This is a genomic window from Pelagicoccus enzymogenes (assembly GCF_014803405.1).
GTDB lineage: Bacteria > Verrucomicrobiota > Verrucomicrobiia > Opitutales > Opitutaceae > Pelagicoccus > Pelagicoccus enzymogenes.
The window spans coordinates 115,344-173,014 of record NZ_JACYFG010000032.1; the positions used below are offsets into that span (position 1 = coordinate 115,344).

Genomic DNA, 57,671 nt, shown 5'->3' on the forward strand with positions numbered 1-57,671 from the left:
AAGCCCGGTAGCGATGACCTGCTGCTCTCCACTCCCGACATTTACCCCACCTTGCTCGACTTGATGGGCTTTGAAAAAGAACTCCCGGAGGGGTTGCAGGGCGACAGCTATGCTCAGCTTATGCGGGGCGCGAACATCGTTCGACCAAGCTCGCAGCTTTACCTCAAGATTCCCTCCGAGGCTCCGGACTTGGGAGCTAGAGGCGTTAGAACGCAGCGTTACAAGCTGGTGCTAGACATTAGCGCGAACAAAGAGGTGTCGCGCATGTTGTTCGACCTAAAGGAGGATCCGTACGAATTGGAGAACTTGGCTGGTTCGCACCCGCGCGTTGTCGAGCAATTGATTGATAAGGAGCTGAAGCCTTGGTTGCTTAAAACCGGAGACCCCTGGTATCAGCACTTGAGCGCGCTGAATGCGGCAGGTAAGGCGGGCAATTCATAAAATCAAGCGCTCCCCACTTGTAATGGCCGCTGCGTGCTTCAAGATCGAAACGTCATGGTTACAAAGGGAGATTTGGAATTTGATACAGTTGTTGTGGGAGCAGGCGTCGCTGGTTTGGCAGCGGCGCGATTATTGATCCAGCGTGGGCAACGTACCGTCGTGTTGGAGAAGTCGCGCGGAGTTGGCGGCAGAATGGCTGCTCGCCGTCTCGCTGGACAGAGTTTTGACAATGGGGCTCACTTTTTCTCCGTCGCTGGGGAAACTTTCGGAAAAGAGCTGCAGCGATGGCAGTCAAAGGATATAGCGAAACTTTGGATACAGGATGGAGACCGTCGATTGTATGCCGGTTTGCCAAGCATGAATGCCCTCGCCAAAGAACTGGCAGAGGAAGTGGATGTCGAACGGCAGCAATTGGTGAGCACTCTGACGATCGAGGACGGCGTCGTTATTCTGCGGTGTGACAATGGTCAAAAGTGGAGAGCTAGGAAGGTTCTCTTTACGGCGCCACTGCCTCAGTCGTTAGCGATTCTGAAGCGCTCCAATCTAGACTTGGAGTCTGAGTTATTGGACGAGTTGGCTCGAGTGAGCTATGAGCCGTGCCTATCCCTCTTGCTCCGCCTCAAGGCGGACATCGGTCTCGCTGCCCCAGGTTTCTTGAAGGGAGTGAGCGAGAAACTGGATACGATCACGGACGCGCGACAAAAGGGAACCAGCTCGCAGCCCGGCTTGATCGTGCACTCGACGGCAGCCTTTGCCGAGGCCAATTACGAAAAGGACCGTCCTGTGCTAGAACAGATGATGATAGCCGCGGTGAAGGAGCTTTACCCGGTGGAAATTGAAGAGAGCTACTTGCACAAATGGCGCTATGCCCACCGCAAGGGGGAGGGCGTCGGAAGGCTATTCGCGGAGGCTAAATCGCTGCCCTTGTACTTTGCGGGTGACTCCTTCGGGATTGCCAAGATAGAAGGCGCTTATGACTCAGGTGCCGCCGCAGCGGAAGCGATTCTGCGAGCCTAGTTAGTCAGCTCCCTCTATGGCTTTACGGACCATCTCTATACAATAGGGGTGCCATTGATGGAAATTGATGGCTCTTCCTGAAGCCCGCCAGGAGTTGGTACTCCACTCATGGCAGAGGGGGACTTTCGCGTAGCGGGTGATTGCCGAAGTTGAGGTTCTCGGTTTTTGCAGACGGATTGTTGAGGGGAGATCTATACAGATAGATGGACTTTCCACGACCGGACAGCCGTTTCAGTCTCTCAAGTGGCTCGGTGTTCCACAGCGGCTCGCTAGGCTTATGTTTTACGTACGATATTTGCCAAAAAGGACTATGAAAATTACCCACACTGATCGATTAGGAAAAAAGCTTTCGGAAGCTTCTGGAGAGAACAGCGTCGAAATTGAAATATTGGGCGAGTTCGGGTTTGAGGATATCCTGATTTTCGAAATGGAGCCGGGTTCGTTTGTGGAGGTCGACATCGATCCGACTTTCAACAAGTCCATCGTTTATGCGCCGGACGGGAAAATCGTATACCAGTTGCCTGTTGGCCCGAAGGCGAGGGCCTACGACCCTGAGGCTTTTAAGGGGGAGCGCCACTTAATCACCATGGAAAGGGTTTCTCGCGAGTGGCTCGCCAAGCGACGAAACTTGGCTATGAACTCGTTGGATACGCGTTGGGACACCGGATATTTTCCTCATGCCTCGGCGAACGTGGTAACTCGTGACGAGCCCTGGTTCGAGGCGAAGAATGCGATTGACGGACACCTGTCGAGGGTCGGTCATGGAGCGTGGCCGTACCAATCTTGGGGAGGCGGTCTGAGAGATGACTTGGTGTTTCGCCTGGATTTTGGTCGAGAAGTATTGATCGACGAGATCGTCATCTATCTGCGCGCGGATTACGCTGACGACCATGATATCAATTGGGAATCAGGGGTCGTGACATTCTCCGATGGGGAAAAAATGCCAATCTCCATGAAGAAGGTAGAGGAAGGGCAATCGTACGCATTTGCGGAAAAGAAGGTGACATGGATCGAGCTGTCCGAGTTGAAGCGTGAAATCTCTGCCGCATTCTCAGCCCTAACCCAAATTGAGGTTTTTGGCAGGGACATCCTCTAGCTCGCTGCCTGCTTTTTTTGGGTTCATCAGCAGGAGCAGAGGAAATTGCTGGCTAAGTTGCTTGGTACAACTGTGGGAAGCGACCTTGTGCCACGATTGCTTTGGTCGAATCGTGGCACAAGGGCACACTTCCCACGGGAAAACTCAAAATTCCCGCAAGAATCACCAAGGAGGGCGCAAAAAAGCCAGCCACCGAATTGCGGAGGGGGCTGGCTGAGGGTTGCACTCGTTTCGGTTTTCGCTTAGCTCAGGGCGCCGGCCACTCGCAGTTGATTCGAGGCGTTGAGGGCACGGAGCTTCGAGAGAGCTTCAACGTAGTAGTAGTCGCCGTAGATGAGCGAGACGTCGATGCCGATATCGGCAGGGCGATTGAAAGTTCCACCGTGGATGATGCCGTCGCTGTCGTTGTCCCAGTTCCCGTAATTCTCGTAGGTAGACTTGATAATAGCGGTCGCGGCTCCGAGGTATTTGTCCGACTCCTCGCCTTCCAGAAAGGAAGAGAGCAAGATCATGCCACTTGCCGCGCAGGCTCCAGCTGACGTGTCGCGAGGGGTATCGTCATCGCGCGGCACGCGGAAATCCCAGTGCGGAACGTTGTCTTCCGGCAATTCGCTGATAAAGAAATCGGACACTTTCTTGCCTACTTCTAGATAGCGGGGTTCTTGGGTGTATTTGTAGGCGAGGGCCATGCCATGGACTGCCCATGAAGTTCCTCGAGACCAAGCGGAGGTCGTGGATTGGCCCTGACCGCTTTGCACCTTGATCTTTTCGCCGGTGAAGGGATCGAACTCGACCATGTGATTCACGGAAAAGTCGTCCCGGATGAAGTTTTCGATCACGGTTTCGGTGTGAGCGACGGCTACATGACGGAAACGAGGGTCTCCGGTTTCCTCCGAGGCCCAGTGAAGCAGGGGAAGGTTCATCATGCTGTCGATGATGCTGAGGCCGCGCGGATCCGAATCGTTTAGGCCGTTTTTGTTCCACGCGGACAGGAAGTTACCTGCTATGTTGAATCGGCTGGCCAGGTGGCTGGCGGCAATCAAGGCGCGACGCCTTGCTTCTGGGTCACCCGTCATCGTGTAGCGTTTGATGGAGGTGAGTTGCCACATGAAGCCGACGTCGTGGTGTAGATTGACGTACTCGTTGAGCGCTTGGTCCATCTGGTTCTCGCAGCTCAGGGCAATCTTGGCGAAAGGCTCGTGCTTGGTGTCCTCGTAGATCAACCAGAGGAGTCCCGGCCAAAAACCTGTTACCCAGCGCCAGAGGTCCTCGGTGTAGGTGTACTTGCCGTTCTCGTCTGTCATGGACGGGAATCTGTCGCCGATGACGAGGCTCGTCTTCTCTACCTTTTTTACCAATGCTTTCCATGCATCGTCTGTCCAACTGTTGTCGATCATACGTTCTTTTGTCGCTTATTTGAAAGGGGTCCGCATCGCATGTCGTTCAACGATTTGGAGGGGCGCAGCTAATTAGTTGTGCTACGTGAAGGGAAGTGGGGCTATTTTTTTCAACTGTATGTATTTTTTTCGGGCCCGGCCTGGGGCCGATGCAGCGTTGCGGGGAAGGGAGGCGAGGAACGCTGTCGTTTAGGATGAGTGCCGAGGGCTGTCAGGACCGCGGCACCTTGTGTTTCCATTCATGTTCGTCACATTGGATGGCTTGTGGGAAGCGACCTTGCGTCCCGATCGCTCCGCTCCAAATCGCGGCACAAGGCCGCTTCCCACTTTAAATCGTACCACAGGAATAGTGCAGGATGTTTCGCTGAAACCACACCAGGATGTAGCAAAAAAAGCTGCAGGCTGGAGACTCATCCCCAGCCTGCAGCCCAAAGTGTAGGTGCGTGTTCGCGTCTGGCTTTGCTAGATTTCGTTCTCGCCCTTGACGTAGCCGAAGTTCGCCAAGATGCCGCCGTCGACGTACAGGATGTGGCCGTTGACGAATTGGGCCGCGTTGGAGGCGAGGAAGAGAGCTGCGTTTGCAACGTCTTCCGGCTCTCCCCAGCGGTTGGCAGGGGTGCGAGTCATTACCAAGTCATTGAAGGGATGCCCGCCTTCGCGGATGGGAGCGGTTTGGGAGGTCGCGATATAGCCGGGGCCGATGCCGTTGACCTGCAGTCCGTATTTTGCCCACTCGCAAGTCATGTTTTCGGTGAGCAACTTCAAGCCGCCTTTTGCTGCTGCGTACGCGGAAACGTTTTGACGACCGTATACGCTCATCATCGAGCACATGTTGATGATTTTGCCGGCCCGGCGCTCGATCATGCCAGGAGCCACTCGCTTGGCTACGATGAGCGGTGCCACTAGGTCGACGTCGATCACTTGCTCGAAGTCCTTGATCGGCATATCCAAAATTGGGATACGCTTGATGATGCCTGCATTGTTCACTAGGATGTCGATGGGGCCGACGTCCTTTTCGATTTGGCTAATGCCTCTGTCGACTTGCTCTTCGCTGCAGACGTTGAAGTTTAAGGTGTAGACATCGATTCCTTCCTTGGCGTACTCGGCCTTGCATTCTTCGAGCTTTTCGTCGCTCAAGTCGTTGACGCAAAGCTGAGCGCCCGCTTTGGCCAAAACCTTGCCGATGGCCATGCCGATGCCATGGGTGCCGCCTGTGACGAGTGCTACTTTCCCCGAAAGGTCGAATAGTTCTTGAATGATGCTCATTTTATATATTTAGAATTTTAATGCGTAATATAAGTATAACCGTCACTCGGCTCTATCGAATGAAGTGGCGAGCTCGACGCAGTGCTTGCTTCGCGTCGACGGCGACGCAATTGGAAGCAGTGGTTCTGCTTTTATTGTTTCGATGAGGAGGTAACAAATAACTGCAATGCTCGATGGCGCAGCAGTCTGTCAAAGCTTCAGTTCGCGCAGAGGAAGAAAAGCCTTCGATTCGTATGAAATGTTTTAGTACATTACAGGGCGGCGAGCTGTGGGAATGAACAACGGACATGTAATAGTCCATTTCGTTCGATATAAGGAAAGCCACAATACTTGTGGTGCTTGTCTGGCTTGAGAAGACGCTGGCTTCAGCTCTGACATTATCGCAAGCGGACGACGGATTCTGCGAAATAGCAGTCGCCGTATAAAAGTGAGATATAGATGTATCAGGCCCTGTAGGTGTTTAAGGTTTACCGAGCCGTAAATCCTTCAACGCGGTATCGGCACGGGCACGGGCTATGTGCTCGTAGCGAGGGCTGCATTCTCCTCGCATTCCTAGGCGGTCCCGCGGAAACGAGAGTCAGCTTGTTGATGATGTCACCCTAAGCGTTTTCAATGAACGTATCGTTAGCGATCGCTGGCAAGCGGGTATCTCATCTGAAGCAGTGTCGGAATCACCTGCTAGGAATGCCGAGAGGGAGCATCCCTAGCGGCTCTTTGCGAATGGTTTACATTTCCTCAGACGACGAGGGGAGACCGAGGAAGGCATAGAGGGCCTCGAGGTAGTAGTAATCTCCCCAGCTTACGAATGCTGTCCCGAGGTCTCGATGGTACATACCCTCTCGCAGAATTCCAGCGCCCTCGTACACATCTGTGTTTTGATAGCGTTGCGCGAGAATCGTCAGGAGGTCGCCTGATGCCTTCTGGTAGGTTGTCGCCTTTTCTCCTTCCAGTACCCGGCCGAGGCGCACCAGTCCGGCGACGAAGATTGCGGTTGCGGAGCTGTCGCGTATGTCTGGGGTTTCGTCGGTGAAGTCGAAGTCCCAGTAGTTGATATCGTTTTCTGGAAGGTTGGCGAGGTAGACGTCGGCGCACTTGGTTGCTATTTCGAGAAAGCTTGGGTCTTGGGTAAATACGTAGCTCTTGTAGAAACCGTAGACTGCCCAGGCTTGGCCGCGGGCCCAGGTGGATTCGTCTTTGTGGCCTTGGTGGGTCGCTCCGTGGAGGGGCTTCCCGCTTTGCACGTCCATCCAGTAGGTGTGGTAGCTTGAGAAGTCGTCGCGGATAAGGGTCTTGCTGCTTACTTTGGCGTGCGAGATGGCAGCCTCTCTGTATTTGGAATCCCCAGTCAGCTCTGACGCGAGGTAGAGGTGAGGCAGGTTCATCATGCAGTCGATGATGATACGGGTCTTGTCGGCATGCGGGTCCATCGGTCCCCATGCTTGGATGAAGCCGCCTTTCTCGTTGTAACGGGCCATCAGCTTGTCCGCCGCGGCGAGGAAGAGCGCCTTACTTTGCTCATCGCCAGTAGCCTTGTAGTCGTAGTAGGCGGTCATCTCGTACAGGAATCCGATGTCGTGGGTCTCCATATGGCCGCTTTCGCAGCGAGACTTGAACGACGCAAGGATCTGCTCACGCTTAGATAGGTAGTACTCGTCTTTCGTGTTGAGGTAGGCCAAGTAGAGCTCGCCGGGATAAAATCCCATGGTCCAAACCTTGTTTTCCTCCTTTGGATAAACGTCGTTCTCGCTTACGTGCTGAAAGCGGTCGTAGTAATGCTCGACGTTGTGGCGAACGATTTTCAGGGCCTGTTCTAAGGCTGCGTTTATAGCAGGATGGTCTTTACTCATGAGATCTAAATGGGGGTGAGAATTGGTATTTTCGGCTATCATACCTGAAGTTTATTGAAGTTAGGGAGCTCGGGGTGGCCCCTCGGTGGAAACCGCCAAAACTGGGTTGGGGTCGCTCTTTCGGCGAACGAATCAATCAGTATGGATGACTTTCTTGCGGAAGAACGAGTGGGGGGGGGAGCTCCTACTAGGCGAACGTCTGGGTACGGAGGATCACTCCTTATCCACCGGTCCTGCAGAGTGGGCTAGTTTCCTCCTCCTTGGGCCTTGCGCACTACTTCGATCCAATAGGGGTTCCATTGGTGGAAATTGATGGGTAGGACCTTGCTTTGATTTTGTGGAATATGCTTCGCTAATCTATTCTTCAGCTCTGTGTGCTGTGGATTTGCAGCGACGTTGTCGAACTCGTTAGGGTCGAGGGAGCGGTCGTAGAGCTCTTCGGAACCGTCCTCGTAGCGGATGTAGCGGTAACGCTCGTCGCGCACGGCGACATTGTTTCGTCCCCAGATTGTGATGACGGGGTGGTCCCACGCCGCCTGCGGGTTGTCGAGCAGCGGCTTCAGGCTGCGACCGTCAAGCGTATCGGGTATGTCGATACCGATTAAGTTCAGCAAGGTCGGGTAGAGGTCGATTAGCCCTACGGGGCGACGGCAAATCGCGTTTTGGGGAATGCCAGGACCGGAGATGAGAAGAGGGACCCGGGTAGACTCTTCCCAGAGCGTCATCTTGGTTACGATGTTCTTTTCTCCAAGGTGATACCCGTGATCTGACCAGAGGACGACGATGGTATTCTCTGCGTAGGAGCTCTTCTCCAGGGCGTCCAACACGCGCCCGATCTCGTAGTCCGCATAGGCCACGCACGCCAGATAGGCCTGCACGACCTCTTTCCATTTTCCGTTTTCTATCATCCATTCCGTAGATGGAGTTGGCGGGGCTTCGTGGATGAGTTTACTGATTTCCGGAAGGTCGTCCCAGTCGCTTGCGAGGTAGGGTGGGAGTTCGATGGTATCGAGGTCGAACTTGTCGAACCACTCTTGAGGCACGTGCCAAGGGACGTGGGGTCGATTGATGCCTACACCAAGGAAAAAGGGTGCATCGTGATTTTGGGAAAGCGCTCCGATTGCATAGTCGGCAACGGCGTGGTCGGGCATTTGATCGTTGCGCTCAGGAAACGCTCCCCAATCAGTGGATGTTCTGTCGGCGTCGTAGTTCATGGGCTTCTCAGGATAAGGGCCGAAGTCCTTGAAGCCTGCATAGTCTTGAAGCAGGTTTCCGCCAGCTCCCTGATGGAGCAGTTTGCCGGCTCCTAAAGTTTTGTATCCATGGCGAGCGAGCAGGTGGGTGAGAAATTCAGGACGTTGCGGGGCTCCGTTTTCGGGAACGATTTCATTATCCTTCACATGCAAGTAGATGCCACTAGTGGAGGGTAGTAACCCAGTGAATACAGAAGCTCGCGAGGGACCGCAAAGCGGGGCCTGGCAGTGGGCGTTGGTGAAGCGAGTGCTGCGCTCGGCGAGTCTTTGAAGGTTGGGAGTGATGGCTTGCTCATGCCCGCCAAACGGAATGACCCAGTCGTTCAGGTCGTCGACTGCGATGAAGAGTATGTTGGGAGATTTTGGGGGAGCTGCGGGTGACGAGCTGATGAATGCGACGAATCCGCAGAGAATAAGAATGAGGCGTAGGATGCTGATACGTTTCATGGGAGCACAGTTGGGGAGCTGGTCTTGTTGCCGATTGATGATTCTTCGGGCGAGGCAACGGTGACTTTGGGAATGGGCGAATTTCGCAGCTAGCGGAGAACGAGTAAAACTCATTCATCTGAATTAAGAAGCTTCAGGTTTGAGGGGCGCTTACTGTGCCAAGCTCAACTTTCGCATGTTGATTTGGATACAGCTTTGTCCTTTTGGAGCTTTGAGTTGTTTTTGCATTGGAGGGGTACGGAAACTGGATTTGAGTTCGGTTTCACCATTGAAATCTGGGCCGAGCTGTCGCTCGTCATCAGCCCCACCCCCCTAAACTGCTATTGTCATGACGCTTCGTTCAATCGTTTCGACCCTTCTTTGCGCGCTCCTTGTATTTGTTTTTTCCAGCTCTCTCAACGCTGGCGAAAACGTGGCGATCCATCTGTGGGAACCTGTTGTGCTTACCTTTGAAGGCCCGGAGGCTTCGGAAACCGCGCATACCTTCCGCAACTATCGTATCGACGTAAGCTTTCGTCACGGAGACCGTCAGGTTACCGCTCCGGGCTATTTCGCGGCGGATGGGGATGCAGCGAACAGCGGCGCGGATTCCGGAAACAAGTGGCGGGTGAAGTTCACTCCGGACGCTACCGGAGAATGGAGCTACAAGGTTTCGTTCCGGGAGGGCCCGGACATCGCGATAAGCACAGACCCCAAAGCGGGAAAAGCAGTCAAGCCGATCGATGGTAAGAGCGGAACCTTCGAGGTGCTACCCACTTCAGTGGAAGCGGAAGGCTTCTTTGCCAAAGGGCAGTTGCGTTATGTCGGCGAGCACTACTTGCAGCATCAAGGAACTGGCGAATGGTTCGTTAAAGCGGGAGCGGGAAGTCCGGAAGATTTCCTAGGGTATGCAGGATTCGACGGCACTTACGATCGTGGCAGCAACCTGCCAGACGATGCTTTAGGCGAGGATGGGTTGCACAATTACGCTCCCCACATCAACGACTGGCGGGAAGGCGATCCCACTTGGGGAGACGGGCGCGGCAAGGGAATCATCGGAGCCCTCAATTACCTAGCCGAGAAAGGCTGCAACACGATCTACAACGTACTGATCACCTTGAACGGGGACGCGGACACGACTTGGCCATGGGTCGACCCCATCGAGTATGACGAAGGCAAGGCTCCCGATTTTAAGTATAAGCGGACCAAATACAAGAACCTAGACGTGTACGACGTCTCCAAGCTGGACCAGTGGGACATTGTTTTCAGTCACATGGATCGGCTGGGCATCAACCACGACACTTACCTGACGGAAAACGAGAACACGGCATTGCTGAATGGGGATCAGCTTGGTTTTGAAACGAAGCTCTACTTCCGCGAGATGGCTGCTCGCTTTTCGTATCACCTCAGCTGGCGTTGGAATATAGGGGAAGAGCCGCACGACGTGCGCCCCCCGGAAATGAGCGAGTGGATGGCCTACCTGCAGACAATCAACATCTATAATCACCCAGTAGGGCACCACTGCAGCGGGAAGCGCGAGCTGCGTTACGACGTCTACGACCCGCAGCTTGGCAAGGACTACATGGATGCGGCCTTCCTACAGATTAACGAAGACTATCATCTGGAAACGCTTAAGTACGTAACGGCATCGCGAGAAGCGGGCAAGAAATGGGTTGTTCCCATCGATGAGCCGAATCGTATCCTTCCTGGAAACGACGACATGGCTCGCGAAAGTTTTTGGAAGGTCATGATGGCTGGCGGTGAGGGGCTGGGCGTTTATGTCGCGTATCAGTTGAGCGACTACACTGACATTACGATCGAAGATTTCCGCCGCATGGAATCGGTTTGGGAGGTGCTCAAGCATGGAGTCGATTTCTTCCAAATTCCCGAGATCAATCGCGAGCTGCCAAAGCTCACGACCCAGAACGAACTCATTCGCAACGGCTATTGTTTCGCAGATAGAGGTAACACCTACATCGTTTGGACCAAGCACGCGGCAGCGGTTGACCTCGACTTAAGCGACGTCGAGGGTACGTATTCCGTTAAGTGGTACGATCCTATCAATGGAGGGGGGCTGCAGACGACGGAGAATACGGAAGTAAAGGGCGGCAAGCCGGTCTACTTCGGAACGCCGCCGACCGGCCACAACGAGTGGATTGTGGTGGTGCAGAGGGTGGACTGATCGTGCCTAGATGAAACGAAGGCCCCGGTTGGGCGGTTCCACTTTCTAGGCTTCGGTCTATCCTCGTGTGGAGTCCTTTCAGATGTTTGAAACAAGGACGGAATCGCGGCCCATTCGGACTCTTGAATGCGACTGAATATCTATGGCTAAAATCTATAAGGTGACGATGGCGGATATCGCGGAGCGGGCAGCGGTTTCGCGCATGACGGTATCCCTTGCCTTAAGGAACCATCCTAAGATCAGCGAGAGCACTCAAGTAAGGGTGAAGGAGGCAGCTAAGGAACTGGGCTACGTCCCGAATCCGTATCTCTCTGTATACGGAAGCCACATACGTTCGGCGAAACAAAAAAAGCTGCAGGCTCAGATCGCTTTTCTGGGTTATGAGCGGATACGGGAAACGCCAAACCTCTCGCCCTCTGTGATGACTCTCCCTGAAGCCATCTATTTCGGGGCTGCTCAACAATGCCAGCGTTTGGGGTACGGGATCGAGCGGGTGCTGCTCGACAAAAACGATATCTCCGAGAAACGAATGGATCAAATTCTTATGAGCCGTGGTATCCTAGGCGTTTTACTGCATCGCAATTTCTACGAAGGAAAAGACTGGGATCTAAGTTGGGAGAAATTTTCGGTTGCCGCAATCGGTTCAAGCAATGTGCCAAGCGCCTTCCACTCCGTTGACTGTGATAGACAGGAAGGGATGATGCGACTGCTGAACGAGATTCACTGTCTCGGCTATAAACGCATCGGATTCGCCATATTGGAACAGCAGGACAAGCACCAGCGGCATACGAATCGGTCTGCCGTCAGCGACTATCAACTGCAGATTCCTGAAAAACGTAGGGTTCCCCACCTTATCGAAGCTCAATTGACGAAGAAAACGTTTTTGCAGTGGGTCCATAAACACCGAGCGGACGTCGTGATCGGTGGCGTGGCGAAAATGTATGATTGGTTGCTCGAAGGTGGTTGGAACGTACCCAAGCAGATTGGTTTCGTACGGCCGCAACTAATGCCTGAGCAATCTAGCTTTAGCGGCATTTGCTACGACCACACGGCGATCGGTGCGGCCGGGATTGATGCGATTGTAGGGCAGATAAACCGCAATGAACGCGGTTACTCGCAGCAAACGAGGCGTATCCTCGTCTCCGGAGAATGGCAGGAAGGATCCTCCACTCGCTTGATGAGTAAGGGGAGAAAGCGTCCCGTTTTCCATCTCGCGTAGCGTGCTATTAGCAAGATAAGAAATCTCAAGAAGTTGAACGCGCCCGTAGGACGTACCTCCTACGTTTGATGGCGACGAGGGTGGGGAGCGGGACCTCCGGGCCCGTTTTCATTGGGTGAAAAAACTGTGCTGAGGCTTTACTCGTTCAAAAGGTTTACAAGTAAACCAAATAGGAGGTGGCTCTGTCGTACAGGGAAGCGGCAGTATAGCCCATTCTTGGAACTAAGGCGCATTCGAAAATAAACAAGAATGCGACTTCCGCACTTTAAGCCTATTGAATTAAATAACGAAATGAAAAGAATCATGTTATCCGCCCTCCTTATCTCCCTTTTCAGTACGACAGTGATTTTCTCTCACGCAGTCCCCCCATCAAGAGAAGGGAATTCCAAGCTAGACTGGCAAGATCCAGAAAAAACATTTTTGAAAGTAGATATCAGCGGAAAGATCCTTAATATTGAAGCCTTAATTCCCAAAAACGTAAGACAGTTTGAGCTACGAATCGAAAGCTCACGCAATGATTCAATAAGTCGTATTTCCACAGTCTCTCCGTTCGACCCTGATCATGTAAGTCGGAAGGCTATGTACGAAAAGACTGATTTTGACACCTGGTACCCAGTGGTAGATATCCGTCCTGAACAGGGGATGGAAGGTGTTTGCGTCTTTAAAGACAACCCAACGGGCTACTACACATTTGGCGGCCCATACTATGATGATAGCTGTGAGATTGCTAAACAGATCGTTATTCCATCAGGCAGATTGGAGTATTGGGAAAATTCTCTAAGAGTTAGTTCAAAACAAATTGAAATTGATAAGTTTTACCTTCGTAAGACTTATCCAGTATTGTTAAGAGAGTTTAGACACGAGATAGACTTGCTTTCTGAAGACTGGAGTGGATCTGTCAGTATATTTATTGACGGGGAAGAAGGGCAATACGAGCTGGTTCGGAAAGACATTACGCCACCAAAGAGAGAATGGCAGAACAAGCAACTCGAGCAGTTAATGGGAGCTGGCTTGTCGAAGAAGCGTTTGATAGCGTCGCTCGAAGCAGTAATCGACAATGGCTTGAGGCGACAAAACCTGAACCCGGACAGTCCCACCTACGGATCCTTTTTCACCTTTTACGATATGGAAGCGAGACTTCACCGCTCATCCTATTGGCTGTGGGGTGGTTCCCCCATTGTGAAATTGGTCCTTGATGCAATCAAACTGCCTGAAATCGCCGCCAAATATGACACGGCTAGCCTAATCCAGAGGATGGACGAAGTGGGTAAACTCTACTTGAGATACCAGGTCCGCGAAGAAAATCATCCATCCCGCGGGTCGTTTTTGGTGATCTGGCTTCGGTCGCCAGATGGATACGAAAAATGGGTAGGAACCTCCGATTCAGGAATCATGTTCAAATGGGCTTTAGCGCCTTTGTATGAAAATACTGGAGACACTGCTTACTTAGAATCAGCTGACTTTTGGAATACCGAAAAGGGAAAGCTGCTCGAGCAACATGAAATTCTTCCCCATAACTATCTATACGACATTGATGAATTCAATGACAGCATTTTAGATGAAACAGGGTGGGATCCAGAGGGGCACAGTGTTTTTTATGATATAACGGGTGACGAAAATTATAGAGAAGTTGCCAAGCGCTATATGGAAAAGCATATGCCAAAGTTCCAAAACGAAAATGGATTATGGAACCGAAACTGGTCGATAGGGAAAAGTAAGGCCTTGCCACCCTTGAAAATGACTCGCGGAACGGGATGGACTATGGAGGGCATGTTGGCGATGAACGAGATGTTCCCTGATACGATTTTTCTGGAATATGCGATTAAAATCGCAAATCAATTGGTTGAGAATCAACAACCTGATGGGTCATGGAATTTCGTATTCGACGCCCCGGAAGGAGATAAATCCGCCATCCCTACAGACAAGGGAACTCCCTTATGGAGTCTATTAATGTATCGCACTTATCAAACCACAAACGATACCAAATATTTGCAGTCTGCACGCAAGGCGCTTCTTTGGTGCTTGGATAACCAATACCTAGGACCCGACCCTGAAGCCATCGGCAGTATAGTCGGACGGACCAATGCCTCAATGGTTGGGTATCGTTTTTTCTTCGATGCAACGTGTGCCTACTCAACCGGATTTTTCGGTTTGGCAATACTTGAAGAGTTAAAGCTTCAAGAAACGGATTCGGAAAAACGGAAATTCTAACTTGCTCACATGTTTACTACGCTGATACACAAACTTTAATTCAGTTTCGCCTCAAGAGAGATCTTGCTCCGCTTGTTTGAGGACTTAGCGGAGCAAAGTCTCCAATTTGCGTTTTTAACGTTTACGGCGAATCGAAGTGCACATGATCCTTAACGCCTCTTCTTTGAACTCTTGCTTTTTTCCTCGAACTCAGCCGTACACCCGTGCTCTTGAGAGAATGAGGATTAGCTTTAGTCGTCTTTGCTGCGTGGGACCAGGGCGGTTTCGCCGGCGAGGAGGGTACGGTCCGAACCAGCGTTTTTCTAGTTGAAGGAACCAACCCATGAGTCCTCATCTGGACCTCATTAGGCTACATAGGCGATGCCTTCGCCGCCACCCTAGTGGGTGGGGGCGACTACGTTGCCGTATACCGTTGTCGGTGAGGTCGTTGTCTTGGTTGGCTCTGCTGAGCAGAGACGTAAAGAAAATGATTGTGCACAAGCACGCCTGCAAGGCCTTGGTGAGATTGCGATTTTGGATAGGTAAACGATAATTGAGGGTCAGTAGAACGCTAGTACCTCGCGCCTTCACGTCCCAGTTGCTTGGCATCGATACATATTATGCTTCTTGTGCGTTGGCAGAAATTCGAAGAGAAGACGGTGGTGTTTCGCTGCTTACCAAAGTGTTTACGGTTGATGATCGATGGCAATAATCCAAGCTAACCATGGTCAAATCGTAGCCGCGAGGCGTTTTCTCTACCTATTATCTAGATTATTTATATGAAGCGAACCAATTTATACACCCCTTCTGTCCGATTGCTCGCCTCAGTGGCTTTTACTACCCTCTCGCTATTAATGCCCCTCCATGCCACCCCTCGGAATGCGAAGCCGAATGTGCTTCTGATCGTGGTCGATGATCTAGGTTGGAAGGACCTATCGGTACAGGGGAGCGAGTTCTACGAGACGCCGAATATTGACCAGTTGGCAGCGGACGGGGTGCGCTTCATGAATGGATACGCTTCCTGTCAGGTTTGCAGTCCCTCGCGAGCAAGCCTTATGACTGGGCAGTATCCAGCCCGCATGAAAACAACCGACTGGTTCGGGGCCAAGGCGGGAACGGATTGGAAGCGAAATACCAAGCTCTTGCCAGCCGAGTACATCGAACGGCTCGACCCTGATCGCATCACGGTAGCGGAGGCTTTCAAGGAAGCGGGGTATTCAACTTTTTTCGCCGGAAAATGGCACCTAGGGAAAGACGAGTCCGATTGGCCCGAGCACCACGGTTATGAGATAAATGTGGGAGGCCACGACAAAGGCTCTCCCCCAGGGGGATTTTTCTCTCCTCACAACAACCCGCGAATGGAGGACCGCGACCCCGGCGAGTACCTGCCGTTGCGATTAGCGGACGAAACGGCGAATTTTATTTTGAGCAGCGGAGACAAACCGTTTTTTGCCACGCTCTGTTTCTATGCAGTCCATGCTCCACTCCAAACGACCCATGAGCTTTGGGAGAAGTACCGCAATAAGGCGAAGTCCATGCCGCAGCCAGCGAGTCGCTTGGAAGTCGAGCGTCGCAGGCCGATTCGCGTGGTGCAGGACAATCCCATCTACGGAGGATTGGTCGAGGGCATGGACGCAGCTGTCGGTCGCGTGCTCGATGCGCTCGAAGCGGCGGGTCAGTCGGAGAATACCATCGTGCTTTTTACCTCCGATCACGGAGGCGTCTCATCGGGAGATAACTGGGCGACCTCCAACTTGCCCTTGCGAGGAGGCAAAGGCTACCAGTGGGAGGGCGGACTGCGCGTGCCTTTCATCGTTTCATGGCCCGGAAAGATTCAACCGAGTGTAAATTTGGATACACCAGTGATTGGTACTGGTGTCTATCCGACTCTTCTTGAGTTGGCTGGGCTGCCGGCTAGACCCGAGGAGCATGTCGATGGCACGAGTATCGTGCCCGCTCTGCGTGGGGGGCGGATTCCCGAGCGTCCGCTGTTCTGGCATTATCCGCATTACGGCAACCAAGGTGGCGATCCCAGTTCGGTGGTGCAGCTGAAGGGGTGGAAGCTCATCCGTTACCATGAGGGCGACCCGGACGAATTGTTCTACCTGCCCGATGACCCGATGGAGTCTAGAGATTTGGCCCAGCGCTATCCGGAAAAGGCCCGTGAGCTTCGTGGTATCTTGGACCATTGGTTGGAGGACGTGGAGGCTGAGTTCCCGACCCTCAATCCAGACTTTGACGAAGTAGCCTTTGCAAGGGAGCAGGTCAGAAAGGTCGAGGTAATGTTGCCGATGCGCGAAAAGCAAGCGGCGGAGATCCTAGAGCCCGACTGGAGTCCTGACGCGACTTGGTGGGGCAGCGAAACGGTCGATTAGTGACGCGTCGAATGTCGCATGCGCTTAGCGCTAAACTTTAGCCTCCGGCCGCAGAGGATAGATCCTGCGGCACGGATGCCAGCTAGCGACACCTCCGTCTCTTTTAAACCGCAGAGGTCGCAGAGAACGCGGAGGATTTGGAAATATACCTCCGTGTTCTCAGTGTTTAATGAATGCTATTCTCCTAGCTCGGAGACGCGAAAATCCGCGTAGCGGGCGGAGCGGGTCCACATATGGCGGAGTCCGATACGTCCTTGGGTGACAGGATCTAATGCGCTCGTATCCCAGATGAAACTACGACGTTTCTCTTCGTCTTTACCCTTGGGCTTCACGGAGAAGAGAAGTCGTTCGCCTATCTTTACCGCGGTGATTTCGTAAGTGACGCCTGGGATTATGAACCCGCCCACGGGTTGCCGCTCGCCTAGGCCTGTTTGTGGGAAGGTACGGTTGGGGCCGGTGGGATAGCGACGGGCATGTATGTACTGCTCACTTGACGAGTCGTCATCGTTCCCGAGGGCAGCGTAGCTGATGTGCAGCAAGTTCATGTTGTCGAAGTAGTGCCGCATGTAAGGAATTTCTCGATACTCTCTCCACTGGTAGATGTCTCGAGAGAAAATGTCTTCACCGTTTCCTTGGGCGTGCAGGTAGAGGATGTTCACGGCCCAGTTGACAGTATCCAATCTGGTGTAGTCGTATTGCACGAGAATGTCACCTTGGAATTCGCGCTTGGTCCAGAGTACGGCGTGGGAGGCATGGTCGTCGCGGACGTGGCCTGCTTGGAAGATGAGACCCTTTTCGCTGGGTCTTAGGTCGGCTTTGAGGCCGTCTAGAAACCAGTCTTCTGTCCAGTCGTCGGTGCCTGAGTATTGGAAGACTTTCTTCCATGGCAAGTCTTGGGAGGACGCGTAGAATGCGTTGGCACCGGGGTTCTCCGCTTGGGCAGGCAGTTGGGAAAAGAGCAGGGAAGCAAGCAGGGGGAGTTTCAGCTTCATTTCGGAATTGTATGTCCGCTAGTCGTTTTTAACCGGAGGCAGCGCCTTTTGCGCTTCGGTCAGGATTTCCGCTTCGAAACGGCTCCGCTGGATGGCTCCGTTGTCGCCTACGAGGTAAACTCTGCGAAAATCGGAGTTGTCGACTTTGCGAGCCACCAAGAGACGGGCATCGGGATGGGCGTTTTCGATGAAGTCGGAGATCATGAGGGTTCCGTCTTCGACCTCGAAATAGGTTTTTCCGGGGTTGAGGGTTTTGCCACCGTCTTTGCTGTTCCACCACCGGAGCTTTGTTCCTTCCGTCATGAGCACGTTGACGTTTTCCGGAGACGGTACGTGGAGATTTCCGCGTTTGCTAAGGGTTTTTTCGTCGCCGCCGTGGAACAGCCATTCCTCGCCGTTCCAGCGGCAGTGGTGCAGGAGCTTTGGCCCGCCCCAGGGCTTACCGTTTTCGTCGCCGAGATAGAGAAGGAAGTGAGGATAGCCTTTGGAGTCGAGAGCCAGGTCGCCGCCGTGCACCCACTTCTCGCCTGTGTTAACGGCTAAGGCATGCTGATCGGCGTATTCTTTGGTGAGCGGCATCTCGAGGACATCGCCGTGGATATTGCGCCAGAGCTGGTCCTCGGCGCTCATTACCATGTAGTAGCCGTTCTGACGCTCACCGACGTGTGGTGGGTCATTGCAAATATGGTAGTAGACGCGAGCCGCTATCTTGTCGCCGGGCGCCTTGAGGAATTTGAGGTACCAGGAATCGACCGCGGCGATGTCGGTGCGCCGTTTAGAAAGGGCGATGGAAACGACGTCCTCGAAGGTGCGGCCGTTGTCGGTGGAACGCTGGTAAACCCAGTTGCTTCGGTGTGCTCCATGGCGGAAGAAGAGGTAGATGTCGCCGTTGTCCATCTTGATGACTTGGCTGTAGGTGCCGAAGGGGGAGATGTTTTTCCGCATTTCCCAGCTCGTGATGTCGAATGGCTTCGTGCTGACGACATGGCGTTGCTCGCCGTTGTTGTAGTTGCCGAGCTTGTTTTCGCCGAGCCCGGCAGTTCCGCCGTGGCCGCCGTAGAAGATGTGGATGTAGCCTTCGTCGTCGATGACCATGGCTGGCTTGCCATGGTTGTCGATATTGCCGCGTTGTTCCATGGCGCTCTCGCCAGCGAGCAGAGGTCCTACCCATTCGCCGGTCTCGTGATTGTAGGATGCTACCCAAGCGTCCTCGTCGGGACCTTGGTAGGCCACATAGGTGACGCCGTTGTGGTGCACTCCGGCGGGCGGGCCCACTGCATTGCCGTAACCGTTGTCGGTGAAGTAGTCGACCTTGTCGTCTTTCGCGGAAAGGGGCATTGCTGAAAGGAGAAAGCACAAGCAGGGGAGCAAAGCTGTGGTGAGGTAGCGAGTTTGCATACGTCTTCGTATTATTGAGGCTGAACGGATAGGTTGCTGATTCGTTCTGCACCATCCCAGTAGTCTGTCATCGATACTTATCGAGCTTCTTGTGCATTGGCTGAACTCTTGAGAGAACAACGGCGGTATCGCCGTTTCACCCAACCCTCTCGACAACAACATGAATCGAATAGAGCTATCCGTAATCATCATTGCACTTGCTAGCGCGACCTTTGTTTCCGGTCGTGCCGAAACCGCTTCTGGCGACAGCGATCCCATGCTCGATTGGCATCGCCCAGTGGATGCGAACGTTTTCGTGACCAGCATGGGCAACAACCATGACTCCATCCTTTTCCACGAACCGGAGAGCGAGTTCCCGTACTACATGATCATCAGTCATACGCCCGAGAAGGCTTACCTTTGGCGGACTAAGAGCTTCTCCTGGAGCAGCGAAGACTGGGAGCTAGTATCCGACAATTACAAAATCGGCGATCACTATGAGTACGACGATGGTATCAAGGTGGGTGGGACTTATTACATCTACGAGAGCGGTCAGGTATTCACTTATTCAGGACAATTGGAGGAATCTAGTGGCAAGTGGAAAGTGGCAGGAAGCTTTCCCAAAAAGCAGTGCGATGACCTTGGAGTTTTCTACGAGGATGGTTTGTTTCACATCTTTGGCGAACATGGACACTTCCCGCACGGTCCGGACGGAACGAGTCTCGCTCATTTCACCTCGGAGACCGGCTTGGGTGATTGGAAGCTGGTTAACCCTAAAGCGGTCGATCCCAATCCTGATGGAGGTCACGCCTACGGCGTGGGGGATCCCACTATTGAGAGGATCGGCGATTTCTATTACATTTTTTGCGACCGAGAGTCGGTGGGAAGTCCTTATAAGGTTACGGCATGGCGATCTAAGAGCTTGTACGAGTCGTTTGAATACTTGGGCGTTGCGATCGCGCCCCGCTCGGACGAGGTCGACGATTGGGACAACTACCGTATCCAAGATCCAGACATACTGTACGTCCCCGAGCTTGGACGCTACGTAATGTCGTGCAACATGATGGACGTAGACGGGAATCCGGGTGGAGATTTCCCTGGAGTTAAAGGTGGTGGCACGCGTGTCATTGGTGTCTTTTATTCGGGTAAATCGGAGTGACTTAGGCGGTTTCGTTCGGCCGAGCGATCTCGCGGAGCTCGTTGCTCGGGCAAAGGGGGCAAATTTTCAAAAAACTGTTGTACTGCCTAAGCCTGAACCGTAGACCGAAGCCCGACTGCTTAAGGTGACGAGTCCCATCTAGGACTTGTTCGAAACCCAGAAAGGTAAAAATGAAAATTGCACTAATTAACGAAAACAGCCAAGCGGGCAAAAACTGCGTTGTTGAAACGGCGCTCAAGAAGGTCGTGGAGCCGATGGGACACGAGGTTTTCAACTACGGGATGTATACCGCGGAAGATAGCGAGCAGCTGACCTACGTTCAGAACGGCATTCTGGCAGCTGTGTTGCTGAACTCGGGAGCGGCCGATTTCGTGGTTACCGGCTGCGGTACGGGCGAGGGTGCCCTCGTTGCCCTGAACGCTTTCCCAGGGGTGATTTGCGGTCATGCTCAGGACCCTGTTGACGCATTCTTGTTTTCGCAGATCAATGCGGGTAACGCTCTCTCGATGCCGTTCGCCAAAGGCTTTGGTTGGGCGGGCGAGCTCAACATCGAATACATCTTCGAAAAGCTCTTCGGTCAGGAAATGGGTATCGGTTACCCGAAGGAGCGGGCGGCGATCATGGCCAAGAATCGCGGTATCCTCAACGATGTGAAAGCGATCACCCATACGGATTTGGTGACGATCCTGCAAAAGCTCGACCAGGACCTCGTGAAAGGCGCCCTTGGGGGAGCGAAGTTCAAGGAGTACTTCTATGCCAACGCTACCAACGATGAGATCAAGGAGGCCGTCAAGGCCATCATCGGCGAGTAGGGCTCTGAGAGCATCGTTTTACGCATTTAACAAGGACCTGGCTTCTGCAAAGTGGCTGGGTCTTTTCGTATCGAAAAAGTGGAAACAGAATGGGATGTAAGGGTGGACTCCGGTACAGACGGCATTGCAGGATCTTAGATAAGCCTTCTCTAAGGGCAAATGGAGATCAGGCCTCCGCGGTCTGCAGCGAGCTGCAACCCTACTAGTCGTTTCCATACTTGTATCCAAATTTTGTTACCCCTAACCAGAGATTCCGCGATATGATAGGTTATAAAAACGCAGCTGGGCTTCCGCTCGTTTTAGTGCTGGCCGCATGCAGCCCAAAGGCGGACAGCGAAATCCTCGTCGAGACGTCCTATGAACTGGGCCGCTATTCGGCAGTGGGTCATTCCGTCGAGCGGAAAAATTCAGTGATCTATGAATCCTTTGAAGGTGGTGGCTGGAACGCTCAGAACACCACTTTGAGCATAAGCGAACACAAACCAGGGCTCGACGAATCCTTGCCGCAGAATTTTCTGTTCCCCCAGTTGCAGGGGCCTCATTCGTTTGCGGCCGAGAAGTCGATAGTGCGTTTCGGCGAGTACGCCGCTAAGCTGCATTGGAAGAGCGGCAATCCGAGCCAATGGAATGGCGATCCGCTAAAGCTGGATAATACGGACCGCAAAGCGATGTTCCACGGCCATAAAGCGAGCAGTAGTAAAGCTACCGTTTGGTATGGATTTAGCGTCTACTTTCCAAGCGAGGGAACGCGTATAACTGGAGACCAATCTGCCCTGTTTTTCCAAATACATGGCTCGCGAGATAAAAACGGGGAGCCCAACCGGATACCGCCGCTCTCCATCAACCTTGTTGCGGATGGATTCAAGTTTGGCTATTCCTGGGACAGTGCAGCGTCGAGCACCAGCACAATTGGGGAGGGAGATGTGGATTATGTCGTTCCTACCAACGTGTCGGACTATCAGGACCGTTGGCTCGATGTAGTCATCAAGGTCAATACCAACCCATTGGAAGAGAAAGGCTCTTTTAAAATATGGTTCGATGGAGAACTCATCACCAGTCGCGAGAACATTCGATTTGGATACAACGACCAGCAGGGGATTTATCCTTCGTTTGGTTGGTACATTACCGGCCAGAGCGCGTATCGAGACGGAGACATGATCCTTTACCTCGATGAGGTGAGAATGGTTGAAGGCGAGGATGTTGGCTACTTCGACGTGGCACCGGGATTTTTCTCCCGGTAAGCGACACTTCGAGCGATTTTGCCAATGGTGCCATTGTTTGTAGTATCGGTTTATAAACAAAAGCCCGATGCTTGAGAAGCATCGGGCAGTTTTTATTTAAATCCCTAGGAGTTTTTGTCCTAAAACTCGAATGTTGAGCGAAGCGTGAAGGTTCTTTCCGCAGGGATACTGTACACTGGGAAGCTGCCGTCCGGGTTTGCGACTACAGGTACCAGGTCGTCCTCGTTGAGCGCGTTGTTGATGTTCAACTGGAGGGTCCAATCGACGCGATCTTCGAAGAGCTTGCGTTTGTAGCGGACGAAGGCGTCGATCTTCAGCTGATCCGGTCCGAAGTAGGGGCTCGTCACGTCGGGCCTGTATTCGCCGAGCTCCGTATCGAAGATCTGCGGAAATCCGATGGCGACATCATCTTGCCAACGTGCTCCGCCGCCGACGGTCCACCCCTTGAGCGAGCTATCGTCAGCGAACCTGTAGTTGGTGAAGACATTAAACCTCCACTCGCGTACTTGGTCGATCGAAGTGGAACCGTCTTGAAGCTGGGCCAATTGCAAGCTCGAGATGTAGGTGTCCATTTGATCTTCAATCGTAGTTTCGTTTGACGGATTGAACTTGAACCTTCCAAACGCGCTCTCTTCCCAGACTGCCGCCCGGTTGAACTCGCCGTAGAGGTATTCCGTAACTGCGGGGGCGCTGTTATTGCGTGTTACCTCCTGTTTGGCAGCATTCATGGAGATCGTCCAGTTAGATGTAAGGTTGCCAACCATCTCGAGCTCGAAGCCTTTAGATACACCGTCGCTGGTAACCGACAGATTGTCTGGAGCATCAAATTGTAGCAATCCGTTGGTGTCCGTAGTGATGTTCCATCCGTCTTTGATGACTTGAGGAAAATCCGGGTAATTGCGCAGCAACTCGATATCGGCTTGGTTTCCTGGATTCACCGCGATCACCTCTTCGATTTGGTTGATGAAGCGGACTTCCTGACCGATGATGCCAGTCAAACCATTAAGAGAGCTATCGCTTCTAAGCGACTGTACGGTTTCATAGACGTTCGCCCGGATCGAGATGTTGTCATCGAATAGAGCGACTGAGACCCCGTACTCTTTAGTTTCGCCGAGCGGCGCGCTGAGAGCTCTGTCGAAGAAATCGTGTCTGACTCGATTGCTTGCGACTCGGTTTTCCGCTTCCGCGTAGTGAAGACTGAGTCGATTGATCGGGCCGAGATTTTCCACGATAGACTGCGGCATGTGGGCTACGACTCCCCAAGAGAAAGTCGTGTCCTGATAGGGGTCTCCGCTTGGGCTTGCTACAAAGGATGGATCGTCCAGCAATACCGCTCCATCGGCTCCACGGGGCACTCCGTCCAAAGCGAATGATTTTACTTCATCGTCTCTCCAGCCGTAGGTGGCAACCAAGTGGTCATCGAGGAAACGGCTGTTGAAGATGATGGCTTTCGATGTCCGTTCCAAACGGTTCAGGCCTGCGTTTGTAATTGGATTTTGGATAACGCCAAATTCCCTCGTTACCCAAGCATCGTCGTTGTAGCTGTAAGTTCGCATGCTGCGGGAATTACCAACGTTTAGTAAAGGCAAGCGCTCGATTAAGTCGGCGTTCGAGGGACTAGCAGCGTCCTTCAGCGAGTCTCCGAGGTAAACGATTCCCCCGAGGGAGCGGAAGGTTCTATTTCCAACATTGCCAATCCCGCCCAGGGTAAGCCCACCATCGGGTTTGCGATTGAACTCAACGTAGTCATCGCCCCATGCGTACTGCAGACCTCCTAGCGACTCATTCTTTTCCTCCCGTTTCTCGAAGAGTGCTGTAACGGTGTGGTCGCCAATGATTTTTCCGAGAAGCCCTTCGAACTTATCAGTGGCCTTCAGGTTAAAGAAGCCGGTCGCTCGGTAAGTATCGCTTTCAGTGGTCGCTTCATCCCAGTCTCCGCCGGCCCAGGAGATCATGGGGCGACCAAAGTTGGGGTTTGGGTTCCCATCGGGGAGTACCGTATTCACGTCGATCTGCAAATTGTAGGAGCGCGCTCCTCCGAAGAGGGAGTGGCTCGCCAGGTCCACCGACTGCGAGTCGAAAGCGAATTCGATACCCGCTTGCTTGTCCAAGAAGAGTTGTTCCGCGGTCAAGCTGATGGAATCGAAGTCCATGCTCGACCCCTTGTTGTCTCCATCTAGCAGATTGTTCCGGAAGTCCAGGATAGATTCGTCGGTTACGGCACGATTTGCGAACTGATTGGCGATCGCTTCGTTTTGTCCGTTGTTGTAGTAGCGTTGATTCTGTCCAGTGCCTCGAAGCGTTGCGAACGCTCTGAGCTCTCTATCGCTCGAATCGCTCGGTGTGAAATTTGGATGCCTGAATATCAAGAAGGCCTCCGCATTGCTAGGGTTGCGACTGGCGTCCACCTCGCCGGAACCAGCAACCGACCAAACGACCGGTGAGCCTACGATCGGACCCAATGGGCCGAAATAGGCACCGTAGGGACTGAGCGCTGGAGTCGCAATCGCGTCGTGAACGGGCTTCACTAAGCCCTCAGGGTGGGCCAAGGGATCCCACCACATGGTCAAGCTGTCAACCGGAGCGAATTGGCGAGGCTGGTTGGCATCGATCTCCCCGCTTTCTACGTTCAGCTTGAACGTCAGATCTTCGGTGGGGCGGTAGGCTAGGGTCGCGAAGATGCGTTCATCACGCTCGAAGGCCGGTTTTTGCTGGTATTTGGTATCCTCATACAGGGCAGCGAACCGGACGGCGAGCTTTTCGTTGATGAGCCGGCTTACATCGAGGCTGCTGCGCAGCGAACCGTATGAGCCATAGCTAAGGCTCACGCTATCGCGGTCTTCGAAAATGGGGCTGATTAAACCAGTATTGATAATGCCTGCGGGACTTCCGACTCCGAAGAGGATCGAATTCGCTCCTCGGTTTACGGTGACGCTGTCCGTATTGTAGCTGTCCATGGGAATAAGGCTCTCGAAGTAATCACGGGTTATGGTTGCTCCGGCTAAGCCTCTCACGCGCGTGGTCGCGTTGATCTCGATGGGGCGCTCAGTGAATTCGCGTTCGTTGTTTCGACCGGCGTCGTCGGAGAAGTTACCCATCGGTCCGGCGACTTCGGTGCTCGCTGTGTGTACGAGCAACTGCTTTAGATCGGTGGATTGCGTGTCATCGAGGAAGTCCTTTGTTACGACGCTGATCGACGAGGCGACATCTTTGAGCTTCGTGTTCAGTCGAGTGCCAGCGAGCGTGGAGGAGGCTCGATAGCCTTCGTTGCTCGAAGCCTCGACTGTAAAAGGCGAGAGTTCGAATACGTTCTCATCCTCGTTCGCATCGCTGTCTTGTCCGGATGCGGTGGCAAAGATGCCAGCAGCGGAAAGGGCGGCGAACGCTTTGCGCAAGAACGGCCGTTTCTGGTTTTGTTGACCTAAGGTCTCACTTGTTAATGGGGGCATATCAGAGTTCTGGTGTTTGTTAGTTCTAATGGTTGTAGTTTCTTTTCGACTACGATTAGCATTTTTACCAACTTGCCTGACAGTGATCGCATAGGTGCCGGAATTGGAGTCTGTATACAGTTTCAATCCGGTATCCTTCAGCATCGTTTCGAAAGCCTCCTCGATGGTGAAATGGCCATGGACCGACGAGGTTACGACGTTTTTGACAACGTCGGGACTGTACAGCATGTCGATTTCGCATTGCTCGGCGGCTTTCTTGAGGGTCTGAATTGCTTTTCCTGCAGGTACCGAAAAGGAGTGTTTACCGTTTTGATAGTCTGAGGAGTGCGTAGGTGTAGCGGCCACTAATCCAACCACCCCGAAAAGTATCCGGACAAAGAAAGGCATCAGGCCATTCATCCGAGAAAATGGGGTGGAAGGGGGGGCAGGTTGGTGGTTCACGCGGTAGACTCTGATTTACCCGGAACTCACTAAACGAAATGTGAAATAAATCAATTTTTTGGGGCCGCGTATTCTCTTTTTATATACGTTTGCGCGGTGGTCGAAATTCGCTGCGTAAAATGCTCTAGATAGCTGGGCACACACAAGTTCACACGCTCCTAGATGGCGATTTCGGAGGTATGTTTTACTCGGGGACAGACCTGGAGTGGAGCGCGTGCTCAGTCGTTTCTGCTCGAAAGGAGAATCTTGTTTCCTTCGCGTTCTGCCGCGATGTTTGAGGTAGCTTGCAGCAGGTTTATAAATCCTTCCAGCTTGTTGGATCTGAACGTGGCTACGATCTTCAGAGATTCGATTTGGCTATCGACGATGATGAGCTGATCTTCGTTGTGACGATTGAAGGATTTCACGACCTCCGAGAGCGGGGTCGAATCGAAGGTAAAGGTTACTGGTTTCCAAAGGAGTATTTCAGATATCTCTTTTTGTCCTACCTCTTTGATCACGTATCCATTATTGACGTTATCGCTTCGATGCACGACAGCTTTCTGATTTTGGATTAGATTTTTGGGAGTCGGTTTTGTATCGGACAAGGGACTACGATTCGAAAAAGAAGCATCTTTAAGTAGTGACAGGGCAACGATCCCCTCAGTAACAAGGATTTCGACGGAAGGACCTTCGAACTTGACGTTAAACTGAGTCCCGATTGCTCGCAACTTTGTCTCGCCAGCGTAGACGTCGAAGGGGCGGCTTGGGTCTTTGGCGACCGAAAAATAGGCCTCGCCTGATTTTATCCAGAATTCGCGACGATCCTCGGAGTATTTGCATACGACTTCGGCTCCTTCGTTGAGGTCTATTGTCGAACCATCCTCGAGCTCGTAAAAGTCATCCTCAGCGTAGCGGAAGGTTTGCGCTTGCGCAGCGATTTCAGATTCGAGTTGAGTTAGGAACAACCCGAGGATTCCGAGAATAGCGAATGCGGCCGCAGCGCTGGCGAACAGCGCCCAACGCTTGAGGGAAAAGGCGGAGGAGTTGCCGTCGCCCTGTTTCGTGTTTCCCGGTTCTGCGAGATCGAAGTGTTTCGGGTCGAGAATTTCGAAGCGTTTCCACGTTTTCTGGCTTTGAGCGAGCAGGTCAGGCGCTGCTTCGTGGGATTCCAGCCAGTCCATGAACTCCTCTTCCTGCTGCGGGCTCAAGCCGTCATCGATCCTCCAAGCCCACTCAGCCGCTTGTTCAGCGATCGTCTCTTCACTTTGTCTTTGCTCTTTCATTTCAACGCAATTCGAGCTTGTTTCCGGTCGCGCGCTGGACGTATTCCGTGCATTTTTTTAGACCGATGGTGAGCTGTGAGGAAACGGTGTGGGTAGAGATTTTTAGCCTGGCAGCAATTTCGGCGCTGGCCAAGCCATGAACGCGTCGCATTACAAATATTTCCCGGCAGCGTTCGGGGAGGGAATCGATTGCGGAGCGGAGGAGCTCCACCTCGTTTCGATGTTGAAGAATGTCTTTTGCGTTATCCCAATCCTCTAGATGGACGATGTTTGATCCTTCATCCAGTGGTTCCGCTTGTCGCTTTTTAAGGTCCTTCAGGTAGTCGACCGCGACGTTGTGGGCCGTTCGGAAAAGGTAGGCTTTGGGAGAGGTGACTTCGGTCCGCCCTTTGTACTTTAGGATACGGATGTAGGATTCCTGAACGATATCATCAATGGCAGAGTCGAAGCCGAAACGACTGCGCAGCCACGCTCTCAGCGAAGGCTCGTGGGGTTCGATTTCCTCTTCGAACCAGTCGTTTTGATCGGACAATGCCATGGATTTGCTACGATGGACTTTAAAATTGGAAATTTATCAGACGTGCGAACGGTCGAAGAAGTTAGTTTGCGAAGCATCGATCGGAACGCTTGTTGGCCAAGACTGAAAATCGGAATGAACTCACCAAAAGAAATTCCGATGGTGCGTTCGGAGGCTGTTCGTCGTCACTTGCTTAGAGCTTTCTTTGCGGTGAATTGATACTGCCCCGGCTCGACGCGAATCGGGTGATTGGATGTCTCGATGACTTGGCCGTTGAGACGAATACAGTTGGTATAGGGAGCGGGAAGCGTGACTTCGGCGGTGGTGTTGGAAGGGATCGTAACTTGAAGACTGAGTTCCTCGTCGTTGATTTCCCAATACGATGCGATGACTCCGTAGGGCGAGTCGTATTTCCCTCGGGCAAAGGTGAGAGGTCCGCCTACCAAGGGGGAAATGCGGATCTTCTTGTAGCCGGGATCGAGAGGATAGATGCCGGCGATACGTTCGTACATCCATTCGCCGATGGCTCCGTAGGCGTAGTGGTTGAGAGAGCCTTGGCTTCTGTTGACGCCGTGGAGATGGGTATAGCCATCCCAGCGTTCCCAGATGGTGGTGGCGCCTTGGCTGACGGAGAAGAGCCAGGAAGGATAGGTCTCCTTGAAGAGAAGGTCGAAGGCGAGGTCGGAGCGACCGATTCTGTCGAGGGTGGGTGCGAGTAGATTTGTGCCCAAAAAACCGGTACGGAGATGGCCCTCCGCTGCCTCGAGGCTGCTTATTAGGTGTTCAGCGGCTTTTTTGGCGATCTCTGAATCGAGAAGGTTGAAAGCGAGGGCGAGCAGGTAGACGGTTTGAGTTTGGAAATCTCCGGTGTGACGACCCTCGGCGTCGAAAAATCTCTCTTGGAAGGCCTTGGCAACTTGGGCGTGTAGGGTTTTGAGTTCTTCGCTCTTCTCGGTGTGGCCAAGGACTGCGGCGGTGCGTTGGGTGAGCTCGATGGAGCGGGCGTAGAAGGCGGTGGAGATGAGGGAGTTGTCAGTGTCGCCGCGGCGTTTGTCTTTCTGTTGCGAGTAGGGCTGCAACCAGTCGCCTACTGTGCGTTGGGTGCTGATACCGTCGGTGACGTGGGTGGCGCTGTAGTCGAGCCAGCGCAGCATCATGTCGTAGTTTTCTTCGAGTACTTTTTTGTCTCCGGTTCTCCAATACGTTTCCCAAGGGATGATGGTGCAGGCGTCGGACCAGCCGGTTTCGGTGAACTTGCCGGTAGCGTTTGGGATGACCACCGGAATCTGGCCGTCGTCGTACTGCTCTTCGCACATGCTTTGCAACCATGCTGTCCAGAAAGCGTGCAGGTCGGAGTTGTAGAAGGCGGTTGGGGCGAAGACTTGGGCGTCGCCGGTCCAACCGAGCCGCTCGGCCCGCTGCGGGCAATCGGTGGGGATATCCAGGAAGTTGCCGCGGAGTCCCCAGACGATGTTGCTTTGTAGTTGGTTTATGTTGAGGTCAGAGGTTTCAAAGTGGCCGGTGTCTTCGAAGTCGGTGTACTGGACGATGCCTTTGACCCAGTTGAATTCTGGTGGATTTTCGGTGTCGTAGCCAGTTATCTCAACATAGCGGAAGCCGTGGAAGGTAAACTGCGGTTGCCACTCGGCGATACCGTCTTTATTGGCGGTGTAGTGGTTGATAGACTTGGCGGAGCCTAGGTTGCGAGTGTAGAGGGTACCGTCGCGATTGAGGGCCTCGCCGACTCGAGTTCGGAGGGTTTGGCCCTTTTTCATAGGGATGGCGATGCGTGGCACGCCGACCATGTTTTGCCCCATGTCGAAGACGATGGTGTCGGGCTCAGGTTTTGAGATGGAGATGGGCGTGAGCTCAATTTTGTCGCGGGTGGTGAAGTGGCGCTTCGGCTGTAGTTGTATTTTGGAGTCGATGAGGGCTTCGATGGGCGTTGTCCAGTTGCTGGCAGCGAAGCCGGGTTGATTCCAGCCGGGCATCTCTTGGTTGGCGTCGTAGGTTTCGCCGTCGTAGATGCCGGAGGTGCGGATGGGGCCGTCGATAGTGGTGAGCCAGGAGGAGTCGGTGAGGACGAGGTCGGAGGAGCCGTCGGCGTATTCGATTTCCAGTTGGGCGATGATTTCTGGGGGCGGCTCGTTGCCCCAGGTGCGCTTGGGACCGAAGCGGCCTGCGTACCAGCCTTCCGCAAGGATGAGCCCGATGGTGTTTTTGCCTTGTGTTAGATTTTTGGTGACGTCGTAGGTGATGGTCTCGACGCGGGTGTGGTAGGGCGTCCAGCCTGGGGCCATGCGGTCTTCGCCGACTTGCTGACCGTTTATGTGGGCTTCGAAGAGGCCTTTGGCGGTTATGTAGAGGCGGGCCTTGGCGACCTCGACCTTGGCCGAGAAGTCTTTGCGGAAATGAACGGGGCGGTAGAGAGGCGTATCGTATTCGGTCCGCTGGCCTTTGCCGTGCTCCGGGAAGCTAATCCATTTGGCCTGCCAGTCGTCGTTGGAGAGGAGGCCGAGTTCGAAGGTTTGGATTTGGCTCCAGGGGGAGGCTTCGCCCTTTTGGCTCCAGTAGCGAACGGACCAGTAGGCGACGTCTCGGGAGCTAAGCTCGGCGCCGGCGTAGGGGATGTAGAGGGATTGGGCACTGTCGGTCTTGCCGGTGTTCCAGAGATCGGCTTGGTCGGGAAGCAGCTCGGGCGAGCTCGCGACGGCGATCTGGTAGGCGGTTTGCGACGCGCTGTCGGCTGAGGCGGGCAGCTGCCAAGAGAAACTTGGGCTGGCGTTGTAGAAACCGAAAGGGTTGCTGAAGCCCTCGGAGAGCTCGAGCTCGGAAGGAGCTGGCGGAGCGGCGATGGCGGGGGCGACTATGGAGGCTGCGAAGGTCACGAGGGTTGTTAGCTTTTTCATTCTGTAATATTGTTTAACCGCTCGCTCTCTTCGTTCGCTTGAGGGCGGGGAGAACGCTGAGGTTTTTTGCCACGAAAAGGCACGAAGAATCTTGGCTCTGAAACCTGCCTTATAAGGCAGGTAGCGTTGGTTGAGCTTTTTGTGCATTTTTGTGGCAAATCTAACTTTTAATCATTGTGGAAAGATAGGAGCGTTGCCCTCCTGTTTACTTTACGAGGCGGACGGGGCCGATGAGGCCGGAGGGTTCTAGGGTTTTTAGTTCGTCGGTGGCGTAGAAGTTCCAGGATGTCCAGGTGTAGCGATCGGACGCGGGGGCGGGTTCGTTTTTGGAAAACCATTCGGGCATGGTGCCATTGAGATCGTAGTCGTCGTTGGCGGGATGGGCCTCGTCGCCGATGAGGCGGTTGGTCCAGACATTTGTAACCTCAACTTGGATACTGTTCGGACCGGGCTTGAGAGCGGAACTGATGTCGTGGGCGAAGGGCGGCTTCCACAGGGTGGGAAAGCGTTGGCCGTTGATTGTGATGACGGCGGCGATTTTGACTTCGCCGAGGTCAAGGGCGACGGGAGTGTCGGTGTTGGCCCAGTTGGCGGGGAGTTCGAAGGTTGCGTTGTAGACGGCGGTGCCGGAGAAGTGGCGTACGCCGTCCTCGCTGTGCTCGGTCCAATCCTGCAGCTCGGGCATGGCGATTTGGCCGGGGCCGCCCCAGTTTTTATCAAAGGTGACTTGCCAGTCTAGGTCGAGCGGGAGGGCCTCGGGTTCGTCGGTCTTTGCTGTTTGGCCGAGTGTATCCAGAAGTTGGAGTTTGGAGGGAGTGAATTCGGGGGCTTTGCCTTTGCGGAAGTAGACGAAGCGGGAGCCGTGGGGCTCGACGGTTAGGCGGAATCGGGTACGGAGAGCATCGCTTTGGTAGTCGACGACTTGCTCGACGGTACCGGTGTCAGCGTCCCAGATCTCGGGGGTGAGGCCGGTGACGCGGAAGTCGAGCTGCATGTCTTGGTACTCCTTGCTCTCGTTGAAGAGGAAGTAGAGGGTGCCGTCGCCGATGCTGCGGCGGATGAAGTCGGCGGATGGGGCTCCGTTGACGATGAGGTCAGGACCGAGTTGGAGATAGGCGAGGCCGTCGGCGATTTGGGCGGTGGGGATGACGGTGCCTTTTTTGTAGTGGGTTGGCTCGGTTTCGGAGGCCCAAAGTTTGGATACGATGTTGGAGAAGGTGTCGGATTTTTCGGTTTGTTCGCGGTAACCGATGGGCTTGCTGGGGGCGAGTCCGAGGATGGTGGCGCCTCGGGCGACGAGTTCTTCGAGTCGTTGGAGGGTGGCGAGGCGGAGTTGGTCGGAGTTGTGTAGGTAGAGGGCTTTGTAGGAAATCCCTTCGGGAAGGACCAGTTTGCCGTCTTGCACGGTGATGCGGTGGATGAGTACGTCGGCGTTGACGAAGTCGCCTCGGTAGCCAGCGGGGATGATGCCGCTATTCCAGAGGGGAATTTGGTTCGGTCGCTTGTCGCCAGTGAATATCAGGAAATCGGATACGGGGAGACCCTGTTGAAGGAGGTAGGAGCCGCGGGCGAGGTATTTGAACCAGGCTTTGCCGGCGTTGTGCCACCAGGTTTGGTTGCGGTCGATGTGGGAGCCGACGGAGCCCATGGTCATGCCGGGGATGACGTGGGTGTTGGGCTGGTGGGCGTAGCGGTGAAACATGGTTTCGTTGATGCCTTGGGTCCAGGCGTGGTCGCCGTAAACTTTCATGGAGAAAGGGTGGCCGCGCCAGTTGACTTGGTGCCAGGAGGTGAAGGATTCGGCGGAGATGACTTTGTTGCCGTAGATACGGGCGGATGAGACGGCAGCGTTGAAGAAGCCGTCGAAACCTTCCTCGCGGACCCAGAATTCACCCATGGTTTTGTCGGCGGTGCCGCCGACTTCCAGTTCGTTGAGGGTGCCGAAGCCGTAGGGTTCGTTGTAAGCGAGCATGCCGTGCTCGTGGCAGAGTTCGCTGAAGCGGCGGAAGTAGTTCTGGGTCATGAGGTCGGCGACGAGGTCGCGCATGTCGGTGAGCACGGCATGGGTAGCGGCGTTTGATTCGATGACGTGGCCGTTGAAGGTGGGTAGCCATTTGGTGAGGTCGTAGCCCCAGCGGTCGGAGAAGAGTTGGTCGAGGTTGGCGGTCCAGTTGTTGCCGCCCATCTCGTAGCTATCGATTTCTGAATACAGCAAGGCGTTGGAGCCGCGGGCCTGGGCTTCCTTTACGACTTTCCCGACGTATTGCTCGAAGTGGTGGTCGAGGGCGGCGGCGTCGAGCTTGTCGATCTCGAGGCCACGGCCGGCGTCTGAAGCAGGATTGTTGAAGGCGTTGGTGGTGGTGTAGCCGTAGCGGGTGATGAGCCACTTGCCTTTGGGGAGATTGGTTTTGAGCGTGTCGCTTTCGAGGTTGCCTTGGTGGAGGATGTGGATGTCGGAGGGGGCGATGATAGCGTCGGTGGGAAGCGTGTCGTAGGGGTTGGCTTCGGCGCTGACCATGGCGTTGTTCACTTGCCAATTGGGTAAGCGTGGGTAGGCGACGAGTTCGAAGCGACTTACGGGGAAGCTTTGATCGAGAATGAGGCGGAAGTGTTTGGCGGTAAGGCCGTCGGTGAAACTTTGAGTGGAGGTCCAGTGATTTTTGCCGATGCGGCCGTTGTTAAGGGTCCCGACTTCTTGGAAGGATTCGCCGTCGTCGGAAGTGTAGAGGGTGAAGACGCCGTGGCGGGAACGTTGCTCGGTGACGATGGACTTGATCGTGACGGGCTCTGGGTAGGAGGCTTGTATCCAGATTTTGCCGTCGTCGGCGGCGGTGATGATTGTTTCTGTGTCGATGTTGCCGTCTTGAAGGGCTTCGATTCCGTTGCGAGCTGCGGAGGCGGACAGGTTCGCGGTTTGGGTAGCGAGTTGTTGGACGTCGTTGGAGGCTGGCCAGGCGAGGACCGCGATGTCGCGGTAGAAGTCGCGGCTGCGGTCGGGGCGTGGAAGCGTGATACTCTGTCTGCCGCCGTTAACGACAGTTTCGGCGAATACGACTTTCTTCATGGATTGTTCGGGGGTGACCCAGGGACCTCCGCTGGAGGACCAGCCGTCGCAGTTGTGCAGGCCCATCTCGATTCCGACGCGTTGGGCTTCGACGGCGGCGTGGGCGAGGATATCGTTGAATTCCTCGCTGCCGAATTCGACCGGGCCGCAGGGGATGCCGCGGTCGATGTGGAAGACGAGGGCGCCGCCAATGTCAGCGTCGGCGAGGGCTTCGAAGTCCTGGGTGAAGCCCTCTTTGGAGAGGTTGCCGCACATGATGTGCATCCAAGTTCGCGGCTTGTATTGGTTGGATGGATTCGCGAATTCAGCGGGGTCGGGGGCCGCGGATGCGGTGGATGCGAAGAGGGTGGCGGTGGCGAGTAGGGTTTTGGTGAGGTGACGCATGGGGAATCGAAGATTAATTGCCCACGAAGGGCACTAAGGTGCACGAAGTTATGCTAATTGTAGGCGTTGGGGGAGGAAGTCGGAATCTGGGGATGGCCATCGGGGACTACCGAGCGACATAACTAAGTGCTCATGGCCGCTACCTTGTAAACTCTTCGTGGTTCTTTGTGTCCTTGGTGGGCAGTCTCTCTAGTTTTTGGAAACGAGTTTGCGTTCAGTGAGAGGGTACCAGTTTTCGATGGCGTCTTTGAGGTCGGCGACGATATTAGGATACCTGTCAGCGAGGTTGTTTTCTTCGTGCGGGTCGGCGATGACGTCGTAAAGCTGGATGGGGACGTCGCGGGGGTGGACGTTGGCGTATCGATTGACTTCGCCGTCGTAGCTGAGGATGAGTTTCCAGCGGTCGCGGATAGCCCAGAGGTAGAGGAGAGACGCTTCAGGGTTGTCGAGGTCGGCGATGTCGTGGGCGTAGGAGTCTCCGAAGATGATGTCGCGGTCGATGCGTTCGCCGTCGCGGGCGTTAGGCATGAGGTCGATGCCGGGGAGTCCGTCGGGGATGTCAACGTTGGCGGCGCTGAGGACTGTAGGGAAAAGATCGATACTGCTGACGAGGTCGCCCTTGATGTCGGGCTCGATGACGCCAGGCCAGGAAAGAATGATGGGAGAGCGGGCTCCGCCTTCGTTGACGCTTTGCTTGGACTTGGGGAGAAAGCCGTGTCGCCAACCGTCTTTGCTTTTGACGGTGGAAGGGGTTTGTACCCAGCCGTTGTCGCAGACGTAGTAGATGAGGGTGTTTTCGCGGAGGCCTTGTTCTTCGAGGTGGTCGATGAGTTGGCCGCAGGTTTCGTCGAACCATTCGCACATGGCGTAGTATTTGGCGACGTCGGGGTCGAGGCCGAGGGCGTTGTAGTGTTCGAGGATACGGTCCGGTGGAGTATGCGGTGTGTGTGGCAGGAAGGGGGCGTACCAGATGTAGAATGGCTTTTCTTCTTCTTGGGCGTGGGCGATAAAGTCGAAGATAGGGTCCATGCCTTGGCGGCCGATTTTAAGGCCGGCGTCGCCGTGGCGTGCGCCGCGACCGGGGCTGCCTTGGGTCATGCCGTGAGTGAATCCGCCGCGACTGTAGTGCCCTTCCCACCATTTGCCGCTTTGGTGGCTGAGGTATCCGGCTTCGCCCAAGATTTTGGGCAATGTATCCAATCGGTCGATATTCTCGAAGAGTTCGATAGAGAGCTCGACGTGCTTGGGGTCTTCCTTGGGGGCGAGTCGTGGGGACGGGTCGTTGCCGGTAATCTTGTGTTCGCGGGCGTAGTGGCCGGTGGCGAGCGTCATGAGCGAGGGGCGGCAGAGCGGTGTGGTGACATAAGCTCTTGGATACACGACGCCGCTCTCCGCGAGCTTGTCGAGGTGGGGCGTGCGGATGTGCTCGTGGCCCATGAAACTGTAGTCCGTCCAGGCTTGGTCGTCTGACAGAATCATGATGATGTTTGGTCGGTCGTTAGCGGTGGCCGATGCGCCGGCAATCGCGGTGAGCGTGAGGGATGCTAGGATTTTTCTTAGTAGATGATGCATGTGAAATTTGGGTTTTCGTTTTTGCCCACGAAGGACACTAAGGGGCACGTAGTGGAATTTTGTTTTTGTCTGTTACTTGGCTTTTGCAGTGAAGGTCCATTGGCCGGGGGCTACGGTGAAGAGAAGATAGTTTTGATCTTCACCGGCTGGGGTGATGCCTTCGAGGTTGGCGATTGGTTCGCCGGACCAGATGGGAGTGTCGTTGGCTTTGATTTCTGTGATCTCGAAGTGTTTCTTGGGGATGCCGACAAGGGCGGTAGTTTCCTCTGGGGAGAGGAGTTGGATGCTGAAGGTCTTATCGGTTTTGTTGATGTCGACGTCGATGTCGCCTTTGACGGAGGGGACGCGGACTTGTATGGAGTTGAGCGATCCGAGCTGGGGTTTGACGTGGTAGGTTTCCCAGGCGGGATCTACGACGGCGACGCCGGCGATGTATTGGGAGAGGATGGTATTGGGGGCGTTCCAACCGTGGTTGTAGGTGCCCATGCCGCCGGTTTTCCAGAACTCCCACAGGGTGGTGTAAGGGGCGTCGACCATGACTGTATAGCGTTTCTTCATACGCTGGAGGGAGGCTTCTTCTTCGCCCATCACGCAGAGGGCTTCGAGCACGTATTTCTCCATGTAGGGGCTGGCGAATTCTTGTTCCTCGAGCACTTTTTTAATGGCGGGATACTTGTTGGGTGAAGCAAGACCGGCGAGCACTGCCATGGCGTTGGCTCGGTCGTCGGGGGCGTCTTTGGCCCGCTTGAATTGGCCGCTGTTGTAGGCGGTGCCGTTCCAGAGCGCATCGAAGTTGTCCTCGATGCTTTGCATGTTGCTACGGTAGCCGGCGACGTCGGCCTCGTTGCCAGTGAGCTTCGCCATTTCGATGGCCGCTTTTTGGGCGAGGTAGTACCAGCAGTTTTGCAGGACGCCGTAGTCGGAGTTGTCGCCCCAGTCTATCCAGAACCACATGCCCTCCCTGCGCGTGACGACCAGACCCTCTTCGCCGAGCTCCCAGAGGCTGAGGTAGCGTTTGACGTAGGGATAGACGTCGCGGATGGTTTGGGCGTCGCCGGTGTTCAGGTAATACGTCCAGAAGCCGTACCAGCCGACGCTGTTGAGCATCTGGAGCGGGAGTTCGGATCGATCTTTCCCGGGCACTGGCGAGTAGAGCTGTCCGTTGGGCTTTTGGAATTCAGCGAGATTGTAGATGGCCTTTTTTATGAGCCGGTGGGACTCGAGGTCGAAGGTGTAGAAGACTTCGCCGAGCTGATTGACAACGTCGCCCCACCACTGGGCGCGTTCGCGGGTGGGGCAGTCGAAGAAGGTGTCCCGCATGTTGATGTAGAGAGTACGTCGAGCCATGGTCCAGAGCTTGTTGTAGAAGGGGTCGTCGGAGTGGAAGCTGCCGGTGAACTCGGTTGCGTATCCGGTTTCCCGGTACTTGAGTTCTAGGATTTCGACGCCTTCGGGGATTTGGTAGTGGACCTCGTGACCGCTGAGCCAAGCGATGGCTTCGAATTCTTGGATGCCGTCGGTAGTGGTGTAGACACTACGAGTAGCCCACTGGGGGCGCTTTTCTTGGATGCCGCCGTCTTGATAGGCGTCGGTACGGATGTCGATGGTTTTGCCGGCGGGGGCGTTGACTTTGAGGTAGGGGATGACTTGGGCGTTGTAGGGGAGTTTGGCGACGATGGTTTGGTCGGTGCCGGCATTGGGGAGCGTGGAGGCGTTTTCGTAGGGACGCAGGTCGCTGAGCATCCAAAGCGGTAGTGGGTTTTGACGGAGTTCGCCCCAAGGCTGAGCGCCGGCGGCGCCTTTTGGGACGGCCGGTTTCCAGGCGTCTGTGATAGCGTAGGTTTTTTCGTGCCAGCCCTCGATTTGGTTGTCGGCCGCGAAGTAGTTTATGTTGTGCTCGGAGAGGCGGTAGTTGGGCTGCGGGTCGGCTGTTTTTTCGCGCGAGTAGGCGGGATGGACGAGGGTGTGCCAGGTGGCGTCGCTGCCGAGAGTGGTGTCACCGAGTTGGGCGGAGAAGAAGAAGCCGCCTTGGCCGCTGTCTACATGGGAGAATCCGGAGCGTCCCCAATACCAGGCGAGGGCGGCGATGGAATTTTGTCCTTCGACGAGGAAGGGGCGGATGTCGACCAGATCGTAGTAGGTTCCATTGGGATGGGGACCGCGTTTGGCGCTACCTTCGAAGATGACTTGTTCGCCGTTGATCCAGAGCCAGAACTTGGAGTCGGCGGCGACTTTGGCGACGGCGGCTTCGGGGATCGAGGTGAGGGTGAGCTCCTTGCGGAAGCAGCGCCAAGTGTTGTCGGGACCGTCTTCATCGCCCCAGATCCATTGGGCTTCTTGGGCGAAGCTTTGCAGGGAGAGGGCGAATGCTGTGATTAGAAAGAGGAAGAGCTTCATCTGGTCGGTTGGGAGCGTTTTTTAACCGCGGATTCTTGGATTGGAAGGATCGCTGGATGGCGATCCTGAGTGGGAATCCGTTGATACGGCTTGAGGGGACTGTGCGGGACGGGCAGTAAAGCCCGCCCCTACGGGGTTATTTGGCGATGATTTCCCAGGTGCCGGGTTGAAGAGTTAGGGGCTGAACGGTGGGCGGTTCGATTTTTTTGCCGTTGAGGGTTATGCGGTTTTTGGGGTGGGTGGATTTTGGGAGCTTGAATTGGGCTTGGGTGCCTTCGGGTACTTTGATTTTGAATACGGTGGTGTCTTGGGTGCGATCCCAGCCGAATTCTATTACTCCGGCGATGCTTGGGACTTTTTGGTGGAGGTGCTCGATATCGAGGAGGGTGGGTGTGATTACGAACTCTTTCCATCCGGGGGTGGTCGGTTCGATGCCGGCGATGCGGCGGGCGATGATGGCGTTGGGGGCGTTCCAGGCGTGGTTGTAGCTGCCGCCGTTGGGAAACTTTTCGTAGAGGGTGGTGAGCCACTCGCGGTCGATTTGGCCGCGGTAGCGTGTAGTCATTCGTTCGATGGCGGCTTCGGGATAGCCGGCGTCGAACATCGCGAGGTTTACCATCCACTCGAAGTGCGGGCTGCAGTAGTGGTTGGGGATGAGAACGTTTTCAACGATGGCTTCGTAGCGTTCGTGGCCGGCCAGGCCGGAAAGGATGGCGATGGCGTTGGCTCGGTCGTCTTGGAGCTTCTCGGGAACGCTGCTGTAGTAGTTGCCTGTCCAATACGCTTGGTCGAAGGCGGCTTTCATGCTGGCGAGGCGCTTGGCGGCCCAGGCGGATGTTTCGGGCTCGCCTAGTTCGTCGGCCATCTTGCGTAGCGAGTCGAGGGCGGCGTAATAGAGGGCGGTTTGCAGGATGGTTATGTCTTGAGTTTCCTTGACGCCCCAGTCGTACCAGTTCCAGCGGTCGGGGCTGGTGCCGGTGAGGAGGATGGGGAGGCCGTCGTCGCCCATTTCCCATTTGGCGAGGTAGGTGCGAATGTAGGGGAGGGAGAACTCGAGGGTCTCGCGGTCGCCGGTGTTGAGGTAGTATTCCCAGACGCATTGGAAGGCGAACTGGAGGTTTTGGCTAAGCAGGTCGCGGAGGCGCAAGGGACCGAGGGCGCCGTAGCTTCCATCCTCGCTAAAGAGGAAGGTGGAGCGGATGGCGCGGCGGAGGAGGGCGCGGCCGTCGTCGCCCATGACGTAGAATAGGTAGCTGGTTTGGTCGGCGACGTCTCCGATCCAGAGGGCGCGTTCGCGGTCGGGGCAGTCCATGAAGTTGTCCCGAGCGCAGACCATGAGCGTGTTGGCGCCCATGTCCCAAAGGCGTTGCAAGTCGCCGTCGGAGGTTGTAAGGCTGCCTTCGATTTGGCCGACGCTGAGCCAACGGTATTTGAGATCGTGTACTGTCACGCCGGCGGGGATGTCATAAATGACTTCGTGTCCATTCATCCAGGAGTAGCCTTCGTAGGCCTGCTTGCCGGGACGGGTAGTGTAGTAGGTTTCGACGCGGTTGAGCTTGTTTTCCGTTTCGATGGTGATGAGTTCACCGCCTGATTGCGATTCGATTACGAGGTACGGAGTGACTTGCAGGTTGGCGGGGAGGCGGGCTTTGATGGGAGTGCCGTCGCTGACGAAGGGGAAATGGCCGCTTGAGAAGGCAGTGTAGCTTTTCAGCCCGTGGTCGAAGAGATGAGGGACGTCGTCGAGGACGAGGTCGTGCCAAGGGGCGTCGGGGACGCGTCCTTTTTCGGTGGCGGCGGGCCAGGAGGCGTCGTTGTAGTTGTTTTTGTACCACGCCTTTTCTGTCCAGTCGCCAAGGCTCTTGTTGGCGTCGAACGCGACATCGGAGCGTACGACCATGCGATCCACTTCGCCCGCTTCGGGATCGTAGGCAGGGTGTTGAATGGCTCTCCAGCTAGAGTCGGAAGAAAGGGTTTTATTGGGAAGATCGAGTTGGAAATAGAGTCCGCCTTGGCCGGAATCGATGTGGTAGCCCTTATGGGTTTCGCGTCCCCAATGCCAAACGAGGATGGCGACGGTATTTTCGCCTTCGACGAGGTAGGGGGCGAGGTCGAGCTGCTGGTACCAGGTGTTGCGCGGCTTTTCCGAAGCGGGCATTTCCTCGACCGGCTTAACCCGTTTCCACGGCTGGGCCATGGAAGGCGCTCCAGCGCGGCCGCCTTCGAAGCGCACGAGTCGGCCGTTGACCCAGAGCCAGTACTTGGTGTCGACGGCGATGGAGGCGAGGGCTTCGGATGGCTTTTCGTCGAGGTCGAAGACCTTGCGGAAGGCGACCCAAGATTGGCCGGGGCTTTCGGCATCTTGCCAAATCCAGTGGCCGTTCCAATTTTCGGAGCCAACGGCAGAAGAGCGCAAAGCGGAAACGACAAGGACAAGAATAAAGGTGAATAGCCTCATTAAATAGGGGGGGGGAACTCTAGATTATAAGTGGCTCAGGATAGTAGAGGCACCCGTTCGCTGACAGGAATTCCGTTCTGGACACGTCCAAAATTGTGAGGGATATTGAGACCGAATGTCGGGAAGACGGGTAACGATTCGGGATATCGCGGAGCGGGCGGGCGTTTCAAAGTCAACGGTGGCTTATGCTCTCAAAGAGGACTCTCAATGCGCTGCGGCGACGCGAGAACGTATCCAGAGGATTGCGATGGAGATGGGGTATGTAGCGAATCCGCTCGTGTCAGCTCATTTGGCGAATGTAAGGCGTGCGGAATCGAAAGCGGGGTACCTCGCGACCCTGGCCTATTTGTCGGATCGGCCACTGAAGCAGATGTTGGCGCAAGGGTTTCCTCACATGGGCGCTTACGACGGGGCTCGAGAACGGGCGAACGAACTGGGGTATCATTTGGAGGTGTTTCACTACGAAAATCCGGATCTGTCGTGGGATCGATTAAAAGGGATCCTGCAGAGCCGGGGAATACATGGGGTCGTGATTGGTCCGCACCGAGGGTCGAAGGTTCAGCTGGATATGGAATGGGACTGCTTTTCCACGGTGATAATCGGCGATTCCATCGCGTATCCAAGATTCCACAGTGTGGGCTTCGATCATCTTGGAAATATGGAGCTGCTCTTTTCTCGGTTGTTTAGGAAGAAGGGCCGGAGGATCGGTTTGGCCTTGTCTGGGTTTATCAATAGGCGAGTTCGCTTTCAGTTTCGGTCAGCTTTCGATTTCTTTCAGGAAGAGCTGGAGACGGACATGCGGGTCCCTGCATTGATATCGGAACAATGGGAGCCTGCCGTTTTCCTGAAGTGGTACAGTGAATACAAGCCTGAGGTCATTGTTACGGTTTACGACGATGTGCGTAGGTGGCTAGATTCCATTGGAGTGAGAGTGCCGCAGGATGTGGAGATCGCAACGCCAGCGATCATGGCGGATTCGCTGGACTACTCGGGAATCCACCTGCCGCTCAAAACCCTTGGGAAATTGGCTGTGGACACGGTTGCCGCTCAGCTGTTTCGGAATGAAAAGGGAATTCCGGAGAGTCGTTGCGTTAGCTTGGTGGTGGGCGAAGTCCGGACCGGAAAGACGCTTCGGGAAGGCCTAGTTTAGGTCTAGATCGATGATCTGCAGGTAGGTGGTACGTGTGTCGCCGGAACCGGGTTCCTTGAGGTAGTAGTAGAGTTTTCCGTTGCTAATGTGGGGGATGCCTTTGTCGAAGATTCGGCCGGATGTGGGCTCGTAGACGGTTTGCCAATGGTTGGTGCCGCCTTCTGTACGTTGCACGAAGGGACGTCCGTCCTTGAGCGTGATCATGAGGATGTAGTTGCCGGCCGCGTACAACTCGACGCCGCCAGCGAAATCGGTGGTGACAGTGAAGTCGGACTCGCCGCTCGCTCTGTAGGCGTGGTGGAATTTGGTGACATCGTTCTCGTTGTCCCTTACGCGGGATATGATGTGCTCGTCTCCGCGATCGGTAACGTTGAAGTCGAAGTAGCCAACCATGTGGACCATATCCTTTTGGGTGGTCGCTACGTAGTCGCCCGGTTCGTAGACTTTGATGAAGCTTGGATCCGCGAGCGGGAGCTCGAAGGGTTCGCCCTTGTGGTTTTTCCAATCGTCTTTGCCGTTTGGGTTGTCGGACGAGGCGTAGTACACTCCGTTTTGGTAGATGTATCGATCTTGGCGGTCGTTGTTTCGACGCTGGAAGGCCACCCGGATTTTCCCGTCTGCGTATTTCATTCTTCCATACACCCCATAGGTGAAGTCGAGTCCGTGCTGGTTGGCATTGTCTACGTTGAAGTAGATCGGTTCGTTCCATTTGGATTCGCCGTCGTATTTGCAAATGAAGTACCGGCCGTTGTACGCGGAGCCCTTGCGCATGTACATGAATAGGTCGCCCTCGTCATTGAGGAAAAAGGTAGGGTAGGTGAGGCGGCCCCATACCTCAGCGTTTTCTACGCCGTCCATGGTGAGGTGCTTGTAGTCGCCATCTGGAGACTTCATGAAAAGGTCTAGATTAAAATCCTCGTCGGGAACTGTGGCAGCGTCGGGGATCGAGTAGCTGTAACGGAAGTAGTCTTGGTCGAAGGCGCCGTCATCCGTGAATCCCGGGCGGTAGGCGTGCATGTCGTAGAGCAGGTGGATGGTGCCGTTCTTGGGGCTGATGCCTACAGCGATGGTGTTGTGGGTTTCGCCGATCCACCATTTGTTGACGTAGCCGGTATGGCGGTGGGGAAACTCGATTGTGACTTGCTTGCCCGTATCCGTGTCGAGGCGAGTAAGCATGACGTGACGGTCCTCTTTTCCACCGCGGTACCAAGTCAGGAAGACATATTGCTTGAAGGTTTTGATGCAGTCGCCGTGTGGAACGAGCGCGTTGCCGAAGAAGTAGTCGTAGGCTCCCTCGCGATTGGGTGCGTCGCGTCCGACCTTTTTCCCGTCAAAGTATAGCGACTGGTCGTTGAGGTGGATTTCCGCTTCTAGGGTGACTTCGGCACTTAGGGTACAGGCCATCGCAATGAAGGCTGTCGCGAACGCTGCAAGCTTGATGGTGATCATCTTGAAAATTGGGCAAGTCGGTTGAGTCGATTTAGGAGGCGTTACTTGTTAGTTGGCCAAAATTGGCCGTCGTGCCAGAGGTAGAGGCGTTGGGCTTTTCCTTTGCGAATGTTCAGGATGATCGCTTCCGCTTTGCCGTCATCGTTGCGAACAGCTTGGAATTCCATTCGAGATTTGGGTACGGATGCGAAAACCTTGTCGACTTTCCAGTCTTGTCCCACTGTGCCTAGTTCGGAACTTGTGCTAGCGATGCCGAAGGCAGCGTTGCCGTTATCATCGGTGTAGAGAACGGCGGCTGTTTTGGATTTGTCTTTGCTTTCGATTCTTTCGAGGTCGAAGATTCGCTTTACCGGTTTCCCGTTTTCATCGATCAAAGTTCGGGATTCGGTGCCGGGCATGGGGAGGCTGTGGACCCATTCGGCATCCTGATACTGTACCATGCGCCACTCGCGATATCCTTGGCCCAGCGCGATGTAGGCGGCGGAAGGCTTGCCGTCCTGATCTGGAAGCGGTTCGGTGCTGAAGCTGGTTTCGCCGGTTGCTTCGGAGTCGTAAGCGAGTGCGTAGGTGTCGGCTATTTTCTTAGTGATGGGCACCTCCAGCTTTTTGCCTTCCACGTTGTAAAAGGTGTCGTCGCTTGTATCCAACTTCATGTAGTAGGTGTTGATGCGGCTGTAGTGAACCTTGTTGTGGATTTCGCGGAAGTTGCAGATGTGCCAGAGGAAGGTGATGAGGATTTCCGTGTCGGAAACCTTCTTCGGATTGATGTAGAATGTATCCACATCGACGGGATCTCCCTCGCTAATGGTGGGCCAGGTGATCTTAACCGGCTCCCCGAAAGTTTGGGAACCGTTCTCCATCTTGTAGTAGATCCATGGAGACTTGTGGGTGCCGGCACGGGTGAAGAAATAGATGTCGCCGTTGCCCATTTTCATGATTTTCGTGTAGGAGGCGAAAGGGGAGATGTCGTCTTTTTGTATCCAGGAACTGATGTCGCCTGGTTTTTCGGTAGCGACGTGGAGCATGCGTCCGCCCGCATGCGGCGTATCGAAGGACATCGGGTTGAGGCCGTCTTCCCATTCGCCGCCATGTCCGCCGAAGACGATGTGAAAGTGGCCATCGCCATTTACTTGCAGGGCGGGGCGACCGTGGCTGTCGATTTTTCTGCCGTTCTTGGAAAGCGTGCTATGCCCCGCTTTGTAGGGTCCATCCCACACGTGGTTCTCGACATCGAAGCTCGCGATGTAGGGATCGGTGAGATGACCCTCGTATGAGACATAAACTTTTCCGTCGACGAACAGAGTGGAGCCTGTGTGGGTGTTGTTGGGCAGGTTGTCGGAAAAATGCCCATCGGGGATTTCAGGGAGAGGCAGGTTGTCCGAAACGTCAGGAGTGGCGGCGAGCGTGGACTCGAGGTCAAGGTCGTATATGTCGGTGAAGGCCTTCCCCTCGCGGTAAGCGTCGTAGATTCTTTGGAAGTCCGGGTACTGCCCGTACAAGTATTGGTCGATCTTGAAATGCCAGAACTCCCTGCTGAACGTGTCCTCGTCCTCCATCAGTTTGAGGAGGGCGGGTAGCGCTCGGTCATGCGTGGATTCGTTCTCGATCAACGCCTCTCGTTGAGCGAGGTATTCCTTCTCTGTCATGGCCTCAGTACAGGCGCCAAGTGTCAGGATTGCCGCAAGTGCGACAAGAGGGAGAGCAGGAGCTTTCAACATAAGCAGTTTGGGAGTTTTAATTTCGGGGCGGGGATGCTACTCCTCTCTCGGACCCTGCTACGACTGTTTTCATATCGATACGAATCGATGGCTAATTTCGGCCACTGTGAGCGGTTACGAGAGTTTCGCGAACGCTTCCAGACTCGACAGCTCCGCGACCGTCCATCAACGCAGATTATTAGTCCTCTTCAATTTCAAATGCTCGCGGACTCGGCAAAGGCGATCTGCTCCTTCAATGACTCGCGGAGTCTGGAAAGGATCGACTTGTATTCAGGATTGCCGACACGGTTCACGGTTTCTCCCGGATCAATCTGCAGATCGTAGAGCATCTCTTCTCCGTTTTCGTACAGGCTGTAGTTGTAACGTTCGGTGACGATCGCGTCCGCGTTTCTGTATCGAGTATAAACGACCTCGTTGATCGCTGCCTCTGGATCGCTTAGTACGGCGGCGAAGCTCTTACCTTGGACCGATGCGGGAACATCGATTCCAGCCAGAGCGCAAAGGGTCGGGAACAAGTCGACACTGGAAATCAAGGCGTCAGTGGAAACGCCTTGCGGTTTTCCCGGCGCTTTCACGATGAGGGGAATGCGGGTGGCGAGATGCATGGTGTTGTGTTTGCCCCAGAAATCGTACTCGCCCAAGTGCCAACCATGATCGCCCCAGATCACGACGATCGTATTCTCGGCCAGACCGAGCGCTTCGAGTTCATTCAGCACGTCACCCACAAGCTTGTCGACGTAGCTGGTTGCGGCAAGGTAGCCGTGCCGCATTTTTAGGTGAAAGGCGTCCGACTCTAAATCGTAGTCGCCCAGTTCGTAGGTCTTGAATTCGTTGGATCCCCTCAGTGATTCTGGTGCGTGTTTGGGCCGCTCTCGGAAGGCTGCAAGTGGGATGTCATCAGCGTCATACAAATCCCAATACTTTTTGGGGGCGTAGAAGGGGAGATGTGGACGGATGAATCCGCAGCCAATAAAGAAGGGCTTGCCGCTCTCTTTGAACCTTCGCAGATCCTCGATTGTGCGAGCCGCAACTAGGCCATCGGTGTAGGCCTCGTCCGGAACATCCACGCTCTCGTAGAAGAGACCACTTCCGCGTTCCGATTTCGTTTCGGTGGTTGCTGGGTCGTAGCTGACTTTGTGGCTGAGCCCTGTGCCTCGCGGCTTTTCACTCCAAGAGCGATCAGCAGTGTCATCGCTTTTGTGAAAGATCTTTCCATGGGCAAGCGTGGTGTAGCCTGACTCCTTGAAGGCTTGTGCGATGGTGGTGGCATGCGGGGTGTCGACGTCCGCCCTTGCGAGGTAGTCCACGAAGCGCGTTTTCGTAGGCAGGATCCCGGTCATCATGCTGGCGCGCGATGCCCCGCAGACTGCGACTTGGCAGTAGGCTCGTTGAAAGAGCGTTCCCTCTGAGGCAAGGCGATCGATGTGGGGTGTTTTGGCAACTGTGTCGCCGTAGCAGCCGAGTTCTGGTCGCAAGTCGTCAATCGCGATGAATAAAACGTTTGGCTTTGAGCCGTTCGAGTTATCAGCGAAACTGGCGAAGGTTCCTGTGACGAACAATAAAAGAGTAACGACTTTTTTCATTAGGGAAAGGTTGGTAGGAATAAGTCTTATTGGCTAATGAGATTGAATTCGGCAATGGCCGCGAGGGTGGCACGTGCTGCTCTGTTGAGCACCAGCTTCACGCGACGGGTTTCGACGGGATCGAAGGTCACGCTGTGGTCGGAGCCTATCTTCTTGCCGTCGTGAATTTTGACCCAGCCTCCGTCTTGCCAAGCGTGTAGCTGGTATCCGTCGACGTTTCCTGTGTCTTCTTGTATCTTTGCTCCGGATACGGTTTGGCGGGTGCCGAGATCGAGGATGAGTTCCGAGCCGATCAGTTCGCCATCGGAAATCCATTTGGTTGTCGGGTCGCCGTCGTTGGCAAGTTCGGCGGGGTGGCCGGGGGCGGCGTTGTTGGCGGTGATGAAGCTTCCGTGAAGGCGGAGCTGCAACTGGGCCCGGAAGAGGGAGGGTGGATAGGCGACTTGTTCGCGCAGTTCGTCGATGCCGACCTCACCTTTGTTCACATCTTCGAAAATTATTGCTTCACCGGGGGAGCGGAGGCCCACGAAGTTTGGTTTCACGTAGTTGTGGATCTTTCGCACTTCTGGCGACCAGAAGTCGTAAGTGGTGCTTGGGGCGCTGGCGTTGTGCTCGAAGTTCCAGAAGGTGATGTGCGGGCCGCCATTCGGGTAGCTGCCTTGGTTGCCGCCGTTGTGTGAGAAGCGGCCACCTTTGACGCTGTCAATAAGGTTCGAATACGGATGGTAGCCGTGGCAATCGACGGACTGGTCCTCGGTCATAACCGAGTCGAGGAAGACGCAAGCGGTAGTGGTCCAGCGGAATCCGATACCATGCCAGTTGTCGGTTTCATTGACGATGCGGTTGAAGAGTACGCCGTAGGAGTCACGAGGGTAGCCAGAAGTGTGGCCAGCTTTTCCGCTAAAGGTTACGTCTTCCACGGTGACGGCGAGGGCGTCGTCGATGTTGAGTCCTACGTTCCAGTCCGCGATCGTGCAATTGCGTATCCAAGAGTTTTTTACGGCCATGAGGTGGAGGCCTTTGTAAGCGTAGTCGACTTCCCAATTCAAATGGTGTTTGAACTCTTGCGGGTAGTGGGCCCAACCGCTGCTGAAGCGTATCCCCTCGATTCCGACCTCCTCGATAGGCTCGTAGGGCCAGAGTTGGGTGGTACCTGCTCCTGCTGGTATGTGGAGTTGCACCGGGTTTTTGAAGGTGACCCGATTACCGTCGATTGCGGTAATTGTATGTTCCTCGTAGATACGAATGCCGCCTTTGCCCATGTTCCAGAGCGGATTGAAGGTGAGGCCTTCGGCTACTTTGTGTACCGCTTCGAGGCTTTGGTGGAAGAGCGTGATGTCTTGCCCGACAGAGAGCTTGCTAGGATCGTTTACGGTTATGGAGAAAGCTCCCAGCGGTATAAGTTCGTTGCATTGAGCGAGTACTGTCTTATCTTTTTCGATACGGTTGTAATCCTTGGGGCGGACCAGCAGTCTTGGTTTTTCAGGCAGTTCCTTGTCTCGGTATTCGTGGAAGTAGAGTTCGGTACCGCCTGGTGCGTCACCCGCTCCTTTGAGGACGATGTGACTGCGGTTGATTTCCAGAACATGGTCTTTCAGTTCGCCAGCGCCGAGGATGAAACGGCCGGCGGGGAAGTTGACCACGACGGGAGTTTCGATAGCGTGAGCGGCGTCGAGCGCAGCTTGGATGCCCTCGATGTCTATCAAATTATCGTCGGGGATGGCTCCAAAGTCAGTTACCTGGAGCTGCGTCCAGGAGGACGTGTCCGGAATCGGGCGTTCGGAGAAATGGTAACCGGCAAAGGAGTAGTCGGGGAAGATGGTTTCGCGCCCTTCGGCGCGTCCGTCGACGAAGTCGATCCAGGAGGGAGCAATGTTTTGGGAATTCGATAGTTGGGCAAATGATGCAGTGACTGTGAGAGCTAAAATTGCACGTAAGATATTCATTTTGAGCGTGAAGGTGATAACAGGCTAGTGCTGGCTGTTTTGTAGTAGATTGTAACTGGTTCCAGGTGTTGCCAGCCTCGGCGAACAAATCCTACAATTAGTGTTAAATGCGAAGGCGTTGCGAGTTTGATGGAATTTGGAAACGAGGTTTTTAGTCCTGTGTTCTTCTTCGGATCGGGCCCTCGTCTCCGACGAGGTACATGCGGCGGTAGGGGGTGCCGTCCGGTTTCTCTGCGACGATGATGCGAGCGTCGGGGTGGGCGTTGCGGATGAAGGCGCTGGCAGCGGAGCCGGGGCTATCCAGGTTGCTGAGCGAAGCCGGGCGATCTCCGTAGAGATTCTTGGATTCGGGTTCGAAGTAGTCTCCGAAGCGCAGGAGCTCTTTGCCGGGCGCGAAGCTGGCTCCGCCGTCTTGGCTTTCCCACCAGCGCACGATGGTGCGGTCGACCGAGGGATCGACGCCGCTCAGGAGAAAGCGTACTTGTTTGCCGGATACGAGGAAGTCTCCGCGGCCGATGGGGAGGCCGTTTTCGAAGTTTCCTGCCCAATTTTCACCGTCCCAGCGGAAGTAGCGGGCGTTTTTCGGGCCGCCGATTTGCCAGCCAATGTCTTCTCCGATGTAGGCGGCGATGTGAGGGATGCCTTCGGCGTCAACTTGGGTGGAACCGTTGAAGGTCCACTTTTCACCGGTATCGACGGCGAGGGTTTTGACATCGGCTTCTTCCTTGGTGAGCGGGATGTTGAGCGGTTCGTCGTGGATGTTTTGCCAGACCTTCGTAGCGGTGTTGAAGGTCATGTAGTAGAGGTTCTTTCGCTCGGTGGAGTGGCCCCCTCGGTTGTTGCGAGGCGCGTCTTGGTCCCAGCAGTAGTGGTAGTCGAAACCTACTACGATTTCATCTTTGAGGCCTTTGGTGGCGAATGCGTACCAGCTATCCGAGCCGATGTCGTCAGCGCGCCGCTTGTGCTTGAGGAAGGGGACGGGTGCTTCGAAGGTACGGCCGTGGTCAGTAGATTTTTGATACACCCAGTCGCTGCGGTGAGCGCCGTGACGGTAGAACAGGTAAAGGTCACCGTTGTCCATCTTGACGGCTTGGTTGTAGGTGCCGAAGGGGGAAATGTTGTTGAGGTCTTCCCACTCGGTGATGTTGAGTGGTTTTTTGGATACGGAATGGCGGTTTTCGCCGAGGGCGGAATTGCCGAAAGGGTTCTCGCCGTGTATCGCTTTATCTCCACCGTGGCCACCGTAGAAAATGTGGATGTAGCCGAGATCGTCGATGATCATGGTGGGCTTGCCGTGGCTGTCGATTTTTCCTTTAGGGTCTTTTCCAAGAGTGCTGGTGCCTGCTTTGAAGGGACCGAGCCATTCCTTTTTTTCGTGGTCGTACGCAGCGACGTAGGGGTCTTCGAGCAAGCCTTGGTAGAAAACATAGGTTATGCCGTCCTTGTGTTCGCCTGCCGGGTGTTGGACGATGGCGACGCCCTCGCCCCAGCCGTTGGTGGCGAAGAAGGGCGTGGTAGCGGTCTTGGGCGCTGGCTTCGAGCAAGCGCCCAGCAAGGCTCCGAAAGCGACGAGGAGGGAAACGACGATAGACTGTTTTGTTTTCATGGGGTTGCTTGCAGTGTTTTTCGTACCAGCGGACCGCAAAGGATTTTGTCTTGGGGATTTGGTGTTACCGGCATTCGTTGAAGGGGAAAGTTCTTGGCTTTGGGACACGAAGTGACGCCATCACCTCACGGGAGCCTTTGGGGCGTCGCAAACGTCGCTGCGGGAAAATTGAGTACTCGTCATGTTTTTGGGGTTGAGGGGGGTATAGGAGTCGAACCGAAGCGGCCTGAAATGGACAGGCTGAGATAATGAGGTATTAAGCAGAGAAGAGAATCACTCCCAAATTCATACTGTTCGATGAGCGAACCCTCTTTGAGCCTGGGTGTCGATGCGAGTTCTATTAATGCCCTTTGGGTGAGTCTTGGTGCCGTTTCACATCCTAGGCTTTTGAACGCTAAGCATATCAGTCAGAGCACCGCGCAACTACCACGTGATCGCGTAGTTGTTTGCGTCGAGGAGCCTCCGCATGCGATGCTAATGCTTCTCGCCGGAGCTCGACTCCTCGAAGGCGAGTTTGGCTTCCATGAACTCTGTTCGCGTACCGTCGAGGTCGTGTACGTTGAGGAGCCAGCGGTTGCTGCGGCCGACCATGGGTTTGTGTCGGTCGAGGTCCGGCAAACCGTTGCGGAGGAGCTGGCGGTGCACCCATTGAATGTCCTCCGTTAGGAGGCAGAGGTGGTGCATAGAGCCGAGTTGCTTTCTGGAGGGGACCATGCCGTCGATCAAAATGTATTCGATGTAGTCGCCATGCTCGCCGGGCATTTGCATGTTCACCCAAGCGTCCGGTCCGTCGTCGTTTCGGGATCCACGCCATGTTTCTTGGAAACCGAGCGCTTCTCGATAAAAGGCATTTGCGGCTGGCTCGGAGCGTACTGTAAGGCCGACGTGCTGTAGCCTGACGGAGAGCCTGTGAGAGCCCAAATGTTCCCCGCGAGTTTTCGCCTGCAAAGAGTCTGGGATGTACTCGAGGAAGAGCAAGCGGTGTCCGTCTGGATCGGTGAGCGCACTGGTTAAGGAACCATCGAGGCTGGGGTAGATCTCCGACGGTTTCAGCCCTATCTTCCTCAAAAGGTTTGTGGTGAGCTCAAGATCGCGCACTTGAAATGCGATTTCGATGAGGCGGTTGTCATCCGTTTCTTCCGGTACCTGAACGAGTTTGAGAAACTGCTCGTCGTTGATTTTTAGATACTCCGATCCTTCGCCCTCATTTGTGGAAAAGGCGGATTCGAAACCGTAGTAGCTTGCGTATTGATGGGCGGATTGCTCGAGATCCGAAACCTGGAAGGCCACGTGAGCAATGCCAACGATGGGAAGTTCTTGTTCAGCTTTCATTGGGGTCCAAAAGCAGATTGCCGCTAGCGTGGGGACAAGGGCTGCTTTCATTTGCGTGCCTCAGGCGATTGGCGTGAGCGCGCGACTATGGCGTGCCGGGCGAGAGCTTGATCTCGATGCTTTTCTTATCTACGGGCCAACTTTCGATGATAATTTGCTGTCTCATGGGGTCCCAGATGATCGCTGCCGCCGAGGCATTCGGGTGGCTCTTGTTCACCTCTAGGCGGTCTCCATGAAGGGGGTCTTGAGAAAGGACGAGGCTATCGCCGATGGAGAGTGTGAAGCCGTCTGGGTAGTGACGGTTGGCTCCAACGAATATGCGGGAGCTTCCGAGGCTGTTGTCGGTGGTGATTTTTGCGGTGAGCGTGCGCGTAGCGAAATCGAAGAAGAATGATTCGATGTCTCCCGCGATTGCTTGTGGATAGGGCCGGGCGATGATGTCGGTAATGTACTTCCGTTCGGTGTCGCCGATCAGTTCGTCGTCGGTGAAGATTGCCCAAGTCGACTCACCGTGAGGAAGGAAATTGCCGTAGGATTTAGATCCGAGAAACCAGGCTTTGATCGCTCCCATGCCGAGACGATCCATTTCTTGGGCTGTGTGAATATAGAATTTCATGTATTCGAGTTGTCCAATTTCTCCGAATACGGAGTCATCAGTGCCGTATCTGAAGGTAGGGTAGCCCCATTCGCCAATAAAGATGGGAGCTTTCAGCACGGAGCCCTCATTTTGGAAGCGCTCTAGCTCGGGGGTGATGAACTCCATGTTTTTCTGGTAGATGTGTGGGGCGAAAACGATGTTGTCGCGATCTACTGGATACTTGATCTCGGTGTATTGAATGCCGTCAGTCTTGTGGCCTTTGTTTTGAAAAATGCTTTGTAGGAGGCAGAGCTTCTCGGGGTTGAACTTATCGTGCTCGTCGATGATACGTTGGTAAAGCGGTATGAGGTGGTCCTTCACCAGCTCGTCATAGGAGATTTCCATCGTGAGCTTGCGTGGCTCGTTGATCAGGTCGTATCCGATGACGTAGGGCTCTTCCTGATACCGTTCCCAGATCAGTTTCCAGGCGTCGATGTAGGTGCTGTGCTCGTTGTTCTTGTTTGCCCAGAATCCTTCCCAGCTGAACTTCACGCCGTAGGTGGTCATTTTGAAGACTGTGGTTATGCCTGCCTGTTTGGCATGCTCGACGAGAGCGTCGAGTCTCTCCAGGTAGTTAGTGTCCACGGTTGCTCCCTCAAAGTGGCTGAGCTTGCCGAGCTCCAGCCTGATGACCTGTGAATTTGCTCCCAGCCGAACCATTCGCAAGTAATCATCGGCGGCGAAGTCGATGTCGGTGTTGCGGTAGCTCGTTACAATGACGAATCCTCTGGGGATGACGTGTCGGCCTTCCGGGTCCCGGAGGCCGTTGTCGGCTGGGCTTGACCAAGCGGCCGGGAGAGCGGTGAAGAGTAAGATTAGAAGTCCGGTTTTGAAGTTCATTTTATGTTCTCTAGGGTGCTGATGAGGCTTCTTGAAGGCAGGACGCAGAAGTAGCTGGATCCATGCTGAGTGAGTAAAGGAGAGTACGCAACTTGGGGGTCTGTTATCCTGTCGCTTTGGCCTAAAGGAAATTAGGGAACGCGAGGGTGGCGTCGAGGGAAGAGCAACCTGCTAATGCATGACTACAAAAGTTGATTGATTTGGGAATCAATTGCCGCGTGGGCGCGGCCCCAAAGCCGACGTTACGCTTTGTTGTCAGGCCATCTCCCCTGCTTATCGGTTCCTTTTGGCAAAAGCGCTCGGTCCTTTTAGGAGTGCTCCTTGGGTGTTCGTTGAAACGAGTTTGCTCTGTGATAATCCTGTAAAGATTATTCGGATACGGAGAGTCGGGCGAGTCTACGTTTTGACTCTTCCATGGGAATGGTGGCGAGAACCGTTTGAATTCCATCTGATTGTTGTTCGACGAATTGGCTAACGCCTGCGGTGGACCAGGATTCCGGGTGGAGCGTCTCGGACCAGAAAACCGTGAAGAGGAGATCACTCTCTACCGCGTCTAGGGCCCGGGAGTAGCGGAGTTCGATGGTTTCTCCGTTGATTGAGATGTCCTTTTCCGCGACGGTCGTGGCGAAGGGGTCCTGGCCGGTGGCAAATTCCAGGAGGTTGGATTCGCCGTCTCTGTTGGCGTCGAATGTGGATGCCGCGTTGCCGGTGCCTTCTTTGGTGCCGAAGTGCAGCATTCTCCACTCCTCGAGAGCGGTGGTGGGAGGCGTTACGGTTTCGGCAAGGGTGAGGCTCCGTACGGCAGAGTCGGGGAGCTCCGCATGGTTGAATGCGATACGATCAATCTTGAATGCTTTAGATCTGCCGTGAATGACGAGTGTATAGGTTTCGCCGGCTTTGAATTTGTAGATGGCGACCCGCTTGTTTTGGTGGCCGCCAGGATCCAGGCGTCCTTGAAAGTTGTTTTCGTATCCACCCTGCCATACGAAGCTGCCGTCGTTTTTGCCGCCGAAGAACTTGGTGTTGTTTTTCAGGAGCGAGAGTGGGGCGTCGTCCGTGTGGTTGTCGCCCGCATTGGGGCTGGCCTCGTAGTCGCCGTCTACCCGCACGTAACAATCGTTGGATACGTCGTCCCGATGTTCGCCGTCGATGATTTGGTTGGTTTCGGCGCAGCGCAGTTGCAGGTAGTAGAGGCCGGGGGTATGGATGCGGAATTGGTACTCAAGGGGTGAAATGGCGGGGCCGTGGGTGTAGATGTTGCCATCGAATCGAAGATAGCCTTCGCCCGTAAAGTTTGGATCGGAGCTTTCCTTTATCCATTGTCCTAGAGGAGACGCGGTGTTTTCGGCTTCCATTATGACGATGCCGTTCGACTCGTGGTAGAGCGTTTGACCGATGGATGGAGAGACAATTGCGAGGGCGAGTGGGGTGATGAAACGTTTCATTGATTCGGACCGATCTGGACGAATGCACGCTGGGGGTGCGTAAAAGCGCAGTGTTCAATTCGATTGTACGCAATCCAACGAATTTAATTAATCGTGCATTCAATACATATGGAATTGGATCGTCCGCCTCCAGGTCGATCCTGTCGAGAAGGGCCGAATGGTTTGAGCCGATTCTATCTCGTGTTGAAATTCGGATCGAAACTAGGATTTAGGGTTGTGGGGATATCGGCATTCGTCTCGCGCTGCCAAGACTGGAGTGTTCCGAGCATTCGTTCGACTCTTTCTGGATATTGAGCGGCCAGATTGTTTTGTTCTCCGATGTCTTCCCTCACATTATATAGCTCGAGGGCGTCCGACTCGAAGAATTGCATCAGCTTCCAGTCGCCGGTTCGTACAACGCTGCACGGCGTCGTGCGCCAGTACATCCGTTCCGTGCCAAAAACGGGTTTCACTTGAAGCCTGCTGTTTAGATAGAGTGGGTAATGCCAAAAGATCGAACGTTCTGGGATTGGGTCACCCTTCATCAAGGGAACGAGAGAAACGCCGTCTACTGGCTGGGAGCTTGGAAGTGCAGCTCCCGCTAGTTCTGCGAATGTTGGCATGTAGTCGACTCCGGTGACTGGAGTTTGGCAAACGCTTCCGGGTTCGATTTTTCCTGGCCAGCTCATGATAAGCGGCACACGAATTCCCCCTTCGTAGAAGCTTCCCTTGGAGCCTTTGAGAGGGTCGTTCCAAGTCGCTCCCGCGTGCCCTCCATTGTCGGAAGTAAAGACGATCAAGGTGTTTTCCGACAAGCCTGAGGCATCTAGGGCTTTTCGAATCCGACCGACGGAAGTGTCGACGGCCTCGATCATTGCTGCGTAAACGGGATCCCAATCCCTGCTCCACTCTTTGGCTCCCAGCTTGTTCTGGTATTTCTTTACAACAGCCGCCCGGGCATTGATGGGGACGTGCACATCCCAGTGGTTAATGTAGAGGAAGAAAGGGTCCTCATTGTCGTTCGCTGCACTGTCTTTAATATGCCCAATGGCTGCATCGGTGATCCACTCGGCCACGTCTTTGTCGCCGTAAAGCCGATTATCCATCTCGAGACCTGCCCCGCGACCGTCGAGATCATTTATATCAAATCCCTGGCCCGTGCTGCCGAGGTGCCACTTGCCGAGGTGAATCGCCTGATAACCGGCTGCTTTCAGGATCCTCGCCAATGACTCGGTTGAAGGATCCAGATGGGTTGTGGACTCGATGGTTCCGTCTCCTTTGGCATCCTTCTGGTTCGGCACCAGAAGCTTCATCAGTTCCGCGGGGCCTTTCGCCACCCGGCCGGGCTGGTACATCTTTGTTCGAGGCGTGTACATCCCGCTTATGATGCAGGAGCGGGAAGGCAGGCAATTAGCGGCTCCTGGATAGCCGTCGCTGAAGGTCATGCCGGAGGCGCTGAGCGAATCGATGTTTGGCGTTTCGTAGAACTCTGCTCCTTGGTAGCCCACGTCGGCCCACCCAAGGTCGTCTGCCATAATGAATACGATATTCGGTTTGTTGGAAGCTCTACTCAAGCATGGCCAAAGGGCCAGGCAAAGCACCACTGTCTTTATCATTCTCATATGCGGCATTTTTCGGAAATGGGGTTAATTGGAATGGCTGTTATTTTGCGCGGCAAATAGGGGACGTTGCCCAATAGGCAGGCATCCCATCGAGTTAGAGTTAGGTTCTCTCCTAGGGCTTTCACAGCTTCCAAAAGTTAGCATCGTTGAATCGCAGCGGGTACGTTCTCGGCCGCTTGTGGCGTTGCTGATTACTGCGACGAGCGTCTCACTTCGTTCGGTACATCGAGCCCCGGAGTCCGAAGGGGCAAATCGCCGTGATGCCCCGTCGCGGTCTTCCGCGATCGACGGAGTCGACCCCTTGGGGCGGGGTGGCGATTTGAGGGCAAAGATATTCACTTCATTCTCGTAACGCTCGTGATTGGTGAGCTACAAGTGGAATCCGCTTCTAACATCCGCAGCCGAAGCCACCGTTCCAGAACTACGAATTATATCGATGAAAGTTAGCATGCTTGATATCGCAAAGGAGCTAGGCATCAGCCGGGCTACTGTCTCGCTTGCCCTGAACAATTCGCCGAAAGTCGCGGAGGCTACGCGGCAAAGCGTTTTAGACGCTGCGCGTCGAATCGGCTATAAAGCGGACCCCTATGTATCCGCTTTGATGGCGGCCCGGCGTCATGGGCGAGAGCCTAGCGATGCTCCTGTTCTGGCGTTGGTGATTCCGTCTAGGGAGGAGAACAGCTGGAAAGAGCGATATAATCTCAAACGCTTTATCGAAGGATGCCAGGCCTATGCCCTTGAGCTCGGATTTAAGACTGAGCTCTTCTGGATTGGCGATCGAGCGATGACTGCAATGCGACTCAACCAGATCATTTGCAGCCGTGGAATACGCGGAGCAGTGTTGATCTCGCAAGGGCAATGGAGTCCAAAACTTGAATACAAGTGGAAAGACCTCGCTATTGTCTCGTTCGGTGGTCGCGAGCTAGCTCCCCGCTCAGACTGGTTATCTAGCGATTACTACGGAAACATGGAGGAGGTTCTGAGGATCCTGAAGAGCCAGGGCTTTAGTCGCATCGGTTTCACGATGGAGAAGTCATTTGTCTTTTCCCGCCACAATCGTTGGGCGGCCGCTTATCACATGGAGCAGGCGGAAAAGGAGTTGGAGCCTATCGACATTTGGCAGGATCCTTCGCCCACCTTTGAAGGGTTTCGAGAATGGTTTGTTCGCAATCAACCCGAGGCAATTCTTAGTATCGAGCCCTACACTGTATTAAAGTGGGTACGACAGCTAGGTCTTCAAGTTCCTGAGGATGTGAGCGTCGCCGCAATCACCAATGTCGAAGAGGGCGGACCTGTGAGCGGTATCGTGATAGATACTGAAACCTGCGGAAAACTTGCGATAGATATGCTGCTTGAACGCATTCATCGAAGCGAATCCCTGCCGTACGCCACTCCTCGTCACGTCACGGTCAGCGGTTATTGGAATCGTGGCGAAACTTTGAAGTACCGGTGATTTCTCGTTAGCTGGCCTTAGCGGTCGAAGAAAATTGTTGAAGTGTGGATTTGGACAGGACCGATAAGGCCTGCCGGTATGAGGGGAGCTCTTTTCTTGAAGAAGGGGTATGCGACAAAGGTCGAGCGCTCGCCGATCGGGGCGGGCTCGTTGGCGGTGTACCAA

Annotated in this window: 36 protein-coding genes (2 of these 36 cut by a window edge); 12 read left to right on the forward strand and 24 right to left on the reverse strand. The window is 54.6% G+C overall.

Annotated elements, in window-relative coordinates:
- The 3 genes from IEN85_RS11165 to IEN85_RS11175 form a co-directional block, all read left to right on the forward strand.
- Positions 1 to 441 carry the 3' portion of a sulfatase family protein gene (locus IEN85_RS11165; RefSeq protein ID WP_191617169.1) on the forward strand. 1,056 nt of this gene lie to the left of the window's left edge, so only the last 441 of its 1,497 coding nucleotides appear in the window; its start codon lies beyond the left edge, outside the window; its stop codon occupies positions 439 to 441.
- Between the two features lie 54 nt (positions 442 to 495).
- A complete protein-coding gene (locus IEN85_RS11170; protein ID WP_191617170.1) occupies positions 496 to 1,458 on the forward strand; it encodes an NAD(P)/FAD-dependent oxidoreductase in 963 nt (320 codons plus the stop codon).
- 310 nt (positions 1,459 to 1,768) lie between these two features.
- Entirely contained in the window at positions 1,769 to 2,554 is a 786-nt protein-coding gene (locus IEN85_RS11175) for a carbohydrate-binding protein (protein WP_191617171.1), read from the forward strand.
- 242 nt (positions 2,555 to 2,796) lie between these two features.
- Here IEN85_RS11175 and IEN85_RS11180 read toward each other — a convergent pair whose 3' ends face one another.
- The 4 genes from IEN85_RS11180 to IEN85_RS11195 all read right to left on the reverse strand — a co-directional run bounded on the left by IEN85_RS11180 (position 2,797) and on the right by IEN85_RS11195 (position 8,764).
- Complete coding sequence (locus IEN85_RS11180; RefSeq protein ID WP_191617172.1) at positions 2,797 to 3,951, reverse strand: glycoside hydrolase family 88 protein; 1,155 nt, start codon at positions 3,949 to 3,951, stop codon at positions 2,797 to 2,799.
- A gap of 462 nt (positions 3,952 to 4,413) precedes the next feature.
- Positions 4,414 to 5,217 (reverse strand): gluconate 5-dehydrogenase, encoded by an 804-nt coding sequence (locus tag IEN85_RS11185; protein WP_191617173.1) that lies wholly within the window; start codon positions 5,215 to 5,217, stop codon positions 4,414 to 4,416.
- A 725-nt stretch (positions 5,218 to 5,942) separates the two neighbouring features.
- Entirely contained in the window at positions 5,943 to 7,064 is a 1,122-nt protein-coding gene (locus IEN85_RS11190; RefSeq protein ID WP_191617174.1) for a glycoside hydrolase family 88 protein, read from the reverse strand.
- Between the two features lie 245 nt (positions 7,065 to 7,309).
- A complete protein-coding gene (locus IEN85_RS11195; protein WP_191617175.1) occupies positions 7,310 to 8,764 on the reverse strand; it encodes a sulfatase in 1,455 nt (484 codons plus the stop codon).
- Positions 8,765 to 9,092: 328 nt separating this feature from the next.
- On the opposite strand from IEN85_RS11195, the gene IEN85_RS11200 reads away from it, so the two are divergent.
- The 4 genes from IEN85_RS11200 (at position 9,093) to IEN85_RS11215 (ending at position 16,709) form a co-directional block, all read left to right on the forward strand.
- Positions 9,093 to 10,925 (forward strand): DUF5060 domain-containing protein, encoded by a 1,833-nt coding sequence (locus IEN85_RS11200; protein ID WP_191617176.1) that lies wholly within the window; start codon positions 9,093 to 9,095, stop codon positions 10,923 to 10,925.
- Between the two features lie 166 nt (positions 10,926 to 11,091).
- On the forward strand, positions 11,092 to 12,144 hold the full coding sequence (locus tag IEN85_RS11205) for a LacI family DNA-binding transcriptional regulator (protein WP_191617177.1): 1,053 nt from the start codon (positions 11,092 to 11,094) through the stop codon (positions 12,142 to 12,144).
- Positions 12,145 to 12,435: 291 nt separating this feature from the next.
- Positions 12,436 to 14,355: a glycoside hydrolase family protein gene (locus IEN85_RS11210; protein WP_191617178.1), complete on the forward strand. Its 1,920-nt coding sequence runs from the start codon at positions 12,436 to 12,438 to the stop codon at positions 14,353 to 14,355.
- Positions 14,356 to 15,188: 833 nt separating this feature from the next.
- Positions 15,189 to 16,709: a sulfatase gene (locus IEN85_RS11215; protein ID WP_191617179.1), complete on the forward strand. Its 1,521-nt coding sequence runs from the start codon at positions 15,189 to 15,191 to the stop codon at positions 16,707 to 16,709.
- Between the two features lie 176 nt (positions 16,710 to 16,885).
- On the opposite strand, the gene IEN85_RS11220 is transcribed toward IEN85_RS11215, so the two are convergent.
- Together IEN85_RS11220 and IEN85_RS11225 are read right to left on the reverse strand one after the other, a co-directional pair.
- The gene (locus IEN85_RS11220) at positions 16,886 to 17,701 is read right to left on the reverse strand and encodes a DUF1961 family protein (RefSeq protein ID WP_191617180.1); all 816 of its coding nucleotides are present in this window, start codon (positions 17,699 to 17,701) and stop codon (positions 16,886 to 16,888) included.
- A gap of 18 nt (positions 17,702 to 17,719) precedes the next feature.
- On the reverse strand, positions 17,720 to 19,039 hold the full coding sequence (locus tag IEN85_RS11225; protein WP_191617181.1) for a BNR-4 repeat-containing protein: 1,320 nt from the start codon (positions 19,037 to 19,039) through the stop codon (positions 17,720 to 17,722).
- Between the two features lie 220 nt (positions 19,040 to 19,259).
- On the opposite strand from IEN85_RS11225, the gene IEN85_RS11230 reads away from it, so the two are divergent.
- From IEN85_RS11230 to IEN85_RS11240, 3 genes are all read left to right on the forward strand, one after another.
- The gene (locus IEN85_RS11230; RefSeq protein WP_191617182.1) at positions 19,260 to 20,237 is read left to right on the forward strand and encodes a glycoside hydrolase family protein; all 978 of its coding nucleotides are present in this window, start codon (positions 19,260 to 19,262) and stop codon (positions 20,235 to 20,237) included.
- Positions 20,238 to 20,407: 170 nt separating this feature from the next.
- Complete coding sequence (locus IEN85_RS11235; RefSeq protein ID WP_191617183.1) at positions 20,408 to 21,049, forward strand: RpiB/LacA/LacB family sugar-phosphate isomerase; 642 nt, start codon at positions 20,408 to 20,410, stop codon at positions 21,047 to 21,049.
- A 218-nt stretch (positions 21,050 to 21,267) separates the two neighbouring features.
- Complete coding sequence (locus IEN85_RS11240; protein ID WP_224772573.1) at positions 21,268 to 22,290, forward strand: heparin lyase I family protein; 1,023 nt, start codon at positions 21,268 to 21,270, stop codon at positions 22,288 to 22,290.
- 119 nt (positions 22,291 to 22,409) lie between these two features.
- Here the strand turns inward: IEN85_RS11240 and IEN85_RS11245 are convergent, their stop codons facing one another.
- The 8 genes from IEN85_RS11245 to IEN85_RS11280 form a co-directional block, all read right to left on the reverse strand.
- Positions 22,410 to 25,739, reverse strand: coding sequence for a TonB-dependent receptor plug domain-containing protein (locus IEN85_RS11245; protein WP_191617184.1), 3,330 nt, complete (start codon positions 25,737 to 25,739; stop codon positions 22,410 to 22,412).
- Between the two features lie 659 nt (positions 25,740 to 26,398).
- The gene (locus tag IEN85_RS11250) at positions 26,399 to 27,445 is read right to left on the reverse strand and encodes a FecR family protein (protein ID WP_191617185.1); all 1,047 of its coding nucleotides are present in this window, start codon (positions 27,443 to 27,445) and stop codon (positions 26,399 to 26,401) included.
- Between the two features lies 1 nt (position 27,446).
- Positions 27,447 to 27,983 (reverse strand): RNA polymerase sigma factor, encoded by a 537-nt coding sequence (locus IEN85_RS11255; protein WP_191617186.1) that lies wholly within the window; start codon positions 27,981 to 27,983, stop codon positions 27,447 to 27,449.
- A gap of 164 nt (positions 27,984 to 28,147) precedes the next feature.
- Entirely contained in the window at positions 28,148 to 30,871 is a 2,724-nt protein-coding gene (locus IEN85_RS11260; RefSeq protein WP_191617187.1) for a glycoside hydrolase family 78 protein, read from the reverse strand.
- 205 nt (positions 30,872 to 31,076) lie between these two features.
- A complete protein-coding gene (locus tag IEN85_RS11265) occupies positions 31,077 to 34,319 on the reverse strand; it encodes a glycosyl hydrolase (RefSeq protein ID WP_191617188.1) in 3,243 nt (1,080 codons plus the stop codon).
- 189 nt (positions 34,320 to 34,508) lie between these two features.
- A complete protein-coding gene (locus IEN85_RS11270; protein WP_191617189.1) occupies positions 34,509 to 35,891 on the reverse strand; it encodes a sulfatase family protein in 1,383 nt (460 codons plus the stop codon).
- A gap of 72 nt (positions 35,892 to 35,963) precedes the next feature.
- A complete protein-coding gene (locus IEN85_RS11275; protein WP_191617190.1) occupies positions 35,964 to 38,288 on the reverse strand; it encodes an alpha-L-rhamnosidase-related protein in 2,325 nt (774 codons plus the stop codon).
- Positions 38,289 to 38,424: 136 nt separating this feature from the next.
- A complete protein-coding gene (locus tag IEN85_RS11280) occupies positions 38,425 to 40,746 on the reverse strand; it encodes an alpha-L-rhamnosidase-related protein (RefSeq protein ID WP_191617191.1) in 2,322 nt (773 codons plus the stop codon).
- A gap of 115 nt (positions 40,747 to 40,861) precedes the next feature.
- On the opposite strand from IEN85_RS11280, the gene IEN85_RS11285 reads away from it, so the two are divergent.
- Positions 40,862 to 41,896, forward strand: coding sequence for a LacI family DNA-binding transcriptional regulator (locus IEN85_RS11285; protein ID WP_191617192.1), 1,035 nt, complete (start codon positions 40,862 to 40,864; stop codon positions 41,894 to 41,896).
- Here IEN85_RS11285 and IEN85_RS11290 read toward each other — a convergent pair.
- The 9 genes from IEN85_RS11290 to IEN85_RS11330 all read right to left on the reverse strand — a co-directional run bounded on the left by IEN85_RS11290 (position 41,888) and on the right by IEN85_RS11330 (position 56,062).
- Complete coding sequence (locus IEN85_RS11290; RefSeq protein ID WP_191617193.1) at positions 41,888 to 43,345, reverse strand: BNR-4 repeat-containing protein; 1,458 nt, start codon at positions 43,343 to 43,345, stop codon at positions 41,888 to 41,890. The genes IEN85_RS11285 and IEN85_RS11290 overlap by 9 nt on opposite strands.
- A gap of 41 nt (positions 43,346 to 43,386) precedes the next feature.
- A complete protein-coding gene (locus IEN85_RS11295) occupies positions 43,387 to 44,991 on the reverse strand; it encodes a BNR-4 repeat-containing protein (protein ID WP_224772574.1) in 1,605 nt (534 codons plus the stop codon).
- A gap of 266 nt (positions 44,992 to 45,257) precedes the next feature.
- The gene (locus IEN85_RS11300; protein ID WP_191617195.1) at positions 45,258 to 46,646 is read right to left on the reverse strand and encodes a sulfatase; all 1,389 of its coding nucleotides are present in this window, start codon (positions 46,644 to 46,646) and stop codon (positions 45,258 to 45,260) included.
- A 26-nt stretch (positions 46,647 to 46,672) separates the two neighbouring features.
- Complete coding sequence (locus tag IEN85_RS11305) at positions 46,673 to 48,592, reverse strand: DUF4955 domain-containing protein (protein ID WP_191617196.1); 1,920 nt, start codon at positions 48,590 to 48,592, stop codon at positions 46,673 to 46,675.
- 151 nt (positions 48,593 to 48,743) lie between these two features.
- Entirely contained in the window at positions 48,744 to 50,198 is a 1,455-nt protein-coding gene (locus IEN85_RS11310; protein WP_191617197.1) for a BNR-4 repeat-containing protein, read from the reverse strand.
- A 474-nt stretch (positions 50,199 to 50,672) separates the two neighbouring features.
- On the reverse strand, positions 50,673 to 51,530 hold the full coding sequence (locus tag IEN85_RS11315) for a VOC family protein (protein WP_191617198.1): 858 nt from the start codon (positions 51,528 to 51,530) through the stop codon (positions 50,673 to 50,675).
- 85 nt (positions 51,531 to 51,615) lie between these two features.
- Positions 51,616 to 53,007, reverse strand: a complete 1,392-nt coding sequence (locus IEN85_RS11320) for a cellulase family glycosylhydrolase (protein ID WP_191617199.1) — start codon at positions 53,005 to 53,007, stop codon at positions 51,616 to 51,618.
- A 368-nt stretch (positions 53,008 to 53,375) separates the two neighbouring features.
- The gene (locus IEN85_RS11325) at positions 53,376 to 54,452 is read right to left on the reverse strand and encodes a hypothetical protein (RefSeq protein ID WP_191617200.1); all 1,077 of its coding nucleotides are present in this window, start codon (positions 54,450 to 54,452) and stop codon (positions 53,376 to 53,378) included.
- A 173-nt stretch (positions 54,453 to 54,625) separates the two neighbouring features.
- On the reverse strand, positions 54,626 to 56,062 hold the full coding sequence (locus IEN85_RS11330; protein ID WP_318186610.1) for a sulfatase: 1,437 nt from the start codon (positions 56,060 to 56,062) through the stop codon (positions 54,626 to 54,628).
- A gap of 355 nt (positions 56,063 to 56,417) precedes the next feature.
- On the opposite strand from IEN85_RS11330, the gene IEN85_RS11335 reads away from it, so the two are divergent.
- On the forward strand, positions 56,418 to 57,506 hold the full coding sequence (locus IEN85_RS11335; protein WP_191617202.1) for a LacI family DNA-binding transcriptional regulator: 1,089 nt from the start codon (positions 56,418 to 56,420) through the stop codon (positions 57,504 to 57,506).
- Between the two features lie 17 nt (positions 57,507 to 57,523).
- Here IEN85_RS11335 and IEN85_RS11340 read toward each other — a convergent pair whose 3' ends face one another.
- Positions 57,524 to 57,671, reverse strand: partial view of a glycosyl hydrolase gene (locus IEN85_RS11340; RefSeq protein WP_191617203.1) — the final stretch only. 3,104 nt of this gene lie beyond the right edge of the window; only the last 148 of its 3,252 coding nucleotides appear in the window; the start codon falls outside the window, past its right edge; its stop codon occupies positions 57,524 to 57,526.

Excerpts from the sequence above, each read along its gene's own strand:
- IEN85_RS11170 (WP_191617170.1), top strand. The coding sequence starts at position 496 with ATGGTTACAAAGGGAGATTTGGAATTTGATACAGTTGTTGTGGGAGCA.
- IEN85_RS11175 (WP_191617171.1), top strand. The coding sequence starts at position 1,769 with ATGAAAATTACCCACACTGATCGATTAGGAAAAAAGCTTTCGGAAGCT.
- IEN85_RS11180 (WP_191617172.1), bottom strand. The coding sequence starts at position 3,951 with ATGATCGACAACAGTTGGACAGACGATGCATGGAAAGCATTGGTAAAA.
- IEN85_RS11185 (WP_191617173.1), bottom strand. The coding sequence starts at position 5,217 with ATGAGCATCATTCAAGAACTATTCGACCTTTCGGGGAAAGTAGCACTC.
- IEN85_RS11190 (WP_191617174.1), bottom strand. The coding sequence starts at position 7,064 with ATGAGTAAAGACCATCCTGCTATAAACGCAGCCTTAGAACAGGCCCTG.
- IEN85_RS11195 (WP_191617175.1), bottom strand. The coding sequence starts at position 8,764 with ATGAAACGTATCAGCATCCTACGCCTCATTCTTATTCTCTGCGGATTC.
- IEN85_RS11200 (WP_191617176.1), top strand. The coding sequence starts at position 9,093 with ATGACGCTTCGTTCAATCGTTTCGACCCTTCTTTGCGCGCTCCTTGTA.
- IEN85_RS11205 (WP_191617177.1), top strand. The coding sequence starts at position 11,092 with ATGGCGGATATCGCGGAGCGGGCAGCGGTTTCGCGCATGACGGTATCC.
- IEN85_RS11210 (WP_191617178.1), top strand. The coding sequence starts at position 12,436 with ATGAAAAGAATCATGTTATCCGCCCTCCTTATCTCCCTTTTCAGTACG.
- IEN85_RS11215 (WP_191617179.1), top strand. The coding sequence starts at position 15,189 with ATGCCCCTCCATGCCACCCCTCGGAATGCGAAGCCGAATGTGCTTCTG.
- IEN85_RS11220 (WP_191617180.1), bottom strand. The coding sequence starts at position 17,701 with ATGAAGCTGAAACTCCCCCTGCTTGCTTCCCTGCTCTTTTCCCAACTG.
- IEN85_RS11225 (WP_191617181.1), bottom strand. The coding sequence starts at position 19,039 with ATGCCCCTTTCCGCGAAAGACGACAAGGTCGACTACTTCACCGACAAC.
- IEN85_RS11230 (WP_191617182.1), top strand. The coding sequence starts at position 19,260 with ATGAATCGAATAGAGCTATCCGTAATCATCATTGCACTTGCTAGCGCG.
- IEN85_RS11235 (WP_191617183.1), top strand. The coding sequence starts at position 20,408 with ATGAAAATTGCACTAATTAACGAAAACAGCCAAGCGGGCAAAAACTGC.
- IEN85_RS11245 (WP_191617184.1), bottom strand. The coding sequence starts at position 25,739 with ATGCCCCCATTAACAAGTGAGACCTTAGGTCAACAAAACCAGAAACGG.
- IEN85_RS11250 (WP_191617185.1), bottom strand. The coding sequence starts at position 27,445 with ATGAAAGAGCAAAGACAAAGTGAAGAGACGATCGCTGAACAAGCGGCT.
- IEN85_RS11255 (WP_191617186.1), bottom strand. The coding sequence starts at position 27,983 with ATGGCATTGTCCGATCAAAACGACTGGTTCGAAGAGGAAATCGAACCC.
- IEN85_RS11260 (WP_191617187.1), bottom strand. The coding sequence starts at position 30,871 with ATGAAAAAGCTAACAACCCTCGTGACCTTCGCAGCCTCCATAGTCGCC.
- IEN85_RS11265 (WP_191617188.1), bottom strand. The coding sequence starts at position 34,319 with ATGCGTCACCTCACCAAAACCCTACTCGCCACCGCCACCCTCTTCGCA.
- IEN85_RS11270 (WP_191617189.1), bottom strand. The coding sequence starts at position 35,891 with ATGCATCATCTACTAAGAAAAATCCTAGCATCCCTCACGCTCACCGCG.
- IEN85_RS11275 (WP_191617190.1), bottom strand. The coding sequence starts at position 38,288 with ATGAAGCTCTTCCTCTTTCTAATCACAGCATTCGCCCTCTCCCTGCAA.
- IEN85_RS11280 (WP_191617191.1), bottom strand. The coding sequence starts at position 40,746 with ATGAGGCTATTCACCTTTATTCTTGTCCTTGTCGTTTCCGCTTTGCGC.
- IEN85_RS11285 (WP_191617192.1), top strand. The coding sequence starts at position 40,862 with ATGTCGGGAAGACGGGTAACGATTCGGGATATCGCGGAGCGGGCGGGC.
- IEN85_RS11290 (WP_191617193.1), bottom strand. The coding sequence starts at position 43,345 with ATGATCACCATCAAGCTTGCAGCGTTCGCGACAGCCTTCATTGCGATG.
- IEN85_RS11295 (WP_224772574.1), bottom strand. The coding sequence starts at position 44,991 with ATGACAGAGAAGGAATACCTCGCTCAACGAGAGGCGTTGATCGAGAAC.
- IEN85_RS11300 (WP_191617195.1), bottom strand. The coding sequence starts at position 46,646 with ATGAAAAAAGTCGTTACTCTTTTATTGTTCGTCACAGGAACCTTCGCC.
- IEN85_RS11305 (WP_191617196.1), bottom strand. The coding sequence starts at position 48,592 with ATGAATATCTTACGTGCAATTTTAGCTCTCACAGTCACTGCATCATTT.
- IEN85_RS11310 (WP_191617197.1), bottom strand. The coding sequence starts at position 50,198 with ATGAAAACAAAACAGTCTATCGTCGTTTCCCTCCTCGTCGCTTTCGGA.
- IEN85_RS11315 (WP_191617198.1), bottom strand. The coding sequence starts at position 51,530 with ATGAAAGCTGAACAAGAACTTCCCATCGTTGGCATTGCTCACGTGGCC.
- IEN85_RS11320 (WP_191617199.1), bottom strand. The coding sequence starts at position 53,007 with ATGAACTTCAAAACCGGACTTCTAATCTTACTCTTCACCGCTCTCCCG.
- IEN85_RS11325 (WP_191617200.1), bottom strand. The coding sequence starts at position 54,452 with ATGAAACGTTTCATCACCCCACTCGCCCTCGCAATTGTCTCTCCATCC.
- IEN85_RS11330 (WP_318186610.1), bottom strand. The coding sequence starts at position 56,062 with ATGCCGCATATGAGAATGATAAAGACAGTGGTGCTTTGCCTGGCCCTT.